This window comes from Synechococcus sp. 65AY6A5, from assembly GCF_002760415.1.
Classification (GTDB): domain Bacteria; phylum Cyanobacteriota; class Cyanobacteriia; order Thermostichales; family Thermostichaceae; genus Thermostichus.
On the sequence record NZ_AXUW01000001.1, the window covers coordinates 2,080,044 to 2,132,708 of the forward strand.

Here is a 52,665-nt window from a genome sequence, read left to right on the forward strand (position 1 = left end):
CAGGTCCCCCCGTATACGGGGGGATATAGGGGGGCGGTGGGACTGCCGCTCTCTGGCTGTGGAGGATCCTGGTTTACCAGTCCGTTGAAGCAGCAACTCCGGGAAGTGATTCTCGGAAGCTCCCGTCTACAGCCCGTCAGGGCTTAGCGGGAGAGGATGTCACGTTTCGGCGTGATTTGGAGTAGCTATATCAAGCTGGGGCTGAAGATGGCGGCGGGATCAAACTGCTGCTTCAGCTTGCGCATTAGGGTCGCCGTCGGGCCGAAATCGTGGGCCAGAGCTGTCTTCAGGGCTGCCGGTGCCTCCAGCAGCAGGAGAAACCCGCCCACCGACTTGAGGTGGCGCTGTAACTGTAGCAGGGATCCCACCTCAGGCTGGGAGATCCAGGCTCGCCCCAATCCACAGCCGCGATGCAGTTGCACCTGAGCGTCGGGAAATAGAGACTGAAACTGCTCTAGAGTAGCCAGGCTCTGGCTAGGCAAGCAGCCGAACTTGGCCAACACCATCCCCGCACGGCGGGAGGGCAGAGGCGGGGCTTCAGGTCTTGCCTCTTGCCAGCTCAATCCTGCAGGAGCTAGCTGTTGCACCTGGGTCATCTGTTGGGCAATTACCCGCTCGGAGCCGTGGAAATGGAGGCAGAGCTGGGGCCCTTCTGCCTTCAGCCAGAGATCCACCCCCACCGGGCTGACCGGCGCCCTCAGCACCTGCCGAGCCAAGGCTTCCAAATCGGGCAGGGATCCTGTAGCCACCAAAGTTGCTTGGGCTGCCGGCAGGGGATAGAGCCGTAGGGTCGCCTGCGTCAGGATCCCCAAACTGCCCAGGGATCCGGCGAACAGTCTCGTCAAGTTATAGCCGGCCACATTCTTAACCACCCGCCCACCCGCTTTGGCCACCTCCCCATCGGCCCGTACCCAGGTGATGCCCAGCAGCAAATCGCCGATCCCACCGTAACGCCAGCGCAGCGAGCCCGTATCGGCCGTGGCGACGATGCCCCCCACTGTGGCCCAGTCAGGGTAAAGGGAATCCACCGGCCACCATTGCCCCCGCTCTGCCAAGATGGCTTGTAGCTCCGCTAGGGTCATACCGGCCTCCACTGTCGCCGTTAGGTCGGCAGCCGCATGGTCGATCAAGCGGCGCAGCCCACGGGTACTGAGGATGAGATCCACAGCCTCCAAGCGAGGAGCCCATCCCCACTTGCTCCCCTGCCCGAGCGGCAGCACCTTCCGCTCGCGGCACTCTTTTAGGAGCTGCGCCAATTCTGGAACCGTCGAGGGAGTTTGGATGGGAATAGGAGCGGCCTGGCCGGAGAGAAAATCTGTCAGCGGCGGAGAAAAAGCCATCGAGAAGAGCTAAGCCCAAAACGCCGGCAACATCTGATCCCCTAGCTATCGGGATCAACTTGCCCAATTTCAGTGTAGGGGGCAAACTCCTCACCTGGGCAGCACAGCCACAGATGGGTACTTGATGAGGCTTAGAATGCAGCCAGCTTCCCAAGTTCCCTCGCCGGGAGCGGAGGGCTGAGAGGGGTCGCGGCAGCACGGGCTGAACTCAAGTAATCTGGCAGCCGCTCAAAATCTGTCAAATCTGTCTCCAATGAAACCAACCCAAGCTCAACTCGATGACGCGAAGATACTTGAAAAAAACAGAGCAACAGGATGGCGATTGCCCCTTTTTAGATGAAGGAAAAACCTCGATAAACCGGAAGAGCCGCAACTTAGATCGACAATTCCTGTTAACAGCGAGCTAAGAGCTTAACTTGCTCCCCAAGTCTCGGCACCAGCAAATTAAACAGCAGATAGATGTAAAGATTTATATCAAAATTCGAAACTTCTTTGCGCGACGTGGTACTCTAACTTGTAAGTAAAGTTAAGCTTGGGTTAAAGCTATCAAATGCCTAAAGCTAAAACTGCCTGCAAGTAAGTCCGTAAGTAAGTATTTTGTCTGGTCTTGGCTAAAGTTTCCCTCTGCCATACTGTTTGCAAATTTTTCTGACTGCAATTTAAGGTTCGGTTATCCCCTGACACCGACATGGTGCAAGACTTGCGCTCTTCATCGGGATCCCTGGAACAGTGCTTTGGCCAGATGCCACTCTTGGTCGGGTTCGACAGCCCTCTTGCCGAGGTTCTCTCCCTGTTGGCGCAAAAGAATGGCTCCCGGCCCTACGCCTTGGTGGTGGATGCAGGCCGAGTGGTGGACATTTTGACGGCTGTGGATTTGACACTCCCACCCAGGGGATTCTTACGCAGCCCAAAATGGACTCGCAAAGGCGCTGTCAAGACGCCCCTAGACAGTCCTTTGAGGCATAACCTCAAAGTTCTGCTTACTTCGGACTTAAGTTCCTCCAGGTTAGTTATTGCCGCGCCGGTTTTGCACCGCAGTAGGTTGTTTTCCTGGAGAAGCTCTGTACTAACTATAACAAAGAAGCAACTAAAGTGGCTCAAGGGCTTTTCCGCCCCGTCCTCAAGTACGGGGCTACCAAGCTATCCTTTTGTGTTGCGGTGGGTGGCCAGCGACCGATCTTGGCAGGGATCCACCCTGGCTGAGGCGATGACCGCCCCTGTTGTAACCTTGGCCGCCGGCGACTACCGGGATCCGCTGGCGTTAAGGATCCCCCTTTTGTCTATTGGCCCCCGGAGGAGATGGAGAAGATCGCCACCGCCTTCGCCCAGGGGCTGGCTCAGGGTCGGCCCCCGCAGGGTTGGGAGCTGACCTTTATGCGTCGCAACGGCGAGCGGTTTCCGGTGCGGATTTTGGATGCCCCCTGGCAGGATGCCCAGGGGAAGGTAATCGGCATTGCCAGCGTACAGGATTTGACCCAGGAAAAAGAGTTGCAGAACCCACAACAAAAACGGCAGCACTCGCTGCACGATCAGCCAGATCTGTTTCAAAACCTCTTTGAGCAAGCCCCGGTGGACATGGCAGTTACGGATGCGGCGGGGCAGATCGTCAAGGTGAACGAGAGCTTTTGCCAGCTCACCGGCTACACCGAGGCCGAGCTCTTGAGCATGAATTACGCCGACCTCACCCACCCTGAGGATCTGCGGCAGGAGGCAATCTATGTCGAAGAAATACGAGCGGGCCGCCGCCGGGGCTACCGCATGGAAAAACGCTACATCCGCAAAAGCGGCGAGATCCTCTGGGTTGACCTCTCGTCTTTTGTGGCGGAGACTCCCGACAAACAAATCTACGGCATTGCCTCCATTGTCGATATTACCGAGCGCAAGCGAGCCCAGGAGCAGGCTCAACTGCAACTCCACCAAGCCCGGCTGCTCAACCGCATCGCCCAAGGGATCCGGCAATCGTTGCAGGTGGAGTCCATCCTGGGTTTTGCCGTAGAAGAAGTCCGCCGTTTGTTGGATGTGGAGCGGGTGGTGATCTACCGCTTTTTCCCCAATTGGGTGGGCGAGATCGCCATGCAATCGGTCAGCCGGCCAGAGTTGAGCCTGCTGGGCCTGGTTATCGAAGATCAATGCTTTGTTAGCCAGTGGCACCAGGCCTATCAGCAGGGCCGCATTTCGGCCATTGAAGATATCGACACCGCCCCCATCCAGCCCTGCCACCGCGAGCTGCTGGCCGGTTTGGGGGTGCGGGCCAACTTGGTGGTGCCCATTTTGCAGGCGGCTGGCCCTGACGGCAAAGACAGCGAGCCGGCCCGCTTCTGGGGGCTGTTGATCGCCCACCAGTGCAGCGCCCCCAAACAATGGGATCCCTGGATGCCGGATTTTTTGCGACAAATTGCCGATCAACTGGGGCTGGCGCTGCAACAGGCGGAGCTGTTTGAGCAACTCCAAGCTGCCAACGCCGAGCTGCGCTACCAGGTGGAGGTGCGCAATGCCGAGCTGGCCCAGCGGGTGAGATACGAGCAACTGCTGCGGCTGATTGGCGACAAGGTGCGCTCCAGCCTGGACGAACAGGAGATCTTGGCCACCGTGGTGCGGGAGCTCACCCAGGCTTTCCAACTGGGCGCCTGCGGTGTGGCCCTCATCCATCCGGAAACCCAGACCTACACGCTGGCCTACGAAGCGGCGGGATCCCTGCCCCCCCTGGGCAAGGTCACTCTGCCCTTGGATCCCGTGCTTTTGCGCCAGCTCCGCCAAGGCCAGACCCTCTACCTCAGCACGGATCACCCGCTGCGGGGGCGCTGTACCCTGCTTGCCTGCCCCCTGGTTGTAGAAGAGCAAGAAGGGCAGCTTGTCTCAGGCACCGGCTCGTTGCTGGGCTTTCTCAAGTTAGTTCGCCTGCCCCAGGAGGGCTTTACCGAGGCCGAGATCCACTTTGCCGAGCAGGTGGCCACCCAGTGCAGCATCGCCATTCGCCAGGCCCGCCTCTACCAGGAAACCCAGGCTCAGCTCCAGCAACTGCAGCAGCTCAACGAGCTCAAAGAAGAGTTTCTCAGCATGGTCTCCCACGAGCTGCGCACGCCTCTGACCAGCATGAAAATGGCCCTGAAAATGCTGGAGGTGCGCGGCCTTTCCGAGGCGCAGATCCCCTATTTCAACATCCTCAAACAGGAGTGGCAAAAAGAGCTGGACTTGGTCAACGACCTGCTGGACTTGCAGCGGCTAGAGGCCGGCAGCCGCAGTCTGGAGATCGCCCGCTTCGAGGTGCGCGAGTGGCTGGAAAAGCTGTTGCCGCCCTTTGCCCTGCGCTTTCAAGAGCGCCAGCTCACCTTTATCTCCTACCCCCCCTCTGAACCCATCTTGTTCAACACCGATGTGGGGCTGCTCACCCGCATCTTGAGCGAGTTGCTGGCCAACGCCGCCAAGTACACCCCTGCCGGCCAGCAGGTTCATCTGGAAGTGGCGGTCGATTCGTCGGGTCTCCATTTGCAGGTCACCAACACCGGTGTCGAGATCCCAGCGGAGCACCTGCCGCGCATCTTCGAGAAGTTCCACCGCATCCCGCACCTGGACTACGCCCACCAGGGGGGCACCGGCTTGGGCCTGCCGCTGGTGAAAAAGGCGGTGGAGCTGTTGCAAGGGATCCTGCAAGTGGAAAGCGGCGAGAACCGCACCCTGTTCGCGGTCAGCCTGCCGGATTTGGGCAGTTCCGCCCTCACCCCCAGCCCCTCTCCCTCAGGGAGAGGGGAGCTAGATGACCCTGGGCAGCGTTGCCGGTCAAACAGCCGCCATGGCTAGCCGTTGGCTAAGGACTCCGTCCCGCCGACGCGAGCGGCAGGAGGGGGTTCTTTTGCCGGCGAAGGGGGAGAGGAGAGCAGTTGCTGCTCCACCAGGCGGGCAAACTCCCGCTCGAAGCTCACCAGGGCGCGGTTGGTTTTGCCTCCCAGGTAGAGCCCTGCTTCCGTCTCCAGGGCCCAAACTTGGCTGTAGCTGAAATAGCTCATCGCCACCCCCAGCATCAGCAGCCCAAAGCCGAGATAGACCAGCGGGATCCCTGGGTCGGATTTAATCTGCAGACCGGTGGCGCCGATAACCTCGTCTAGGTGCAGGGTAAGACGGTTGGGGAAGCGCTGGGGGGCAACTTCGTCCAGGGCCAGGCTCATGCCCTGGCGCAGGGATCCTATCCACTGGCCTTGGGTGTCGTAGAGCAGGGCCGTCCCCTGCAAATCGGGCAACAACAGCGTCAGGCCCTCGCTTAGGTCTGGCCGGGTGGGGACAAAAGCGCCCCAGAGCTTGCTGCCCGCTTGGGTGGGCACCGGCACCACCGGGATTTGAAAGGGAGGGCTGTTGTTGAGGCGGATGCGGATGCTGTCGATGCTCCAATCAGCCTGGTAGAGGGTCACCCCCCGGTAGGAGAGGGGATGGTTGACGGAAATGGTCTGGCGTTTGACCTCCTGGCCCCCATCCAAAATCGAGAGATCTGAGTAAAACTGCTTCACCCGGCCATCAGGAGCATAGTCAATCCAGAAGCGGTTGACCCGAATTTGCCAGGTGGGTAGATGAGCCAGATCCCCTGCCCCGGTTACCTGTTCAATGGCGGCGACGCTGCCGCTGGGGATCAGCGCTTGGGCCTTGAAGCCGGCAAGGCTGCCCCAGATGGCCCCCAGCAGGATCAGCAGCAGGCTGACGTGCACCAGGATAGGCCCAAACCGCCCAATCAGACCCTTGCGGGCGTAAAGTCGGGATCCGTCCTGAAACACCGCATAGCCCCGCTGGCGCAGCCGCTGCGGCAGCCCCTGCAGGGAGCGTTGGGGCAGATAGGTCCAAAAGGGCAGCCGCTGGAAGGAGTGGGGACGGGTGAGGTAGCTCCAGCGACGGGCCACCTTGAGCATCGGCCACTGGCGCGTCAAAGAACAGGCGGCCAGGCTGCTGCCAAAGAGGATCAACAGGGCCAGAAACCAAGAGGTGCGATAGACGTGATCCAGCCCCAGCTTGAGGATCAGCCGCCAGGTGAGAAAGCCAAACAGGGCCGGATGCTCGGGGTAGTGGGCCTGATAGAAGGCCACGGTTTCCTCTTGCTCGATGACCGTGCCAACCGCGCTCAAAAGGGCAATTGCCAAGAAAAGGCCGATGGCCAGACGCAGATCCGCCAGCAGCGGCAGCAGCTCATGGCGAAAGTACCGACGCAAGGGGGAAAGCCACCGCGACAGCGGCAGAGAGGGGATAACCATGGGAAGTTGTCAGCTCAAGATCTGAACTGCCCCCCAACTGGAGGGCAGCCCCATCTTAGCTTGCAGCAGGGATCCCTTAGGCCCAAGCGGAGAGGATCGTCACGGTGCCAAAGCCCACCAACACCACGCCACTGGCATAGGTAAACCAGATCGACCAGCGCCGCAGGGCCAACAGTTGCTTCATCGAGCCGGCGAACACCCCCGCCAACAGCAGCGGCGAGACCAGCCCCAGCGCATAGGCCAGCAGCAGCCCGCCCCCCACCCAGGGCTGCCCTGTGGTGGAGACCCAGCCGAGCAGGGCCACCAAAACCGGCGTGCTGCAGGGAGAAGCTACCAGGCCAAAGGTGGATCCCAGCAACACCGACCGGCCTAGCCCAGGCCACTGGCCAGGGATCTCCAACCGGTTAAACCAATCAGGGAAGCGCAAGGGGACAACTTCCAGCAGGTTCAGGCCCATGAGGATGGCGATCCCTCCCGCCACTAGGGATCCAAAGGCAGCGGTTTGTCCATAAACCCGGCCTAGCAAAGCTGCTCCCAAGCCCAGCCCGCTGAGCGTCAAAGCCACGCCAGCCGCAAAGCCTAGCGATTGCACCCAAACCTGCCAGCGCACTTCTCCGGCAGCGGCGGGGGTAGTGGGAGCGTAGCCGCCGATGTAGCCGATGGTTACCGGCAACAGGGAGAGCATACAGGGAGAAAGGCTGGTGACCAGACCTGCCAGACCCACCAGCAGCAGGCTCAGCGGAGAAAGGTGCTGCAGTTGGCCTTGGACAAGTTGCGTTGCCCATTGTTCCAGGTGGTAAAGCCAAAGCTGAAGGGTATCGGCCATAGCAGAAGCCATCGAGTCCAACCCTAAGCTAGCTCGAGGAATCCAAGCCAGAACAGATTGGCGCCAACTGGGAGCTTCAGTCCAGAAAAGTTGGGGAGCTACTTGGACTGTTGGTAGGTGGCAATGCTGCTGGCGATCACTGCCTCGGTTTCGGCTAGGCCTTTCCAGCCCAAGATCTGGGTTTCTTTCTTCTCCAGGCGCTTGTAGGTGGCGAAAAACTCGGCAATCTCGTCCAGGCGGTGCTGGGCAATATCTTCCAGCCTGGTTACGGAAGCATAGCGAGGGTCCTTAGCGGGCACGCACAACAACTTCTCATCCGGCTCCCCCGCATCGATCATCTGCAGCATGCCCAGCGGGCGCACCGCAATCACACACCCTGGAAAGGTGGGCTGATCCATGATCACCAGGCCATCCAAAGGATCCCCGTCCCCTGCCAGCGTATTGGGCACAAAGCCGTAGTCGTAGGGGTACTGCACCGAAGAGTAGAGCACCCGGTCTAGGGCCATTACGCCCATGTCTTTGTCAAACTCGTACTTGTTCTTGCTCCCGCCCGGAATCTCAATCAGGAGGTTAAGTAGGCCTGGCTTTGGTTGGGCAGGGATCCGCGACAGGTCGATCACAGCAATTACCCTCGGAATAGGTGAAACGGCCAGAGGGCATTATAAATCGAAGCGTTCCTTCAGCAGCGGCATCCCAACCCCAACTAGGGGTGACCAGCAAGTCGGGAGGCACAAGCCCCGGACTTTAGTCCTGGAGATAAGTCTCCCCATCTCGACATCCTGCAGGCTGGAGTCGACTGCCCACGCTTTCGATGTCCCTGCCGTCGCCCACGAGTCGGGGTGATGGCGCCCCCGGCCTCCCTTTCATCCCCCCGTATAGGGTGGGAAAAAGGGGGCGCGGTGGCAGCGACGCCAGCCCGTCCGCGTAGCTTGCGACAAGCGAGAAAGAATCCTCGTCCTCTCGGGCTGAGGAGAACATCAAGCTTGCATCCCCCCGCCCAACTCCTCGGGCAAGATTCGAACTTGCGACCAATCGGTTAACAGCCGACCGCTCTACCGCTGAGCTACCGAGGATCGAAGTATTTTCCATCGTAGGAAAAAAAAGGCCATCAAGCAACTCCCGCGGAGGAAGAAATTCTTGGCTCTGTCCAGGCCATGGTTCAAGCGGCTGTAAAGCTGCTGCCCACCGGCGCGCCAAGGCAAGCTGGGGAATGGCGTCAACCTCAGTTGTGAAAGGGGATGGCCAACAGAGGCAGGAGAGCCAGCCCCAGCCAGGCCCAACCCTGCAGGGAAAGGTGGGAGGCGACCGGGCCTGACTCCTCTTGCTGCAATAGGGCATCGATGCGCTCTTGCAGCCGTCCCCCCGCACCGGATCCCATTTCTAGGGCAAAGCCAACCCAAGCCGCTGCCGGTTGCTGCGCCATGCCATAGCCCACCACCTGCACCAGAGCCTCTCCCAGCACCAAGGGATCCACCCGTTGGGCCGCCCAGCGATCTGCCCGCAGCTCCCGCAGGGTGAGCAATTCCTGCCAGAGGACCTCTGTATTCGGCAGCCAGCTGCTGAGATGGCGCAGCCAGCCCACCGCAAACATCCACAAGGTATCGCCGTAGTGGCGGTGGGCCTCTTCGTGGGCCAGCACCGCCCGCAGGTGTTCTTCATCCAACTGCTCCAGCAGGCCGCGACTGACCACCAATTGCGGCTTCCATACCCCCACTTGGGCAGCAAAAGGGATCTCCAAATTCAAGACATAGGCCGAAGAGCCATACAAATTGACTTGGGCCAGAGCCCGCAGGCGGGCGCGTCGGCAGACGCGCCAGTACTCCCAAGCCCAGCGCAGGGCCACGCCTGCAGCCAGCGCCAGCAACAGCAGCGCACAGCCGTAGCAGAACCAGCCTCCTGCCCCGGCCATTTGTCCCCACGGCCCCATCCAAGCCAAAGCAAGGGCAGTCATTAGCAAAAACAGCGGCGGCAGCAAGAAGTGGATCCAGGCCCACTGCCAGCGCTGGGCCCAGGAACCAGCTCGATCCAGCCGCACCTGGGCCCGCCACAGCCAACTCAGGGCCAAACCCAACAGCAACATGCCCAAGTGGCTCATTGGGGATCCCTCCTGGCCTCGCGGGCCGCCCGCAACCGCTCGGCAATCGCCTGCAACTGGGACACGCTGGCCTGATCCAGGCTATCGGCAAAGGCTGCCACGGTGTCTGGGTCGCCCACCGCCAAAAACTGCTGCAACTGGGCAAAGGCCCTGAGGCTGGCAGCTTCCTGGCGAGAAAGACGGGGCCGCCACAACATCGGCAGACTCCGCCCTTCTGCATCGGTGCGACGTTCACAGCTCACCCAGCCCTTCTGGCTTAGGCGCCGCAAAACGGTAGTTACAGAGGCATAGGCCAACTCTCGGTCGGGATCGGCCAAGATGCGCTCGTGGATTTGGCGGGTGCTGGCACTGCCCAGCTCCCAAAGGATATCGAGGATCTCGGATTCCAGAGGGCCTAGTGAGAGTTGCTTGGGACGATGCTTGGGCAACATAAACCCTGGCAGGGTAGGGATCCCTATCTAGATTGACATACTCTCATACTCTCCACAGCTATGGCTTGCTGGAGCACCGCGGCAGAATGGCTCAGGGAGCAGTCCGGAGAGCGCCGTCTTCCGAGAGGAAGCGGGAGCTGAGGAAAGGACGCAGCGCCTGGGGGATGCGAATCGAGCCGTCCGGCTGCTGGTGATTTTCCAACAGGGCGGCCAGAGCCCGTCCCACCGCTAAGCCGGAGCCGTTCAAGGTGTGGACGAAGTGGGTGCCCTTTTGCCCTGCTTCTTTGTAGCGCAGGTTAGCGCGGCGGGCCTGGAAATCCCAGCAGTTGGAGCAACTGGAGATCTCGCGGTAGCGGTTTTGGGAGGGGAACCACACCTCCAGATCGAAGCAGCGGGCTGCTGAAAAACCTAGATCGCCGGTACACAGCTCCACTACCCGGTAGGGCAGCTCCAGCATCTGCAAAATGGCCTCGGCATCTTGCACCAGCTTTTCGTGTTCTGCCTCCGACTGGGTGGGGTGGGTAACTTTGACCAGTTCCACCTTTTGAAACTGGTGCAGCCGGATCAGGCCCTTGGTGTCCCGGCCATAGCTGCCGGCCTCGCGGCGAAAGCAAGGTGTGTAGGCACAGAAATAGAGCGGCAGGCGCTCGGCTGGGATCACCTCCTCCCGGTACAGGTTGGTGAGGGGCACTTCCGCCGTCGGGATCAGCCAGAGGTCGTCGTCGGCACAGCGGAAGCTCTCAGCGGCAAACTTGGGCAGTTGCCCTGTCCCCTCCAGAGCAGCGCTGTTGACCAAAAAGGGAGGGATCACCTCGGTGTAGCCAGCGGCAATGTGGCGCTCCAGCATCATGGCGATCAAGGCCCGCTCCAGAGCCGCCCCTGCCCCTACCATAGCCACAAAGCGGCTCTGGGCTACCTTGACGGCACGGCCAACCTCCAAGAGGCCCAGCTTCTCGGCAATCTCGTCATGGGGAAGAACGGGGTGGGTGGGTTTTAGCGCATCCCCCCAGCGGCGCACCTCCACGTTTCCCGTCTCATCCTGGCCCACTGGCACGTTGGGTAAGGGCAGATTGGGCAGGGTGAGGAGAAGAGTCTGCATCTCCTCCTCCAGCTCCCGCTCCCGCTGTTCCAGCTGGGCAATCTCAGCCTTGAGATCTACTCCTTGCTGCCGCAGGGCCGTCACTTCCGCTCCCTGGGGATCCGCCCCCTGCCGGATGAGCTCGCCCACTTTCTTGCCCAGGCTGTTGCTTTCGGCCTGCAGAGAGCCGCGTCGGGCCTCCAAGCGGCGGCGCTCCCGATCCAACTGGAGAATGCCGTCCAGGTCGACACTGGCCCCGCGCTTGTCCAGGGCTTGGCGTACCTCTTCTGGGCGATCCCGCAGCAGCTTCAGATCCAGCACGAGACTTGCCTGTGAGACGACCTCTGGCTATTGCTTCAGCCAGCTAAACATGGCCCTTAGCTCTTTGCCCACCTTCTCGATGGGGTGCTCCGCCTCGCGGCGGCGCATTGCCGTAAAGCCGGGCTTGCCGGCCTGGTTTTCCAAGACAAACTCGCGGGCAAACTGGCCGCTTTGGATTTCTGACAGGATCCGCTTCATTTCAGCGCGGGTTTGCTCGGTAATAATGCGGGGGCCACGGGTGTAGTCGCCGTATTCTGCTGTGTTGGAGATGCTGTGGCGCATCTTTTCCAGGCCCCCCTCGACGATGAGATCCACGATTAGCTTAACCTCGTGCAGACACTCGAAGTAGGCCAGCTCCGGCTGGTAGCCTGCTTCCACCAGGGTCTCAAACCCCGCCTTGATCAAAGCCGTGAGGCCGCCGCAGAGCACCACCTGCTCGCCGAAGAGATCTGTTTCAGTTTCCTCGCGGAAACTGGTCTCCAAAATGCCGGCCCGCGTGCCGCCAATCGCCTTGGCATAGGCCATGGCCCGCTCCCGCGCCATCCCGGAGGCATCTTGATGGACGGCAAACAGACACGGCACCCCCTGGCCTTCCTGGTAGGTGCGCCGCACCAGGTGACCGGGGCCCTTGGGAGCGACCATGATGACATCCACGTCTGCGGGCGGCTGGATCTGCCCGAAGTGGATGTTGAAGCCGTGGGCAAATAGGAGCACCTTCCCCGGCTTTAGATGCGGGCGGATCTCGCTCTGGAAGACGGTCTTTTGCACTTCGTCCGGTAGCAGGATCATCACCCAGTCGGCGGCAGCCGCAGCATCTGCTACAGTCTTGACCGTCAACCCGTCCCGCTCCGCTTTGGGCCAAGAGGGGCTGCCGGGGTAGAGGCCGACGAGGACGTTGACACCGCTGTCGCGCAGGTTGAGGGCGTGGGCATGGCCCTGGCTGCCGTAGCCGATGATGGCGACGGTCTTGCCGTCCAGCAGATCCAGGTTGGCGTCAGTGTCGTAGTAGAGGCGGGCCATAGTCGGGCTGGGTAGTTCGGTGAGCTGGCGTTTGATTAGGATAGCAGGATCTGGGGGATCCCCAACAGCAGAACTAGAGGCCATGGTGCACCGTTTTTACCCACCGCAACCGCTTGGGCTGCACACACATACGAGCCGTGGTCACGATCATGACCGGCAGCCAGTGGAGCATGTACACCAAGCCCAGAGCCGTACGCCACCAGAGTTTTCGCCCGCGCAGCCCCTCCACCTGGCGCAGGCCGCGGTAGAAGGCCACCGTCACAGATCCCATGACCAGGGCGTTCAAGGGGAGCAGCACCGAGGAGTGGCCCGTCAACAGCACCCAGAGGGTATCGGGAACTAAGGCCATCGGCAGCAGGTACTGAGAGATGAAAAAGGCCCAGAGATCGACTGTCTTGGCCATGCCCAGGCGGCGGCTGAGGATCCCTGGCCAGTAGTCGAGGTAGCGCTGGTAGCCCCCCTCCGCCCAGCGGCAACGCTGGTGCCAAAGGCTTTTCCAAGAGGTGACTCCCTCTTCGACGATGGCCGGCTCCGTCAAAAAGGCAATATCCACCCCCGCCAGGTGCAACTTAAAAGTAAGATCCAGGTCGTCGGTGAGGCTGTTCTCGTTCCAGCCGCCGCACTTTTCCAGGACATCCCGTCGCACCAGTTGGCCGTTGCCTCGCAGCTCCCCAATCCCGCGGATGGCCACCCGCTGCTGCTGCAAGTAGGCATCGGAGGCCATCTCCGCCACCTGGCCCAGGGTCCAGAAGTTGACGTTGGGGTTGCTCAAGGCTTTGCGCACCTGAACGGCGCCGATTGTCCGTCTGCCGGGGCGGGGGGTCTGGCCGAACAGCGGCAGGGTGCGAGTCAGCAAATCCGGGGGCACAATGGCGTCGGCGTCGCAGACCAAGATAATCTCCCCCCGCGTCAGGGGCAGCACCTCGTTGAGGGCGCCAGACTTGCCGCCTCCTCGCCCTGGTGGCCGTCGGTAAACTCGCAGGTGAGGGATCCGCTTTTGGGCTTCCTGCAAGATGTCGGGGGTAGCATCGCTGCTGGCATCGTCAATGGCCCACAGCTCCAGGTGGCTGCTGGGGTAATCCAACTGGGTGAGGCTGTGCAGCAGCCGCGGCAGCACTGCGCTTTCGTTTTTGGCCGGGATCAACACCGCCACTCGCGGCAGAGGAGAACCCGCCAGCGCTAAGGGCTGAGCCCCGCCCACCTCAGGCAAAGGCAGGGAGGCCGTTTCGGCGGCGGCGGGATCCCAGGCCATTGTTCCAGGAGGGTAAAGCCTCAAGGGGGGCGGCAGAGCCGCCGGTTGCAGCCGGAACAGGCGGTTGATGTGGATGACCATGAAGGTGGCCAGGCCAACGGTAAACCAGCGGGCTACCGCTACCTGGTGCATCAGGCTGACCAGCCCCCACACCGTCGCCAGAACCAGGAAAGCTTTGAGACGGCGGCGCTGAGCCGAGGTGAGCAACCAATCGGGAAGATGTAGGTCCTCGAGGGGGGCAGGCTCTGACCAGACAAACTCAGACATGGCGAGCATCTCGTAGGTAACAACTTTGCCCGTACGCACCAGCCGTCCCAAGCTTGAGCCCAGCGGCTGTTAAGAGGCCGTTAATTATTGTCACCTATTGTGTTGCCACCGACTTGGGTTAAGACCAAAGGTCTTGATCTGCTACCCCACAGCAAGGGATCCCTGTCCTCCCAAAGGATATGAAGAGCTTATGGGTTGCCGCGAATTTCCTTGATCACCCCATCTTCCAGCAGGATCTCCACCTGCATTTTCTGGATCAGGTTGTCTCCCTTTTGCACGCGGAAGAAGCTCTCCACGCTGCCCTGGAGCACCTCTTGGTTCAGCTCCAGGTTGTTCAGTTGGTTGATCTGCTGAAGCAACTGGTTTTTTTGATCCAAGAGCTTGATCTTTTGCTCGTTCACGCGGCTTTTCACCGCTTCCACCTGTTGGAGCACCTGGGGGCTGTTGGGGTTAGGGCTTTGCTTCTCCAGCTCGGCAATGGCCCGCTTGCCCTGAAACTCCAGTTGCTGCATCTGAGCATCGGTGGCTTCGATCTGCCGCTCCAATTGCTCCTGCATTTCTTTCTTCCAAAGGGGGGTGACCACCACCTTGACAGGGATGGTGCGCTTGAGCAGTAACTGAGTGCCGTTGCCGACGTTGTTTTCTTCCATAAGACCTATCCAGGCAGACTACCAAGCAAATCAGGGGGCCCTGTGCTTACAGAGAATTGTCCTCTAGCAACCTTGGAGAAGGAGGCTTGACAGACCACAACTCTCCCCGCCGCGGCGGAGAATCCGTCTACTTATCCTACCGGCTGGGGTCCCCGTAGTAAAGTCTGGATCGGGGGGAAATGGCAGTTTTGGTTAAGGATCTTGAAGGCCGCTGCCGTGCGGCGCCGCAAAGTCAGTTAGCGTGAAAGACGGTGTTCTCGGATTTTGCAGCAGCCATGAGCGAACTGGCCTCAACTCCCTGGCAACCCTCGGCAGGGGCTGCCCAGCCGGTGCGGATCGCCTCCCGCAAAAGTGAGCTGGCCTTGGCCCAGACCCACTGGGTGATGGAGCAGTTGCAGGCCCACCATCCGGGATTGCCGCTAGAGCTGCACACCCTTTCCACCCAGGGAGACATCATCCTGGATGTGGCGCTGGCCAAAATTGGCGATAAGGGCCTGTTTACCAAGGAGCTGGAGGTCAGCCTGCTCAACGGCAGCAGCGATCTAGCGGTGCACAGCCTTAAGGATCTGCCCACCCGTTTGCCGGAAGGCCTGGTCCTGGGGGCGATTACGCAGAGGGAGGATCCTTTGGACGCGCTGGTGCTGCGGGAAGAGCTGCGCGGCTACCAACTGGCCACCCTGCCAGCAGGAACGGTGATCGGCACTTCATCTTTGCGGCGATTGGCCCAACTGCGCCACGCCTTTCCCCACCTGCACTTCAAGGATGTGCGGGGCAACCTCAACACTCGCCTGGCCAAGCTGGATCGGGGGGAGTACGACGGCCTAATTTTGGCGGTGGCGGGGCTGAAGCGCCTGGGCCAAGAACAGCGGATCCACGAGGTGCTGGATCCCAGTGTGTCTCTGTACGCGGTTGGCCAGGGATCCCTGGGGATCGAGTGCCGGCAGGGGGATGAGCGGATCCTGGAGCTCATCCGACCCTTAGCCGATGCGGAGGCCACAGCCCGCTGTTTGGCCGAGCGAGCTTTCCTGCGGGCCTTGGAGGGGGGGTGTCAGGTGCCCATCGGCGTCCACAGCCAAGTCCAGGGGGAAGAGCTGCACCTGACCGGCATGGTGGCCGACCTGGAGGGGCGACAGCTCATCCGCGATACCCAAACAGGCTCCCCTGCCGATCCGGAAGCGGTGGGAACAGCCCTGGCGGAAAAGCTGAAGCAACAGGGGGCTGACGAAATCCTGCAGGCCATTTTTGCCCAGGCTCGCCGCTAAATTCTGTGGGCTAGCTCTGAAAAAAGCCAGCCAAGGGAGAGAAAAACGGCAGGGAGAGTTTCAAATCCTCCCCTCTGCCGTCGCTGCTGCCAAGAACTTACCTTAGATAGGGAACTCACATTCACAGCAGCAGTAGTTGAGCTCTACCTTAGCTTCCAAAACAGCCGTGTCGTCTTGAACCACCAACGTAACTCTGTTGTTGGCAACTTCAGCGGGAGAGAGCGTTAGGGTTTTGGTAAAAGTCTGACCGGCCGAACTCACAGGTGAAGCATATAAGAACCCCGATTGAGTTAGAGTGCCGCCGTTGTACACGTAGTACTTGTCGTTGCCCGCATCCGGAGCACTGCTACTGCTAGCCGGCAGATTGTTGCGGTAGGCAAATGTCAGGGTACCTCCCAGCCGGCAGCCTGTTTTACAAGGAGGATCCCATTGAAAAGTATGGGCAAAGACTTTGTTGGGGCTTGGTTCTGCCCAGTTGGTAGTTCCGTAAGAACCCTGGAGATTGCTCCAAATGGTGGCCGGGATCTCTGACTGCAAAGGAACAGCAGGGCTGGGTGGCGGAGCCTGCAGCCTTACCGATTGCAACTGCATAGGCTGAGAACAGGGGAGTTTGGGCAACGGTCTTGAGGAAGGGAGAATAGGGATCTGGCGGAACAGCTCATCGAGATCCCCAGTTTGGGGAACGGGCGAGGGTGCGGCTCCTGGAGACCTAGGCCTTGCGGGCACAGCCGGCCTTGGAGCTTGCGCTACTGGGAAATGCTCCCAAAACGGATCTCCGCCCGCAGCAATTGAAGAAGAGCTATAACTCCAAAAACTAGAAAAAGAGAGTAGAGCCAGTATCCCTAGACCCAGGCCTGTTTTTTTCATTGACGTTCTCCAGGAAACCTTCTACCAACAAAGACTTTTCAGGGAAGAGTAAGTTCCCGATGTATCCCGATTTCTTGTAAACTTTTATCGACCTAGGCATTACTCTTAAAGATACGTCTCTCAAACTTCAGCCCCATCCAGATCACTCCGATCCCACAGGCCACCAACACTGCCGACTTGGCCAAGAGGCCGGTCTCGTACTCGAAAAAGCGGGTCAGCACCACCAAGGTCAGGCCCAATAGCCCCTGCCAGAAGCGGCTCCGCCGCCCCTGCTGCAGCCCTTCCCAGCAGAGCACCACCGACAATCCCACGAGCAAAAGGGTCACGATCCAGGGAGCAAAGAAGGCCAAGGCTACCTTTGCGGTTAGGTTCAAAGGCAGGGCGCTGCGGATCCCCAGCAAAAGCACCAAGGCAACCAGCGAGAACAGAACGGCAGCATCCTTCAGCCAAGCAGAAACGGGCTGGGAACTCTTTGCCTGCCAGCCCTGCCACCAGCTCCAACCGGCTAGCAATAGCAATCCTGCTGCCGACAGGCCCGCCCAGGGATCCCCAGCTTGGAACAAGGGCAGGGGTTTGGGATCCCAGTCCCAGGCGTCACGAAAGCTCCAAATGTAGAGCAAGAAGCCCAACCCCAGCAAAGCCAGCCCCTCCGCCGTCGGGATCAGATCCAAGCCCTGCTCCTGCTCGCCACCCTGGCCCTCTTCTCCGGTCCAGATCCGGCTTAGCCAGTGCCCATGGCGTTGGTGCCCGACTCCCAGCCCCCAGACGACGGCAAGGCCAAGCAGCAGCCAGAGGGTCCAGCTGTCCCAGCGCTCTGCCAACCTTTGTAGCGCCAGGCCGAAGTTCACCAGCGCCAAAGCCAAGATCCAGCGGGAGCGGCACCCATAGGCAAGAGGCAGCAACAGGCCCAGGGCCAGCCAGGGGTAGAGGGGATCCAGAGCCGAGCCGATCCCTCCTTCCCAGACGGCAGTCATTCCAGCCAGGGCAAACAAAAGACAGGCCAAGACGCCACTGGGGGTGTGGACCAAGCTGTAGGCCACGGCCAAGCTGCCCAGCCCCCAGCCCAAAAACAAGCCCGCCAGGGATCCCCCGATTTGAACCCACTGGGCCATCAGGCCAATGGCAGCCCCCAAAGACAGCTCGCCGGCAATCAACAAGGCGCTGCCCAAGCGCGGGGATCCCTGCTGCCTAAGCCGAAAGCCGGCCCCCTGCAGCCCCAGCGCGAGAGCCAGGGATCCCAAGGCTCGGGCCGAGCGGGGAATGGCGTCCCAGTTGGCGGCCACGAAGGAGATCACCCCCAAGCCCACCAGCACGGCGCCCAACAGCAGCAGCAACAGGGCAAAGCGGCTGCCAGCTGTTCGCGGCAAGCTGTCCAGTTGGTAGTGCTCGCGCAGGCGATCCCGCTGCGCCGGCTGGATGAGCCCCTGCTCCACCCAGGTGTCCAACAGGTCGGCCAGTTGGCGGCGGAAGCGCTCGTCAGGGCCGGGGGGGCGGGGAGAAGTCATGGCACCCTCACCCCCTGCCCCTCTCCCGCGCTGCAGGAGAGGGGAGATTGGGATCAGTAGCCTGGAGCACTCGCTGCAGCACCTCTTGGTAGCCGGCTGCCGGATCGCCGAGATCAAAGCGAAAAAGGTCTTTATCCAGCACCCGCGGCTCGGTCCCTTGGAGATCCCACAGGCGGCAGGTGTCGGGGCTGATCTCGTCCGCCAGCCAAATCTGCCCTTCCTCGTCCAGGCCAAACTCCAGCTTAAAGTCCACCAACTCTAGGCGGCAGCTTCGCCAGAAAGCCTGCAGATGGTTGTTGATGGCCAAAGCCAGGGATCCCAAGCGCTCCACCTGCTCCGGCGTGGCCAACTGCAATAGGCGGATGTGATCTGGGGTCACCAAGGGATCCCCCAAGGCATCGTTTTTGTAATAGAACTCCACGAGCGGCGGCTCGATGGGAAGGCCCTGCTCCAGGCCCAGCCGTCGGCAGAGGCTACCCGCTGTGCGGTTGCGCACCACCACTTCCAAAGGCAGGATGTGCAAGGCTCGCACCTGCATCTCGGTGGGGCCGGTTTGGGCCAAGAAATGGTTGGGGATCCCTTGCTGCGCCAGGTAGGCAAACACATGGCTGGAGACGGTGCAATTCACCTCTCCCTTGCCGGCGATGGATCCCCGCTTTTGGGCGTTGAAGGCGGTGGCGTCGTCCTTGTACTGGCAAAGATAAACTTGGGGATTGGCAGTGCGGTAGATGCGCTTGGCCTTGCCCTCGTAGAGCAGCTCTTGGGGGGAGAATGGCATACGCTAACCCCTAGTATCCGGCCAGCCGTCCGCGGATCCCTTGCCAAAGGGTAATGGCCAGGATGCGCAGATCCAGCCACAGGGACCAGTTTTGCACATAGTAGAGATCATACTGGGTGCGGCGGGCGATGCTGGTGTCTCCCCGCAGGCCGTGGATCTGAGCCCAGCCGGTGAGGCCGCTTTTGACCAAATGCCGATCCAGATACTTGGGGATCTCCTGGCTAAATTGCTCGACAAAGTAGGGCCGCTCCGGGCGGGGGCCCACCAAGCTCATTTCCCCCTTCAAAACGTTCCAAAGCTGGGGCAGCTCATCCAGGTTGGTGCGGCGCAAAAAGGCTCCTATCTTGGTTCGGCGCGGATCCCCGGGGCGCGTCCAGCGCGGCTGGCCGGGTGCTTCAGCATCCACCCGCATGGTGCGGAACTTGGCAATCCAAAAGCGACGCCCATCCAAGCTCACCCGCTCCTGCCAATACAGGATGGGGCCGGGGCTGCTGCAGGCCACCAGCACGGCGATGACCACAAACAGGGGGCTGAGCAACAGTAAGCCCAGGGAAGCTCCCAAGATGTCCATAGCTCGCTTGAGGAAACGGTTGTGGGCGTAGCGCAAAGGGGGGTGGCGCAGCGTCAGCAGCGGGATCCCGTCCAGAGAGTGGAACTGCAGGTTAACCGTTAAGAAGCCAAGAATATCTGGCACCAGGCGCACCTGCACCGACAGAGCCTGCAAAGTAAGAAGCAGGGGCGCGTTGGCCAGCTCCGGCTGCCCAAACCACACCTCTTGGATCTCAGGGTGAGCTTGCACATAGGCCACCAGATGAGCGGGATCCAGGCGCTCCAGCTTTTGCAGAGGCCCCGCTTCTGGCGCCGAGGGATCCCCGGCCACGGCCCAAGCCTTGATCTCAAACCCCAAAGCCGGGCAGCGCTCTAGCCGCTCCAGCACCTCGGCCAACAGCAAGCCGGATCCCACCCAGATCACCCGTCGCCGCCCCTGGCCGCGGGCATACAGCCAGCCCATGCCCAGCCGCAGCGCTAACCGCATCCCCGTCAGGCCGAGCAGGGCCAGCAGGCCGGCATAGCCCACTACCAAGCGCGACAGCGAGACAGAGCGCACGAAGAAGGCCCCTGCCAACACCAGGCCAAAGGTCACCCCCAGCCCCAGCAGCAAACTGGCCCATTCCTCAAAGCGGGATAGGCGCTTCGATTCGCCATATCCGCCCAAACCGGCCTGAACGCCCCAGTAGCTGAGAACGGTCAGCAATCCCAGGCCGGCATAAACATCCCACGGCAAAAGCTGGTGAGGGCGCAAGCTGCGCAGCCAGTAACCTGCCCCAAAGGCCAACCAAATACAAAGGCCATCCCCGAAGCAAGCTAGGGGCACCCACAGACGATGCGGATCCAAGCGAAGGGCGTAGCTGCGCAAAGGTTCCGTCTCCCTGGTGCGAAAGGACTCCGTCCCGCTAGCGCGATCGGCCAAGAGCTATCTCCTCCAAAAACGAAGACTGGGAACAATCTTATGAAAAGATTATCCCCTTGAGGCTGCAAGGACTCCGTCTCGCTAGCGCGATCGGCCAAGTTGACTCAAAAAACTGGTAATAACGGCGAGAAGTTGAGGATTAAGAGGCTCAGTTTCCCAGAGGAGCAATTTTCAAAGGGCTCCGTCCCGCTGCCGCAATAGGGCTGGCTACCGCCAACAACGACAGGCCAAAGGGCAACGAAAACTTGGGGATCAAATAGGCTTCCGCGGCAAAAATCTCTGCTAGAAGTTGATTGAGCCAAAGGGGCAGCATTTTCAAGTCTGGACTTTCCCGCAGGCGAAGTATTTTCTGGGCTAGGCGGATCCCTGCTGCCAGAGGGAAGAGAAAGCTGTTGAAAAAGGTAAAGGTATGAATTTGCAAGCCGGCGCTCTTGAGTAAGGAGAGAAGTTGTGCCGCTGTGTAGCGTCTCTTGTGGTGATTGAGCTCGTCATGGGCGCTCCACAGCCAGGGATAAGCCGGCACCGTGATCACCATGTAGCCAGATGGCTTTAACCTCTGGATGAGGGCTTCCAGAGCTGCTGTGTCTTCGTCTAAATGTTCCAGAACGTCCAGCAGAGCAATTAAATCAAATTGTTGAGAGCCAAAAGGGATCCGATGCGGCAATTCGCCTTCTTCCACAATCGCAATGCCACGAGCCCGGGCCAAAGGCAATGCTATTTCGCTTCTTTCCATGGCCCAGACTTGGCCAAACTGAGACAACATTTCCAGGTTGCCACCGCTGCCACATCCCGCTTCCAAGATACAAGCTGAGGGAGGAAGAGGGATCCCTGCAATAACCCGGCTGAGAATCTGTCGGCGGCCCACAAACCACCAATGTCGATCCTCTAGGCCTGCCATTTGTTCATAAGCTTTGGGATCCATAGTCGTCCCCAATGGTTGGGAACTTGTTAGGGAGAAAGCCTGGCCTTGCCCCAGCGGTTTTGGCGGTACCAGGCGGCCACATGGGGGCACCAAGCCTCGAAGTGGGGCCACATCAACTCGCACAGCTCGCGGATCTCCCGCTGGGCATCCTCCTTAGCCCGCAAATCCAGAAAGTGCATCAAGCTGCGGCAATTAAAAGACACTACAAAATGTTGGCGGATCCCGTAGCCGATGATGTTACGAGCATCCTCATAGGGCACCCCACACTCTTCGACCAGGCGATAATAGGCAATGGCCTGGCTGCGATACTGCTCAAGAATGATGTTTAGGGCCTCGGGAGAGATGGGCTTGAAGCCTTGGCGGGTTTTGGCTTTGCCTTCCTTGACGCTGGCGGGAACGTAAAATAGAGTTTCCAACTCTTGCAAAGCTAACTCTGCCCCGGTTTTGTCGGCAAAAGCAGAAGTTTCGTCCCAGCCCCCCGTATACGGGGGGCTGGGGGGCTGGTTGGGGGGGCCGGGCGGGGGGTTGGGGGGCGTTCTCCGGGGCCCAGACAAGAGTCTTTTGCCCAAATCGGCAATTTGCTGGCCTGTATATCGAAAAGATTGAACGTCGAAAGAAATTCCCACCCGATGAGTACGGGCCTGTTGCATGACAGCATGGGGAAAATAGCCTACCCCAAACGTGATCTGAGGGTGCTCCAGCGGCCCATAGTGGCCACGGTTGCCCTCCAGCAGATGCCGCACCACGGCCTCGCCATATTTTTCCGGGATCCGGCTCTCTGGGGTAACAAAATCAGGGCTGTGATCTTGGTGCATCGCCTGGTAGATCACCCGTTCGGGATCTGGGGTTTGGCTGAGCACCACCACTTGAAATAAGGCATCCACGGGCTGTGTCCCCAAAGCTAGAGACGACTGGCTAGTCTCACAGTATAGAGAGGATCAAGCCGCAAGCAGCCTTGCTATAGGAGCCTACGAGCCCGCGTTTCCTCTGCCAGCACCAAGTTTAGGCCCGGATTGCTGCGCATCAGCCCCGCCACGTAAAGGGTATAGACTTTCCCTGCCTCTAACTGGAGGTCAAACCGTTGCAAGGGAATGCTCCGGCCAGGAGACGACTGCCCACCTGGCGCGGGGGCTGAAGGAGCTATGGCCACCTGAATTTGGGTAAAGCCGGGTCGCATGGCTTGAAAGGTGGAAACTTGCCCGAAGGCCAACTGAGGTATCAGCACCCGCCCTTGCTCCCCCTGCCATTGCAGGGCCGGCGCATCAGGGGCAGCGTGAACAAACCGAACCAGGGCTTGGTCAAACAGCGAGTTGATGTTGTCTTCCAAAACTAAGGCCGTCACGCGATTGGGCTCGTCAGCAGCCACCACCGAGAACACTCCCCCGCCTCTGAGGTTGGCCACAGTTCTGGCCGCAACCGTTCGCGCTAGCGGAACGGAGTCCTTAAAACTCGCGGGCTGGCCAGGGCTGGTCGTCTCAGGGGTTGAAAACAAAACAATGTCGTACTCGCCCGCCGGCATACGCACGTACTCGCTCACCGAGCCATAGGCTACACCTTGAGCAGCCCTTACCCCTCCCACTTCCAAGTCGATCCGAGGGGCATTGGGGGCCACATGCACCAAGCGCACCTGGATCTCAGAAACTCCCGCGGATGCCGAAGGCATCGGGATGGCACAGCCGGACAAAAGCCCCGGCATTAAAGCCCCGCCCACCACGCAGAGGACTGCGCTCACCCACTGTCGCACCATGTTTACACTCACTCCTACTCCTCACACCCAGGGTTCATAAGGGAGATCGAGCGGAAGAGCCCTCTCGCTCCCCAAAAGTTCGGGTTAGCGCAAGGGATCCCATCCCCTGCCGCCAAGGAACCTGCTCTTGTCTTACCCCAGTTTTGCGCCTGATGCCATAGAGCCGGGCAGGATTTGCGGCCCCCCTAAATCAAAGGGATCCCGGCGGCCGGACCCAGAAGAGCTGGGCGAGAAGAGCGGCGGCTGAACAAGCGGAAATAGGTGCTGACGGCCAACTCTTTCAGCGGGAAAAGCAGGTAGGTGAGGGGGTTGATGGTAACGATGATGTTGCGGCAATCGCGCTTGGCCTGGGCCAGGATCTGGGCGGCCACCCAATCGCCTGACATGACTCCAATCGGGTTGAGCTGGCTCTTGAAGGGCCCGAGGATGAGCTTGCGCACCACACAGGGGGCATCGAGACGGCGTAGGGTAACCAGATCGCCCAGGGCCCGTTTGGAGAGCTCGTAGAGAGGGCTAAAAGCAGGGCTGACCTCGGCTTCGGAGGTGTTCACCCAAACCTCTTTGGTGGCCATTTCCCGATTGCCGCGCACCGTTTGGAAAAACAGCTCCATCAGGCGCCAAGCGGAGAAGGTGTTGACAGCATAGGACTGGCGAACCGATTCGGGATCCCGCTCCCCATGCACGTTGAGGCCGTGGTTGATCACCAAGATATCGACTCGTTCCAGGAGCCCGGCCAGGGATCCCTCCTGACCCACCTGCCAGTGGATGGTCTCCACCGGCTGGGGCTGGCCGTCCACTTCGATGGCGACCGAATCCGCATGGGAGCTGAGGGCGATGACTTTGGCCCCATGGCGGGAAAAGTGCTTCAAGAGGGCCCGGCCCAGAGTGCCAGAGGCACCGGTGACGGCCACGCGCTTGCCTTTAAAGGAGAGACTGGTGCCCATGATCCGATCCACTAAGGTCAGGGTGCCGCAAAAGTAGGCGTTGGTATCGTCGAAGTGGTGCCGCCAGTGGTAGGCGCGGTTGACATGCCACTGGGCAGGAGGAGCAGGGAAAGGCCCGGGTTGGTGGGTAATGTCCGTCTGCAGGGCCAGCCCCCAGCCGCGCAACATGCCGGCAACCAGAAAACTGGCCGAGTAGAGTACCCCCACCGCCGCCGCTAGGCCATACAGCCAGGATCCCTGTCCCAACAGCACCACCCAAGGGATCCCGGCCAGGATCATCGTCGCCGCTTCGGGGACATCGTGGTGCCACTGGGATTCTCGGTACAGCTTCGGGTCTACCACGCTGAGATCGGGGCGAAACAGGCGGTGGTGCAGAGTGTGCTTGGGCATCAGCCAGGGCCACTGGTGGGCCAGCCAATGGCGCTCATCCCGCACAACCTCGGCCCAAAGGACGGAAGCCAGGGCAACGACCCCAACCCCCAGCCACTGAGTTACGCTGCTAACATCCATAGGGCTTTGCCGGCAGTAGCCAAACCATCCTGGGCTCGCGGTCGCCTCTTGGCATCAATCTCAAAGCAGTTGGCGACCCTCAAAAATCATCGCAAAGATCCCTGAAAAGATCATCCCAGGCCGCAAGCAAGACGGCCAACGGCAGCTTTTGGGATCCCAGGAGCATGGTCTCAACCTCTTCTGCAAGCTTGTCTTCCCTCACCCCCAGCCCCTTTCCCAGCCCTCACCCCCAGCCCCTCTCCCAAAGGGAGAGGGGAGATAGAGATCAAGGGGCGGAGCTGGGAAGCTCGCGGATCTCAACCGTATCTCCCACTTGCAAACCTAAGGCCGCCGCCGTCCCGCCGCGGAATTCCAGCACGCCATCTACCAACTGGTCAGAGGGTGGCCCATAGACGGGGCAGGGTTGGGCGGGGCAACCGGGCACATCGGCAGCGATGTACACCACCTGGCCTTGGCGGAGAAAGATAATGTCCAGGTTGAGCAGGGTGTTAAACATCCAGAAGGCAGCCGGCTGGGGCGGGTCGAAGGGAAACCACATGCCGCGATCAGGCGGCAAATCGGTGCGAAACATCAGGCCCAGCCGCTGTTGCTCAGGGGTGCGGGCCACTTCCAGCTCAAAGCGCCGGCCAGCGATGGTGACTTCTGCTGCCACCGGCAGGTGCTGGGGCTCTCCTTTGGCCGAGGTCGCGTTGGCAACGGCTGCCGTCTCCTGGGCTTCTAAAGATGAGGATCCCCCAGCAGTACATCCCAGCAGCAGAGCCAGGCCTAAGGCAATCCCGCCCGCTGTGGCAACCCGGCGAGAGCGCCGCCCCTCCCTTGCCCGCAAACTCATCCCTTGTCTCCTGCCGAGCTAGCTGTGCAGGCTTGATCCTACCCTGCTCTTTAGGTTGAAGAGGGAGGGGATCCGTAGCCAGTTTGGCCGGGATCTCCTGCGGGCTTTGGCCTGTCGATCTCTCCTCAAGCGCAAAGAGCCATCCACCCCCAACCCGATACCATAGCCATAGAGTCTATCTATCGTTCCCCACCCGGCCAGGAGAGACCCCATGAAAGACCTTTTGAGCAGATCCTCGCTGAGCCGGAGCTCGCTTCTGGCTCTGTTTGGCCTATTGCTTTTGGGTCTCTGGCCCGCACAGGGGATGGGATCCCAGGAGGCCCCGGTGCGGATCCCGTTTGAGCCGACCGTGACCTATGGGGAAGGCTATGGAGAAGAGGCTGTGGCCCAACAAGCCCAAAGTCGCTTTGCGCTAAAGCTGTTTGATCGCCTGCTCCAGCAGCAGCCGCAAGAGAACCTCTTTTTCTCTCCTTTGAGCATTCACTTGGCTCTGAGCATGCTGTACAATGGCGCCGCTGGGGAAACGCAGGCGGCCATGGCCGAGGTGCTGGAGGCCCAAGACCTCTCCCTCCATGAGTTGAACTGGACCAATGCCCAGATGGCGCGCTGGCTGGTGGAGCGATCCCAAGCAGAAGGGCCGATCCAGGTGCAAATTGCCAACGGCCTTTGGGTCGATCAAACCCTCACCCTGCGGCCTCCCTTTTTGCAGGCGCTGGCCACCTATTACCAAGCAGTGGCCAATCGGGTGGAGCTGGGATCCCGCCAGACGGTGCAGGCGATTAACCGTTGGGTAGCCGAGCGCACCCAGGGCCAGATCGACCGCATCGTGGATCGCCTCAGCCGGGAAGACAGGCTGGTTTTGCTCAACGCCATTTACTTCAAGGGAGAGTGGACCCAACCCTTCGATCCGGCCCTGACAGAGCCCCAGCCCTTTACCCGCCCAGATGGCCGCCGTGTCCAAGTGCCGCTGATGGCCCAATCCGGTCGCTACGGCTACCGGGAGACCGAGCAGCTCCAGGTGGTGCGCCTGCCCTATGGGGAAGGGGAACTGGCTATGGTGATCCTGCTGCCCAAGCCAGGGGTGAGCCTGGAAGCCCTGCGACAGGAGCTCAGCCCAGAAACTTGGCAAGAATGGACGGGATCCCTGCCCACCCGCCCCGGCTCGCTGCGGCTCCCCAAGTTTAAGCTGGCCTACGAAACCGATCTGGTGCCGGCTTTGCAACAGTTGGGCCTGGGGATCGCCTTTTCCCCTCAGGCCGATTTCAGCCAGATGACCCCAGAGCCGACGCAGGTCAGTAGAGTCTTGCACAAGGCGGCCATCGAAGTAGATGAAAAGGGATCCGGGGCGGCAGCCGCCACCGGGGTCATCGTCTCCCGCACCGCCAGCGACCGGCAAGAGCCCTTCCAGTTCGTAGCAGATCGCCCCTTCTGGTTTGCCATTGTGGCCTCCGGAGCCAACCGGGAGGCGCAAACTGTGCTGTTTATGGGATCCGTAGTCAACCCCAAGTAGAGGGCTGTAGCTCTGCTGGAACCTCCGGCTTGGGCGCCCCCTCCTTTTCCACAAGCAACTGGGCACGGCTGGGACGGCCCCACAGCACCTGCTCCTGCTGGTAAACCACCATGCCGGGTGGGGATCCCTTGGGTTTGAAGACGCACTTAGGGCGGGTATACACCACCGGTACCTGGTCGCTGAAGCGACCGCGGCTAAAATACGCCGCCAGATCGGCAGCCGCCTGCAGATCTTCACTTTCGGCCACCGCGCCCGGAGGCAGGCGCAACAGCACGTGGCTACCGGGGATCTCTTGGGCGTGAAACCACCAATCTTGGTCTTGGGCCACGCGGAAGGTCAGCCGATCATTTTGCCAGTTGTTGCGCCCCACCCAGATGGAGAAGCCGCTGGGGCTAGTGAAGCGATAGGGGTTGAAGCTGGCTGAAGAGGCCCGTCTGGATCCCTCTGCCCGGCTGGGGCTCTCTAGGTAGCCTTGTTGAATCAGCTCGGTCTCAACTTCTCGAAGGGCGGCCAAGTCCTGGGGATCCCGATAGGTTCCCAGATGCTGCAGGGTCGCTTCCACCTGCTCCAGGTAGCGGATCTCTTGCGCTACAGCTTCTAGCAAGGGCTGGACGGCCTCCTGGGCTCGTTTTTGTTTGCGGTGCTTGCGGTAGTAGGCCTGGGCGTTGAGAACAGCGTTTTTCTCCGGATCCAGCGGGATCTTGACCATCTGGCCGCTAAAAAAGTCTGGCAGCTCCATCAAGCTCAGCCCTGGCCGCCAGAGGTGGAGATGGGCCATGAGCAGATCGGCAGCCTGCTTGGAGGCTTCCGCTTGGGCCGAGTCGGCCAGCATCCTCTCGAAGTGCTCTTGCCGCTGGCGGAGTTTTTTCAGCAGGGCAGCCAGCTTTTGCCCCAGGCGCTGCCGCTCTCGCTCAAAGCGTTCGCGGTTGAGCTGGGCTTGGTAGTAGGCTTCCAGGAGCTGATGCAAGTTGGGTGTAGAGGGATCCCCGCCAGAGCCCCTCCAGCCGAGAACAGTGTACCCCTGGGGGGTAAGGGCCGGCTTAAACTGAGCCGTTTCCAGGCGGGCCAGCCAGTCCTGCCACCAAAAAAACAGGGCCTGCCACTCCTGGGGCGAGAGTTGGTTGGTGGGGGTTTGGGGTGGGATCCCGGCCTGCAGGCACATGGCCTCTGCCAAATGCCGGCTCAGGCCGCGGTAGCAGCGCAGCAGCCGCTGAGCAATGGGGCCAGGGATTAGGGCAAGACGCTCTTGCCACTGGGAGAAGGGCTCGGCTCGCTGGGGGATGGGATCGCTGAGGGCAGGGGGAGCTTCGTAAAGTAGACCCGGCTGCACCGGCCGTACCCGCGACTGTCGCTCGCTTACCCCGTGGCCGCAGGCCAAGATCATGCCCCCCTCGTCCACCAAGATGGCGTTGCTGTACTTGCCCATCACTTCCAGATAAAGGTGGCGTTGAGGGGGATCCGCGGGGCGAGGGGCAAAGCGAAAGTCAATCACCCGCTCCCACTCGTCCAGCAGCGCCAGCTCCGTCAGCGCCAAACCCCGCAGGTGCCGTTGCAGGTGTTGGCTAAAGGGCAAGTCCTCTGCTTCCTTGGGGGGAGCCTGACAGAGGTGAACTCGGGCCGCCTGAGGATGCCAAGACAGTAGCAAGCAAGGACGCGCCTTGAGGGTGCGCAGGCCAATCACCACCGTCCACAGATCCGTCTGCTGGATCCACTCCACGCGGGCAGGCAGCAAGGGATCCCCCCCGGCCTCAGCCCCTTTTAGATCTGCCAGCACAGCACGGAGGGTGGTCAGGTCAACCGGTTGCATCCCTGCTGCTCCTTGGGATCGGGCAACGCCTGGGGAACTGAACGAGGGCCTCCTTCCATTATCTGCCGCTCCCCTAGCTGGCGCTGGCAACAAAAAGACTCCGCCCAATCGACTTGAGCGGCAACCAAGGGGCTGCATTGGGGCAAGAGGCTTGGTACTTCCACCTTTGGGCTTTTTGGCCCAGGTGCCTTCAATTCTCAGGCAGAAACCCCGAGCTGCCTAGTCCTCGTCTTCATCGTCATATTCTTCATCATCGTACTCCTCCTCTTCCACTACCTCGTCCAGATCGAGCAGCACAGCATTGAGTTGGTCGAACAGGGCTGGCGAGTCCTCTGGGTTCAGTAGGTAGGGATCCCCCTCGTCAGGCAGGGCCACGTAGACCAGAACTGGGTCGAGGGGCGTAAAGATGCCGTATTTCTTGTCTTTGTAGAAGAAGGTAGCCAGCAGTTGGAATTCCTGGGCATCTTCCTCGCTTTCGCCCAGCTCGAACACATCTTCCTCTTCAACAGGGGGCAACTCTCCCTGCACCGTCAGGATGTCGAAGCCGTTTTGCTGCAGAGTCAAGTTCAACTCCTCCAAGACGGCCTGGATGGTGGGGATAGCAGCCTGGAGCTCCTCTGGATCCGGCTCATCCAGGATCCCTTCCATGTCCGCATCTCCGTTCACCGCTTGGCCGGGCTCTTCTTCCCCCTCCCAAACCAGAACTTTGATCACGGCGTCCACGGGCGTGGCCAGTGCATAGGCTTGTTCCTCAATGACCACCTGCCTCAGGATCTCGCATTTCAGAGGCTGGTTCTGCTCGTCGCGGAGCACTAAGGTTTCGCGGGATTCGGCCATGGAAAGCAACCCAGGGTAGGAAAATGAGGTCAACCAAAGCTTATTCTCCCATGTTCTGATCCCCCGCAGAACTCAGGGATCCTCGTCGGCACTGCCGGCTTCGGCCTGGGCCAGGGCTTCCAGAGCCAGCAGGATCTCCTCTTCTCGCTGGCTATAGGTCTCTTCATCGATCTCCCCCAGATCGAGCTGAATCTGGAGAGCGGTGAGTTCTTTCTGGAGGTTTTCTTTGCTGTCGAGTTGTGCCTCGGCCCGCTCGCGAATCTGCTCCGCCAACCACAGCAAGCTCTGGGCCGGCCACGTCAGCAATTGCCAAACCATCCCCGCGCCTCTCCCGTGATTTAGGTCAATCCTAACAAGCGGATCCCACCTCCGCCTAAAGCCCGATAACCGATGCTCAGACCCTCCCAAAGGTGGCGCCATAGACCCGAAACAGAGGGATCCCTGCCGCTGGACTCTGCTGCTGGTTGCCGTTGCTCCTGTTCCAGCAACTCCAGCAGGTGGGTGTTGTTGGCTGCCCTGGCTGCTTCTAGACGATGGGCCAGAGAGACAGCGATGTTCCGCCGATGGCGGGCCAGAAAGCTAGCTCCACTCGCTTCAGCAGTTGCGCTCATAGAAATAGAAAAAGGCCGAGGCAGTTGAACGGGCTATGGAGGTGTTGAGACGAGTGGGGATCGCCGAGCAAGCCGAGAAGTATCCTGGTCAACTTTCGGGGAGGCAGCAGCAGCGGGTGGCGATTGCCCGCGCTTTGGCCATAAATCCGGCGGTGATGCTCTTCGATGAGCCCACCTCGGCCTTGGATCCGGAGATGGTCAAAGAGGTGCTGGACGTGATGCGGGAGCTGGCCCGCTCGGGCATGACCATGGTGTGTGTAACCCACGAGATGGGCTTTGCCCGCGAGGTGGCGGATCGGATTGTCTTCTTCGACCGCGGCAAGATCGTGGAAGAAAACACCCCCCAAGAGTTTTTCAGCAACCCCAAGGAAGAGCGTTCTCGCCTTTTCTTGTCGCAGATCCTTTCCCACTAAGGGGCTGCGCTTAGAGAGGCGCAAGCCGTGCCAGAAAGGCCCCCTCCGGCTCTTGGTAGAGAATTTGTCCCTGCCAGCCGTTGGCGTGGGCACAGCGCAGCAGGGTTTCCGGATCCACAAACAGCCAGGGAAAGGGATCCCCGCGCTGCCCGCCGTACTCGGCCACAAAGTTCACCACCCTGGCTTTTGCCTCGCCCGCTGTTCTGCAGTCTCTCCCCTTCTCCCGATCCTCGGCTTCAGAATTAGCTGAACTTTCTACCTGCGGCAGATCCGCCGCGTCGCCCTCTTCACTGAGATCGGCTAGATCGGTGGAATCCACAAGCAACTGGCCGGTGGGCTGAACCCAGTGGCGGGCCAAGCTTAAAAAGCGCTCCAACCCCGCCAGGGATCCCACCAGGCCGGCGCCGTTCATCAGCAGCAGCAGCGTATCGAAGGGCTCTTCCGGCCCCTCCCAGTGGAACAGGTCGGCGGCGATGCGGCAATGCACCCCCCGTTCGGCCATGATCTGCAACGCCACCGGCGAGCGATCCAGGGCGGCTACGGCAAACCCCTCCTCCTGCAACAGCAGGCTGTGGCGGCCCGTGCCGGCGCCAATGTCCAGCACCCGACCGCGGCAGAGCTCTAAGGCCAGGGCCTCCACCTCCGGCAGCTCTTGGGTGAAGAACACCTCCGGCGAGACCACCTGGGGCTCCTCTGCCAGCGGGATCCCCTCGGCGCTGTAGGCGTGCAAGAGCAGGGATCCCCTCGCCTGGCCCCGGTGCCAGTCCCACAGGGCTTGCTCGAGCGGATCCTGAGGCAAAGGGTTTTCGACAACCTCTATCATGGGACTCTATCATGGGAAGGGAAAGCTAGAGTCTTGCCCCAATGGCCATTGCCGCATTTCTTTACGCTGCCGCTTTGGTTCTTTTGCTGATCGCAGGAGTCGTTTGGGCCACCTCTCAGCCGGCTAACTTGGAGACCGAGCCACAGGCCGGCGCACCTCCAGAAGAGCCCCCGGCAACCCCATCTGTTCCTGTTTCCATTGTGGAGCAACTGGAGCGCCAATACCGCAACAGCCCTTCCTACCGTCCCGATCCTTAGCGTATGCTTCAAGAAAGTTCTTGAAGATCCTTGAAGAGGGGGGGTCCAAGAGCTTCCTGAAGGCGTGAGCGGTACCCCTGCTGTCCGGATTCTGCTGTTCTCTTCCTTGGGGCCCATGGCTGCGAAGTCTCCACCCCCTATCGTCTACATTGCCCTAGGGCTATTGCTCCTCTGGGGTGGTCATCGCGCCTGGCAGGCGGGCTACATCCGCTGGCCAGAAGGGATCCCTCTGCCAGGGTTGGGCGGTAGGGCCCAAGATCTGCTCTTAACCAGCGGCGAGCGCACCCTGTTTGCCGATAGCAGTCCCGCCGCCGTGGCTGCAGCAGAGCTGTTGCGCCAGGGCAATTTCGGCGCGGCGATCCCGCTCCTAGAGATGGGGCTACAGAACAACCGCAACGACCCGGAAGCTCGCATTTTCCTCAACAACGCCCGCGCCCAGCAGCAGGGCAACCCCTTGAGCATAGCCGTGGTGGTGCCCATCTCCAGCAACCCCAACCGCGCCAAGGAGACCCTGCGCGGCGTGGCCCAGGCCCAAGAGGAGCTATTTCAGCAAGGGGGTATTGCAGGGCGGCTGCTGCGGGTGGTGATTGCCGACGACGGGGATAACCCAGAGCGAGCGGCGGCAGTGGCCAAAGCCCTGGTGGGCCAGCCCGAGATCCTGGGGGTGATCGGCCACAACGCCAGCGATGCCACCCTGGCGGCGGCTGAGATCTATCAGTCTGCCGGCCTGGCCATGATCTCCTCCACCTCCACCAGCACCCGCATCAGCCTGCTGGGGAACGCCATCTTTCGCACCGTCCCCTCCGACCAGATTGCTGGCACGCAACTGGCCCGCTATGTCCTTAACAAACTGCGCCTGCAGAGGGTGGCCATCTTCTACAACCCCAACAGCGCCTACAGCACCAGCCTGCGCGACGCCTTTGCCGCTACCCTGACCAGCGAAGGGGGCGTTGTGCTGGCGACCTTCGACCTGTCGGCAGCCGATTTCAACCCCCAGGCCAGCCTGCAGACAGCTCTGGGGCAGGGATCTCAGGCGGCTTTCTTGGCGCCCACGGCTTCCGTGGCCGAAAAAGCGCTGGCCGTTGCCCGCGAGAACGCTGCCCTTGGCCAGCCCCTCGCCCTGGTGGGGGGGGATGTGCTGTTTAGTCTCACCACCCTCAAGGAAGGGGGGGCAGCAGTAGAGGGGCTGGTGGTGGCGGTGCCCTGGCATCCCGACGTGCCCCGCAACCGCGGCTTTGCCCAGAAGGCAGCCCAGATGTGGGGAGGGCAGGTGAGTTGGCGCACGGCACTGGCCTACGACGCCACCCGTGTTTTTCTCCAGGCTATTCGGCAGGGATCCCCCAGCCGCAGCGGCATTCTCACTGCCCTGGGCGACCCCAACTTCCGCTTGCCAGACGGCGCTTCCGGGGAGGTGCGCTTTTTGCCCTCCGGCGACCGCGATGCTCCCCATGTGCTGGTGCGCATTGAACGGGGCAACCGCTCCGGCACCGGCTACGATTTTGTGCCCCTCCCCTAGGGCAGGCGCTACAGTAGGGGGTGCTCTCCATCTCCTCAGCTTGGACAGATCCCATGCCCAGCCGGATCACCGCGTGTTTTCAGGCGCTGCGCAGCCGCGGCGAAGCCGCCCTCATCCCCTACCTCACCGCCGGGGATCCCAACTTGGAAACCACCTTTGCGGCCCTGCAAGTTTTGGAGGAGAACGGCGCCGACCTCATCGAGTTGGGGGTGCCCTATTCGGATCCCCTGGCCGATGGGCCGGTGATCCAGGCAGCAGCCACCCGCGCCCTCAGCCGGGGCGTCACCTTGGGCGACATCTTGCAGGGCTTGCGGGGCCTCTCGCTGCGGGCTCCCCTCGTCCTGTTCACCTACTACAACCCCATCCACCAGCTCGGCATCCCCACCTTTGTGCGGCAACTGCGCCAGGCCGGCTGTGCCGGCTTGGTCGTCCCCGACCTGCCCCTGGAAGAGGCCGGATCCCTGCGGGAAGCAACGCAGGCGGAGGGGATCGACCTCATCCTGCTGGTGGCCCCCACCAGCCCCGCCGAGCGAATGCGCCGTATTGCCCAACAGTCCAGCGGCTTTATCTACCTGGTCAGCACCACCGGCGTCACCGGCGAACGGGCCACCCTGGAGCAGCGGATCCCGGCCTTGCTGCAGCAACTGCGCCAATACACCTCCCTGCCGATTGGGGTAGGCTTCGGCATCTCCACCCCCGACCAGGCCCGCCAGATTGCTCTCTGGGGAGCGGATGCGGCGATCGTGGGCAGTGCCTTTGTGCAACGGCTGGCCAAGGCCCCCACCCCCGCCCAAGGGCTGCAACAAATTGCCCACTTCTGCCGGGATCTCAAAGCTGCCCTGCAAGGCATAGGTACCCCGCAACATTGACTGCTGCAGTGTGTGGGCAAGAGGCTTGCCTTTATCTCAAAACAAGTGAAACGAATGTTTACATTTTTTTACTGCCCTCGCCGACCAGTTTCTGGCCTGCTGACCCAACAGAGCCAGAGGATTGGCGGCCAAGCAGACACTCTGGTGCCTGTTTATTTGTAAATCTTCACAAAACACTCATCCCTCCCACGCTATAAAATTGACCTGGATGCTCGGCTGTCTGAAAGTCGCAGAGGTTCTTGACCTGTCTCAAAATCTGGGGCTTCGGTGGGGGTAGTTTTGAGCAACCCGCTCCACAGGATCCCCGGTTTTTGGGCAAGGAGGATCCCGCAAACAACAGAGTTTGGGATCCCACTTTTGAGAGGTTCAGCCAGTCGCCCATCGCTTTTTGGAAAGACCAGAAGGAGATCCATCATGCAAGACGCCTTTACCCGGGTGATCGCTCAGGCAGATGCACGCGGTGCCTTTTTAAGTGATCAAGACTTCGACCGTCTGGCGGCTTTGGTGGCAGAAGGCAACAAACGCCTGGATGCTGTCAACCGCATGACCAGCAACGCCGCCCAAATCGTAACCAACGCGGCTCGTTCCCTGTTTGCCCAGGAGCCGGATCTGATCGCCCCTGGCGGTAATGCCTACACCAACCGTCGCATGGCCGCCTGCCTGCGGGACATGGAGATCATCTTGCGCTACATCACCTACGCCACCTTGGCGGGGGATAGCTCGGTGCTGGAAGATCGCTGCCTCAACGGCCTGCGGGAGACCTACATTGCGCTGGGGGTGCCCACCAGCTCCATGGCCAACGCCATTGCGGCCATGAAGAAGGAAGCCCTGGCCAAGATCATGGATCCGAACGGCATCACCCCTGGCGACTGCTCGGCGCTGCAAAGCGAGGTGGCCAGCTACTTCGACAAGGCGGCTGCCGCCATTGTTTAAGTTAAAAGCGGTCGTCCCTCTTTAAAGCTCCGTGAGATCGCCTAGATCCCTTTTTTCCGACAGGCAGACAGGCATTCCCAACTTGGAGGAGTGCCGGCTGCTCAACTAAGACTTTTGCTAACAGTCAACGCATTTAGGAGTTGCAAGGTGAAAACTGTCATTACCGAAGCGATTGCCGCTGCTGACAATCAAGGGCGTTTTCTCAATGCCAGCGAGCTGCAGGCCGTTAATGGTCGTTACCAGCGCGCTGCTGCCTCTCTGGAAGCGGCCCGTGTCTTGACCCAAAACCAACAAACGCTGGTGCGCGAAGCGGTGCAGGAAGTGTTCAAGCGCTTCCCCTACCTGACCCAGCCGGGCGAAATGGGTCACGGCGATGTGTTTCAGGCCAAGTGTGCCCGCGACATTGGCTACTACCTGCGCTTTATCACCTACTCGCTGGTTGCAGGCGGCACGGGCCCCCTCGATGAATACCTGGTGGCGGGCCTGCGGGAGGTGAACCGCTCCTTTAACCTCTCCCCGAGCTGGTACATTGTAGCTCTGCAGCACATGAAGAGCCGTGCTCTGGGCATGCTGAAGGGCCAAGCGGCGAACGAAGCAGCCATTTACTTCGACTACGCCATCAACGCCCTTAGCTAAGGGATGCCAGAGTAGAGATCCCGTTTTTGGGGGAGCGATCTCTTTCTTCGTCTTCCAATTGAGTGCCCCTACAGAGCAGGCAGCAGCCCAAGTGGAGCTGAGCTGGTCGTTTCCAGGTTTTCGGCGCCGCGGCTCTCTTCGAGCCAGCTAGGTTGTCTGCCTGCTTCCCAAGCTTTTGTGCCTGGGTACAGTTCTGCCTCTAGAGGTGGCTTTTGCGGCCTCTCTGGCGGTCAGGAGGTCTTCGTGCCCAGGTGCCGCACAAAGTTGAACTCGACTCGGGGGAAAACGATGTTTGGTCAAAGCACCAGCGGCCCTGAAACTTTGACGGAAGCCGGCAGCCGGGTTTACAAGGTTGAGTACACTGGCCTGCTCAACCCACCCGATGCTCTGGCCACCTCGGCTAAGGTGCGTCGCAGTACCATGAGCATCACAGTTCCTTACAGCCGGCTGTCCACGGAGATGCAGCGCATTCTGCGGATGGGCGGCAAAATCGTGCAGGTCACTGCTCTATCGGCGGCCCCTGCCCAGAGCAACGGCGCTGCTGAGTAAGGGATCCCTCTGCTCAACGGCAGTCATCGGCAAGGTGGCCTCGATTCCATGGACGGCTCTGCAAGGGTTCCCATGACATCCAACACAGCGGTGCTGCCCCAGCCGCTCACCTGGGAGCAGGCGATAGCGCGGCTGCAGGGGGATGACCCGCAAGATCGGTACTATGCCGCTTGGTACTTGGGCACGGTTCGGGATCCGCGGGGGGTAGAGCCACTGCTGTTGGCGTTGCGAGATGAGCGGGATCGCACCGCCTTGGGGGGCTACCCGCTACGGCGCAATGCGGCCAAAGCCCTTGGGCAAATTGGCGACGTGCGGGCCGTGCCCGGCCTGATCGAGGCCCTTGGCTGTAGCGATCTGCATGTGCGGGAAGAGGCTGCCTATGCCCTGGCCCAGTTGGGAGACCGGCGGGCGGTGGCTCCCTTGCTGGCCTTGCTGCAGTCGCGGGAGCAGGAGCAGCCCTGGGAAGCCTTCATCGAGGCGCTGGGCCAGCTCAACGCCACCGAGGCCGAGGCGGCGATTCGGCCTTTCTTAAGCCACCCCTCGGAGCGGGTGCGTTCGGCAGCCGCTTGGGTGCTCTATCGCTTTACACAAGCCGAGGAGCTGACCCAAGTTCTGGTGGCGCTGCTGGCCCACCCCAATTTCAGCCTGCGCCAGGCGGCCCTTTTCGATCTGGCAGAATCCGGCTGGGTGGCAGGGGCGCCGCTGTTGGCGACAGCCGATGTGGCGCTTAACCTGCGCATCAATGCTCTGAAGCGACTGTTCGACGTGGCGCTGCAGTTAGGGCGAGTGCCGCCGGATCGGGTGGCAGCAGCGATCATCCCGCAACTGGACAGGCTGTTCTAGACGTGAAAGGGCTTGGGGCTCTCCCCCCCTATTGGCTCGCTTGGATGTTTCGTTAGTTTTTTACTTACCTTGGCCTCTGGGTTGTCTATGTCCTCTTCCTCGGCTGCGCAAGTGCTTCCCGCTGCTGTGGCTCAACTGGCCGCTGAACTGGAACAGGCCACCTCAGCGGAAGAACTGTTGCGGGTGGTGAGAGCGCTGGGATCCTTGGGCCACGTGGAAGGGATCCCCCTGCTCATTCGCGCCTTTGGCTTCAACCGCCCTGCCGTGGGGGAGGCCGCGCTGGAAGAGGTGTTGCGCTTTGGGGAGGCGGCGGTAGGGCCTTTGCTGGCCAACATCGATGGCTTCGACTATGGGGCGCGCGCCTATTCGGTGCGGGCGTTGGCCCGTATCGGCCACGGCGATGCCTACCCCTTTTTGGCGGAAGCCATTGTGGCGGACTTCGCCCCTAGCGTGCGGCGAGCGGCGGCCCGTGGGCTGGGACAGGTAGCGGCACGGCGGCCCCTCTCCGATCAAGAGCGAGCCTTGCACCTGTTGCGGCAATGCCTGGGCGACGCCGACTGGGGAGTTCGCTATGCCGCCGTCGGATCCCTGACGGATTTGGCTCGGCTGGGAGAGGCGTCCCTGCGATCTGCCGTCGAGGCAGCCCTGCAAATGGCCTTGCAGGATGCGGATCCCTTGATTCCCCTACGCGCCCGCCTAAGCCAGCAGGAGCTGGCTGCTGATCCATAACCCCTGCCATTTTGTTGTTTCGTTTCCTCAGGAGCATAACCTATGACTCTTCCGCTGCTTGCCGATCGCCCCACCACGCAAAGCGTGCGGGTGGAGCGCTACTTTGTACCCAGCGACGAAACCCCGCCCGCCTATCGCCCCGACGACCCGACGGGCATCGAAAATGTCATCCGCGCCGCCTACCGGCAGATCTTCAGCGAACACCTGATGCTGGAGAGCTACCGGCAAAAAGCGCTGGAGTCCCAGCTGCGCAACGGGGCGATCTCGGTGAAGGAGTTTATCCGTGGCCTGGGCAAGTCGGAGGTGTACCGGGATCTGGTCATGGTTCCTAACGACAACTACCGCTTCGTCGAGATCACCTTCCAGCGCTTCCTGGGCCGGCCCACCTACAGCCAGCAGGAGCGCATCAAGTACTCCATCATCCTGGCCACCCGCGGTCTGAACGGCTTTATCGACGCCGTTGTCGACAGTGAGGAGTACAACGCCGCCTTCGGGGACGATGTGGTGCCTTACCAGCGCCGCCGCCTTTCCGAGAAGCCGACCAACTTGCTCAACCCCCGCTACGGGGCGCGGTGGCGGGATGTTTCCGGCGTGAAGCGCTCGACGCGGGAAGTGGTGCGCACCTACCGGATTACTCGGCCTCCCAAGCCCGGGGATCCGGAAAACTTCCTCAACATGGCCCGCATGCTCAATCCCAAGCCGGCAGCGCGGCAAAACATCAGCGTCTTCGATCTGAAGATCCCCGACATGACCACCAACCGCCGCTGAGGGTTGGGCCTCCTACCCACTGCGCCCTTGCCAAGCTCTCAAGCCGATCATCCGACGCCGTTCGGGTGGATCGGCTCTTCGGCTTGGTTGGGGCAAGATTCGTTATAATCTGGGTGATGCTTCTTAACACTTGGGTTACATGAACAATCCAGTTGTGCGGGCTTTTTTTGTCGGCAAGGCGGTGGCCGACGTGCTGCGAGAGCGCCTGGAGAGCACCCTTGCCGACCTTGCCGGGGAAGTGGGCAAGGTGTGGGCGGAGCTCCAAGAGGGCTGGCAGACCTTTGCCCAGGATGTCATGGCCCGGGCTGAGGCGGAAGCATCGCTAGCTGCCCAGGAAATGGCGGCACCCCCCTTCAAGGCAGAAGACCTGCAGGCAACCCTAGACGACCTGCGGGCAGAGGTGGCGCAGTTGCGCTCCGAATTGCAGAAGTATCGGAGTCGAAACGCTTGAACGCCAGCACACTCCCATCCCGAGCCGTTTTGGGATCCGAACCCGCCAAGCCCTATACCGCCTACCGTTGGGCCCGAGAAAACTACACCCGCTGGGGCCGCCTCATTGATATTTGGCGATTTGTGCTCACCTGGCTGTTTTACCTCTGGCTGGATCAGCAGGCGTGGAGCTACGGGGGGCAGCCCACAGCGGAGCGCAAAGCCAAACGCCGCCGCGCCAGGGCCATCTGGATCCGCGAGACGCTGCTCCACCTCGGTCCTACTTTTATCAAGGTGGGGCAGTTTTTCTCCACCCGGGCCGATCTCTTCCCCTCCGAGTACGTCGAGGAGCTGTCCAAGCTGCAGGATCGGGTGCCTGCTTTTGGCTACGAACAGGTGGCAGCCATCGTGCAGCAAGAGTTGGGCAAGCCCATTGAGCAGATCTACAGCTATTTCGATCCCACCCCCTTGGCGGCGGCCAGCTTGGGGCAGGTGCATCGGGCCAAGCTCAAGACCGGCGAAGAAGTGGTGGTCAAGGTGCAGCGTCCGGGCCTGACCCGCCTGTTCACGATCGATCTGGAGATCTGCCGCGGTATTGCCGAGTTCTTTCAGTACCACACCCGTTGGGGCGGGCCGGGCCGCGACTGGATCGGCATCTACGGAGAGTGTCGGCGCACCCTCTGGGAGGAAGTGGACTACCTCAACGAGGGCCGCAACGCCGACACCTTTCGCCGCAACTTTCGGGACATGCCACAAATTGCCGTCCCCAAAGTGTACTGGCGCTACACTTCCCCCCGCCTGCTGACGCTGGAATACCTGCCAGGGATCAAGATCAGCGACTACGAAGCCCTGAGCGCGGCGGGGCTGGATCGCAAGCTCTTGGCCCGCTTGGGGGCAGAGGCCTATTTGCGGCAACTGCTCAAAGACGGCTTTTTTCACGCCGATCCCCACCCTGGCAACATTGCCGTCAAGCCGGATGGCACGCTGATCTTCTACGACTTCGGCATGATGGGGCGCATTCGCCCTGGCATCAAGGAAAAGTTGGTGGCCATGCTGGCGGCTGTGGTGGCCAAAAATGCCGACCTGGTGGTGGCCTCGCTGGTGGAGCTGGGCGTGTTGGTGCCCACTGCCGATCTGGCGCCAGTACGCCGCTCGGTGCAGTACATGTTGGATCACTTCATGGACAAGCCCTTTTCCAACAGCTCCGACGAGATCTCGGTGATGGCCATCAGCGAAGACCTCTACGAGCTGGCCTACGATCAGCCGTTTCGCTTTCCCGCCACCTTTACCTTTGTGATGCGGGCCCTGACCACGTTGGAGGGGCTGGGGAAAAGCTTGGATCCGGAGTTCAATTTCCTGGAAGTGGCCAAGCCTTTCGCGGAGGAGCTGATGAACGGCAGCAAACCGGAGACGGAGACTCTGCTAGCCCAGGTCAGCCGCCAGGCGGCAGAGTTCACCAGCAGCAGCCTCAGCTTGCCCCGCCGTCTTGAAGCGACCTTGAGCAAGCTGGAACAGGGGGAGCTACGCCTGCGGGTGCGATCCAGCGAGGCAGAGCGTTTGCTGCGCAAGCTGAACAGCACCGGACGGGGAGTTATCTACGCGGTGTTGTTTGCAACTTTTTTTCTCAGCGCAACCCAGCTATTTTCGGCTGGGCATGCTACTTTAGCGATCGTCACCCTGGCTTTGGCCGTTCTCGCCGCTTTGGCGCTGGTCAGGGTACTCTTAAAGGCAAATGGATCAGAGCCACTGATGTGATGCGACGATATGCCTGCGCTACGGATCCAGGCAAGGTCCGCAGCAGCAATCAGGATGCCTACTACTGTGATCCAGAAGGACGTTACTTCATCGTTGCCGATGGCATGGGAGGGCACGCTGCCGGAGCAACAGCCAGCCTGTTGGCGGTCGAGGTCATTCGCGAGTGCCTTGAGCGGGGTTGGCAGACCGTGCCAGCGCCCAAGCTGCTCAGCGAGGCGATAGAAGCGGCCAACGAGGCCATTCTTAAAGACCAGCGAGAAAACCCGGAGCGGGCCGACATGGGCACCACCGTGGTGGTGGCTCTGGTGGATCCCAACAACAATTGCTGGAGCGCTCACATCGGCGACTCTCGCCTTTACCGCCTCCGCGGATCTGAGATGCAGCAGATGACGGAGGATCACACCTTGGTAGCTCGCTCGGTTCGCCAAGGGGAGTTGACCCAGGCGCAAGCCCGCATGCACCCCTGGCGCCACATTCTCGAGCGCTGCCTGGGCCGCCCCGATGCAGGGCCGCCTGCTGTTCAGCCGATTACAATGCGCCCTGGGGATCGCCTGCTGTTGTGTAGTGACGGGCTCACCGAAGAGCTAGATGACGAGGTCATCGCCGAGTACTGCCTGAAGGTGGAGGATTTGGATCAACTGGCCTGCCAGTTGGTCGAGGCGGCCAAAGAGCGGGGCGGTCGGGACAACATCACGGTGGTGATCGCCGAATACGCCTAGTTCGCGGCCAGCTAGAGACGGTATTGCCGGTACACTTCGCCGGCAGCCCGGTGCAGGAGCGAGTGGCGGTAGACAAGCTGAGCGAGGTCGTTGCCGTAGCCGCCGCCGATAACGCAGGCAACGGGGTAGCCTCGCTTTAAGCAGGTGTCCAGCACCTGCATATCGCGGCGGAAGAGCCCCTCGTCGCTGAGGGCCAGCTTGCCCAAGAGATCTTCGCGGTGGGGATCCACCCCCGCATCATAGAGCACCAGATCCGGGCGCACCTGAGCCAACAGATCGGGCAGGTAGTCGGCCAGGGTTTGCAGATAAGCTTCGTCTTCCAGGCCCACCGGCAGGGGCACGTCCAGGTCGCTGGCCTGCTTGGTGGCGGGGAAGTTGGCGGCGCAGTGCATGGAAAAGGTAAACACCCGCGGCTCGGAGCGGAAGATCCAGGCGGTGCCGTCGCCCTGGTGCACATCCAGGTCTACAATCAGAACCTTTTGCACCAGCCCCTGCTGCAGCAGGACTTGGGCGGCGATGGCCAGGTCGTTGAAAATACAGAAGCCGGAGCCGTAGGCGGGAAAGGCGTGGTGGGTGCCGCCGGCGGTGTTGCAGGCCAAGCCATGGCGCAGGGCCAATTGGGCGGTCAGGACGGTGCCGCCCACCGCGCGACAGGTGCGCTGCACCAGCTCGGGACTCCAGGGCAGGCCGATGCGCCGCTGCAGTTTGGCCTCCAGGGATCCCTCGCAGTAGGCCCGCACGTATTCTGGCGTGTGCACCGATTCGATCCAAGCCAGGGGGGGGAGTTCCGGCTGATGCACTTGCTGAGGGCGGATCACCCCTTCCCGCAGCAGCAGCTCGTGCAGGAGGCGGAATTTGGGCATGGGAAAGCGATGGCCCGGCGGCAGGGGGGCGCTGTAGTCGGGGTGGTAAACGACGGGCAAAGACATTCCAAGCAACCGGATCGACGGGGGTGAGCATAGCCTATTGGGGCCCCAGTGCTTATGGTAGAGGTAGCCCACTCTGGCCGGATCCCTGCGGGGGCTCTGCGCTGTTCTCTCTACCGCCGCGATTCCCTATGTTTACTGCGTCGGATCCCTTTTTGGGTCGCCTCTTGGCCCAGCGCTATCGCCTGACCCATCTGCTGGGGCAAGGAGGCATGGGGCGGGTCTACTTGGCCCAGGATCTGCTTTTTGGCGGGGTGGAAGTGGCCGTTAAGCTGCTCTCCCAGCCGGCGATGGACGAGCAGGCCCGCCTGCGCTTTGAGCGGGAAGCCAAAGCCTGCGCCGCTTTGGGCCAGAAAAGCCTGCACATTGTCAAGGTAAGCGACTACGGCATCACTGCCGATGGGGTGCCTTTCTATGTGATGGAATACCTCAACGGCCAAACCCTCAAGGACATTCTGGCGACGGGATCTCTGCCGCTGGAGCGCTTTTTTCGGCTGGCCCGCCAAATTGGCCTGGGGCTCAAAGCAGCCCACGAAGGGATCCTCCTGGAAGGACAGCGGATCCAGGTGATCCACCGCGACCTCAAGCCGGCCAACGTGATCGTGCTGGCCGACGAAAGCTTGGGGGAGCTGGCGAAGCTGGTGGACTTTGGCATTGCCAAGCTGCTCAACACCCGCGAGTCGCTCAGCCTTACCCACGCCTACCTGGGGACGCTGGCCTACTCCTCCCCGGAGCAACTGGAAGGGTTGCCGCTGGATGCCCGCTCCGACATCTACAGCTTCGGGATCATGCTCTACCAGATGGTGTCCGGCCAGATGCCCCTCCAGCCTACCACCGAATCTTTCCCGGGCTGGTACCAGGCCCACCACAAGCAGCGTCCCCTGCCTTTGGAAGAGCTGGGACTGCCGTTGGCGCTGCCCGCCGGTTTGTCGGATCTGATCCTCAGTTGTTTGGCCAAAGATCCGGCCGCCCGTCCGCCCACGGTGGCCAATGTGTTGGCGGAGCTGGAGCGCATCCAAGCCAGAGCGCAGGGATCCCCCAGAGGAGCTTCCCAGGCTGTTGCCCTTCAATTTCCAGCGATCCCCTCTGGCCCGCTTTTTCCCTCGGCGCCCCCCCTGGCCACGGCCGGCACGCTGCGGCTTGCGCCCCCGACAATGGCCAGCGAGAACAGGGGATCCCTGCTCTGGGCCCGCCTGATCCCCTTCTTGGGGGGCAGTTTGCTGGGCTTGGCCTTGGTGAGTTGGGGGTTGGGACGGTTGCTGCAGCGCCCTGCGGCTCCGGTGCTCTCCGGCTCTCGCCCCTCGCCAGCTGCCACGGAGTTAGAGGATGAGCGCCCAGGAGCGGAGGCGCAGCCCGATACGGCCCCTGAAGTTCTCGTTCCGGATATCCTTGGCAGCAGTGCTGGGCAGGACGAGGGCGCAACCCGTCGGGATCCGGCACCGGAGCTAGAACCCTACAGCGGGCCGGTGTTGCGCGCCTTCCCTCTCCAGACTTCCCGTGAGGTGGTGCGGGCCGCCCTGGGATCCCCCAGCCAGCAGGGGCGAGGCGCTCGGCCCAACACCGTCTACGACCTGTACCGCTTGGGCAGCATGAACTTGAGCCTCACCTACGACGAATCCAGCCTGGCGCTGCAACAAATCGAGGCCACCGTCGCCGACGACGTGCCCGCCCCGCAGGCGGAAGGGCTGCTGGAAGACATGCTGCAGGCCCCCTTGCCCCCCCAGTTGCAGCGAGAACTGCAGGCGGTGCGGGAAAACCGTTCTGAGCGCGTCCAGTTCCGCGTCGGCCCCTGGTCTGGCGTGGTCGAGCGCACCCCCCAGGGCCACCTCTACATGGCCGTTTGGGATCCCCCGCCCACCGTCCCCGTTGCCCAGCCCCGCCCAGCCCCCAGAGCCACTCCAGCCGCCGCCGGCCCTCGTCCCGGCCAGACCCTGCAGGAGCTGCTGCGCCGCGCGCGCGAATTGCGGGGAGATTGAGCCATGTCTGCTTCTGAAGACAAGAATTCCCTACGGGGCACCGTCGCTCGCTTCTTCAAGACCCTGGCGAGGCCCTTTCCGGTCGGGCCTACGGCCCTCCTCAAGCCTGCCGAGCCCCCTCCCCCCAAACGCCCGGTGCGCCTGCAGATCACCTGCCCAGGAGAGCCTCCCCAGGTGTTTGTCCTGCAGGGATCCGACATTCTTGGTCGCAGCCAGACGGTGGCCACCATCCGCATCCCCGCCCCTGCGGTGAGCCATCTGCACGCCCGCATTCGCCCGCGTCCGGGCTGGCGTCTGCCTGGCTTGGGGTGGCGGATCCCTCTGCATCCCCTCCTCTACTGGCTGGGGTGGAACGCTGGTCGCTACCAACTGGAAGATCAAGACTCCACCAACGGCGTCTTTCGCCTCAAGCCCTTTGGCGGCGCCGAGCGGGTGCGGCGGGTGATCCTGCGCCACGGCCAGCGACTCAGCCTTGGCCCGCCCCGGGATCCGGAGAGCGTGGTTATTCAGGTGTTGGATCCACCGCCGCCGCAGGTGTACGGGGTGCGCGGCTGCCTGATCCTGATGGCGCTCTTGGGGCTGGGGGCGAGGCTTTGGATCGGCCATGAGTGGAGCAAGTTCTCAGTAGAACCGCCGCTGGCCGCCGATCGCAACCCCCTGATCGTCCTGGCCGGGGATCGGCAAACCGAGCTGCGCCGCCACCAGGGGGATCTCTACCGGGAGCTGCCCAACCTGGAAGCCTTTGGCCCGATTCTGCCCAAAGTGGTGGTGGCCGCCGAAGATCACCGCTTCTACTCCCACTTCGGGGTCGATCTGCTGGGCATTGCCCGCGCCTTTTGGGTCAACCTGCGCTCCGGGGAGGTGCAGCAGGGGGGCAGCTCCATCAGCCAACAACTGGCTCGCACCGTCTTGCGCGACTACACCGGCTCAGGCAACACCTTTGGCCGCAAGCTGCGGGAGGCCGTCGCCGCCCTCAAGCTGGAACGGCGCTACAGCAAAGACGAAATCCTCACCCTCTACCTCAACAACGTCTACCTGGGCAACGGCCTCTACGGCTTTGAGACCGCCGCCCAGTTCTACTTCGGGATCCCCAGCCGCCAGCTCAGCCTTTCCGAAGCCGCCACCCTGGCCGCCATTCTGCCCGCCCCCAACGCCTTCAACCCCGTCGCCAACTACGAGGCCGCCGTGCGGGGCCGGGATCGGGTGTTGGATCGCCTCAGCGAGCTCAAAGTTTTCCCGGAAGAGGAGATTCGGCGGGCCCGGCGCAGCCGCCTCACCCTCAACCCCAACCTGCGCTCCCAGACCTCGACAGTTGCCCCCTACTTCTACAGCACCGTCTTCCAGGAGCTGCGGCAGCTTTTGGGGCAAGATCTCTCGGCAGAGGGCAACTTCGTCATCGAGACGACGCTGCATTTGCCCTACCAGCGGCTGGCGGAGCAGGCCCTGGCCCAAACGGTGCGCGAGGTGGGATCCCGCCTGGGCTTCAACCAAGGCGCCTTGGTCAGCCTCGACAGCCGCAACGGCGAGATCCTAGCTCTCGTGGGCGGGATCGACTACACCGCCAGCCCCTTTAACCGTGCCACCCAAGCCCAACGGCAGCCCGGATCCACCTTCAAAGTCTTCGCCTATGCCGCTGCCCTCAGCCAGGGGATCCCGCTGTCGCAGGTGCTCTCCTGTGAGCCGCTTACTTGGGGCAACCTCACCTTTCAGGGCTGCCGCTCGGGAAGTGCCCCCATGGACTTGGCCCGCGGCCTGATCCTCTCCGAAAACGTGATCGCCCTGCGGCTGGCCCAACAGGTAGGGCTGGAGCGGGTGGTGGCCATGGCGCGGCAAATGGGCATCCAATCCCCCTTACAGCCCTATCCTTCCCTGGTTCTCGGCACGATGGAGGTGAACCTGCTGGAGCTGACCGCGGCCTTTGCCCCTTTGGCCAATCGCGGCCTTTGGTCTAGGCCCCACACCATCCGCCGCATCCTGGATAGCAGCGATTGCGCCAACCCCGACGACTTTCGCACCTGCCGCGAGATCTACCCCGGTCGCGAGGATCCCCGCTCGCAGCGGCTGGTTTTGTCGGAGAGCGTCGCCCAGCAGATGACCGCCGTATTGCAAGGGGTGATCCGCTCCGGCACCGGCACCGCCGCCCGCCTTGGGATCGGGGAGGCGGGCAAAACGGGCACCACCACCGCCAACAGGGATCTGCTCTTTGTCGGCTACACGCCCAATCCGCCTCTGGTAACCGGCATTTGGCTGGGCAACGACGACGCCAGCCCCACCCGCGGCAGCAGCAGCATCGCCGCCCAAACTTGGAGAAACTACATGAGCCAAGTCATTCAATAGGCGACCTTGGCAAACAAGTTCTAACAACTTGACAGAAAACCTCTCCCCCTTCTCCAGGGGGAAGTGCCCGGTGGGAGCGTTGCAAGCTGTCGCGAAACCGTCTGTCACATCTCCTCCCCCGAAGGAAACGGGCTTAGGGGCGGCAGGGCTGCGGCCCGGCAGCGTTGCGAAACGCTTGGGAGGTTTTTCAGTCGAGTGATAGCTACACTTAGCCGGCCAGAAAATGAACTGCAGCCAACTGGGCGATGGGATGATTTTAAGATGGGAGTGACTTGGTCATCACTGAATGAAAGCCTTGGGATCCCTGGCTTTGCCTGTTGGAGCGAAGCTGTATGACTGTCCCTCTGATTCAAAACCCTGAGGTTCTAGAAAGCCGCCTTAAGGAGATTCCTGCCGAACCTGGTGTCTATTTGATGCGGGATGCCACCGACCAGATTCTCTATGTGGGCAAATCCAAAAAGTTGCGATCTCGCGTGCGATCCTATTTTCGCTTTACCGGCGACCTGTCTCCTCGTATTCAGCGCATGGTAGTTCAGGTTTGCGAGATCGAGTTTATCGTCACTGATAACGAAAGCGAAGCTCTAGCCCTGGAAGACAATCTCATTAAAACCTATCAGCCGCCCTACAATGTTCTCCTCAAAGAGGATAAAAAATACCCCTATTTGTGCATTACGTGGTCAGAGCCTTACCCGCAGATTTACATTACCCGCCACCGCCGTCTCAACCAAAATCAAGATAAGTACTACGGGCCCTATACCGATGTGGGCCTGCTGCGTTACACCCTCGGTCTGGTAAAGCGCATTTTTCCCTTGCGCCAGCGCCCCAAGCCGCTTTACAAGGACCGCCCCTGTTTGAACTATGACATCGGGCGTTGCCCTGGTGTCTGTCAGGGCTTGATTAGCCCGGAAGCGTATCGCAAGACCGTTGCTCAAGTGGCGATGATCTTCCAAGGCCAGACGGACGAGCTTATCCGTGAGTTGAAGGAGAAAATGGCCCAGGCAGCGCAGCAAGAAAACTATGAGGCGGCGGCGCGCTATCGGGATCAAATCCGCGGCCTAGAGCAACTGGGCCAATCCCAGAAGGTCTCTTTGCCCAACTCTACCGCCAGCCGCGATGCCATAGCTTTGGCCATGAACGACTCGCGGGCTTGCATCCAGTTGTTTCAGGTGCGGGCGGGCAAGTTGGTGGGACGGCTAGGGTTTGTGGCCGAAAACCGCGGCGACGACCCGGCTCTTATTTTGCAGCGGGTTTTGCAGGAACATTACCAATATTGCGACCCGGTGGAAATTCCCTCCGAGATTTTGACCCAGTATGAGTTGCCGGATCGCGATTTTTTGGAATCTTGGCTGAGCCAGAAAAAGGGGCGCAAGGTCAGCCTCCTTGCCCCGCAGCGGCAGAGCAAAGCCGAGCTAATTGAACTGGTGGAGCGGAACGCCCAGCTAGAGCTAGCCCGCAGCCAGCGCCTGGCGGAGCGGGAGGCAGCAGCGCTGGAGCGCTTGGCGGAAGTTTTGGATCTGCCAGAGCCGCCCCGTCGCCTAGAAGCCTACGACATCTCCCACATCCAGGGATCCGACGCTGTGGGCAGCCAGGTGGTGTTTATCGATGGCCTGCCGGCCAAGCAACACTACCGCCGCTACAAGATTCGCAACCCCCAGGTGCGGCCTGGCCACTCCGACGACTTTGCCAGCCATGCCGAGGTGGCGCGGCGTCGCTTCAGCAAGATGACTTCCGAGGATCAGCCGGACTTGGTGCTCATCGACGGGGGCAAGGGGCAACTGGCAGCAGTGATGGCCGTCTTGGCAGAGCTGGGGCTGGATCACCTGCCGGTCTTTGCCCTGGCCAAGCGGGAAGAGGAGATCTTTCGGCCTGGGGATCCTGAGCCGCTGCGGCTGCCGCCCCAGGATCCGGCCCGCCTGCTGTTGCAGCGTCTGCGGGATGAGGCCCACCGCTTTGCCCTTGCCTACCATCGCCAGCAGCGGAAACTACGCCAACAGGCTTCGGTTCTGGAGGAGATCCCTGGTCTAGGCAAGCAGCGGCAAAAGCTGCTCATGGAGGCGTTTCGCTCCCTTGCCCGCATCCAGATGGCTACTGAGGAGCAGTTGGCCCAAGTACCTGGCATTGGCCCCAAGCTGGCCCGCCAGATCTACCGCTACTTCCATCCAGAAGCCGAAACAGAGTTGCCAGCAACAGCGGAGTAGCCGACCCGCCTGTGGGCAAGCCGAACGACCTGAGCTGGCCTATCATCGTGGAGTCCGCCATTCTCGGCCAAGGGGGCCAAGTGAAGGTAGCGCTGTTGCAACTCAACTATACCGTTGGCGATCTCAGCGGCAATGCCGAGCGCATCCGTGCGGCGGTCGAGGCGGTGGCAGCGGCAGGAGCGGAGCTGGCCATTACTTCTGAGCTGGCCCTGTTGGGGTACCCGCCCCGGGATCTGTTGCTCTACCCTGCTCTAGTCGAGAGGGCAGGCCAGGTTTTGCAGCAGTTGGCGGCCCGGCTGCGGGAGAGCATTCCGGTGGTGGTGGGATCCGTGCAGCCCAACCCCCTGCCGGAGGGGCGGCCTCTCTACAACGCCGCGGCCTGGCTGGAAGGGGGGCAGATCCGCCACTGGTTCCAGAAGTCGCTCCTGCCCACCTACGATGTCTTCGACGAAGACCGCTACTTTGAGCCGGGATCCCCGCCCCAGCCCATTGAGTACCGTAGCCGCCGAGTGGGCTTCACCATCTGTGAAGACATCTGGAACGACCGCGACTTTTGGCAACACCGCCGCTACCACCGGGATCCGGTGGAAGAGATGGCCCGCTGCGGCGCCGATGTGCTGATCAACCTGTCGGCCTCTCCCTTTAGCCTGGGCAAGCAAAAATTGCGGGTGCAGATGCTGGGATCCCTGGCCCGCAAGCACGCCCTGCCCATCCTCTATGTCAACCAGGTGGGGGGCAACGACGACTTGATCTTCGACGGGGCCAGTTGCGCCCTAGACTGCCGGGGCCGGGTGGTGGCCCAAGCCGCTGCCTTTGCGCCGGATCGGCTGATTGTGGATGTGGAGACGCTGATCCATCCCTTGGACGAGAGCCTGGAAGTCCAGGGATCCCGCTGGCCAACGGAGCCGGAAGCAGAGCTCTACGAGGCGCTGGTTTTGGGCACCCGCGACTACGTCAGCAAATGCGGCTTTCGCGAGGTGTTGCTGGGCCTGTCGGGAGGGATTGACTCGGCTGTTACTGCCGTCATTGCCGCCGACGCCCTAGGGCCGGGGCGGGTGCTGGGGGTACTCATGCCCTCTCCCTATTCCAGCCCGGGCAGCCTGACGGACGCCTACCAACTGGCGCAAAACCTGGGGATCCCTACCCTGAAGCTGCCCATCCAGTCGATTATGGAGAGCTACCAGCACCTGCTGGATGAGCCCTTTGCCGGCCTGCCCCCCGACATCGCGGAGGAGAACCTGCAGTCGCGCATCCGCGGCACCCTGCTCATGGCCCTCTCCAACAAGTTTGGCCGGCTGCTCTTGACCACGGGCAACAAGTCGGAGCTGGCGGTGGGCTACTGCACCATCTACGGGGATATGTCCGGCGGCTTGGCGGTGATCTCCGATGTGCCCAAAACCTGGGTCTACCGCCTGGCCCGCTGGATCAACCGCCACCAGGAACGGATTCCCCTCCCCATCCTCACCAAGCCCCCCTCAGCAGAGCTGCGACCTGGCCAGAAAGATAGCGATAGCCTGCCTCCCTACGACTTGCTGGACGCTATCCTCCAGCGGCACATCGAACAGCACCAGTCGGCCGGTGAGCTGGTGGCCCAGGGGTTTGAACCTGACACGGTGCAGCAGGTGCTGCACCTGGTGCAGAGTGCCGAGTTCAAGCGCCACCAGGCTCCCCCTGGCCTGCGCGTGACCGATCGCGCCTTTGGCACTGGCTGGCGCATGCCCATTGCCAAACGCCAGGAAGGGATCAGTTGACCTTCACCCCCGGCCCCTCTCCCAGAGGGAGAGGAGGGTTGGGAGAGCGCAACCGGTTTCGCTTTTCCTGCAAGGATTGGGGTAGGGGTGCGGGTATGTTTTCTGTGAATGAGGGCCTGCCGGCCGGCAGACCCCAGAACAAAGCTTTTCCTCAACTCAACAAAAAACAGAGAGAGCAGGGCTTTCAAGCTTGCCTCTCTGCTCACAGGGATCCCAGAATCTCGCGTTTACCGCTTCGGGAGCGACTCCATAGCGCGGCAAGCTGAGTTTTCTAGATCAGGCCCAGCCAGGAGGCGACGCCTTGGCCCGTCACCGCTTCGATGACAATGGCCAACACAAAGCCGATCATGGCCGCGCGGCCGTTGAGACGCTCGGCATATTCGTTAAAGCCAAACTTGGGCTCAGACAAGTTGGGGTTGGACATGGAAACCTCCAGTTAGGGCTTGGGAAGGGCTACAAGAGGAGCACCTGCCCTTCAGTATAGTTTGCATTTCTTCACATCGCAACACCAGCCGCTTCCGACGGCAGCAGGGGAGTGGCAGCCTTGGGGGCTGGGCTTTGCCCTAACGCAGGGGCGGCACCAGCGTCCAGAAGATTCCCACCTGCAGGGAAGCCACAGGGATCCCCGTTACAAAAATTCGGAAATCGCAGCCTTCTCACGGACTAGGGTAATCTGAAGGGCAGGTCAATGGAGAGAACCTCTATGGCGATTCAGCGTGGTGCCAAAGTCCGGGTGTTGCGGAAAGAATCCTACTGGTATCGGGATGTGGGAACGGTTGCGGCGGTGGATACCAGCGGCATTCTCTACCCGGTGATCGTCCGCTTCGACAAGATCAACTACTACAACATCAACACCAACAACTTCCGCGAAGATGAGCTGGAAGTGGTGGAGGAGCCCAAGCCCAAAGCCAAAGCTTCCAGCTAAGGCTGCCCCTGCCAACTCAACCAAGCTCTTTGGCTTCCTCTTCCTGTGCCCGAGCTGCCGGAAGTTGAAACCGTCAGGCGGGATCTGCAGCGCCTCACCCTGGGTCTGTGCATCCTGGCGGTGGAGGTGCTTCTCCCTCGCACCGTGGCCTACCCCGGCAAAGACGAGTTTGCGCAGGGGCTGGCAGGCAGCTGTTTGACCCAGTGGCAGCGGCGAGGCAAATATCTTCTGGGATCCCTGGACTCTGGAGCGGTTCTGGGCGTGCATCTGCGCATGACCGGGCAACTGCTCTGGGTTCAGGGATCCGCGCCTTTGCCGATCCACACTCGCGTCCGGCTGCATTTGGAGCAGGGGTGGGAGCTGCGCTTTGTTGATCTGCGCACCTTTGGCCAGATGTGGCTGGTGCCTGCCGGGGTGGAGCCGGAGGCGGTGATCACGGCTTTGCAGAGGCTGGGGCCGGAGCCGTTTTCGCCCACCTTTTCAGAAACCTATTTCCAAGCTGCCTTGCAGAAGAGCCGCCGCCCCATCAAAGCCGCCTTGCTGGATCAGTCGCTGGTGGCGGGGGTGGGCAACATCTACGCCGACGAGGCCCTGTTTCTGAGCGGCATCCACCCCTCAACACCCGCCGCGCAGCTTTCCGACGCTGCCAAGAGCCGCCTGCGAGAAAGCCTGATCCAGGTGTTACGGGCCGGGCTGGAGCAGCGGGGCACCACCCTGCGGGATTACCGGGATCTGCGTGGGCTCAACGGCAACTACCAGGGGCAGGCGTGGGTGTACGGTCGAGAAGGGGATCCCTGTCGCCTCTGTGGCACCCCCATTCAGCGGAGTAAGCTCTCGGGCCGCTCGGCCCACTTTTGCCCCCGCTGCCAGCCGCCTCCAGGCTGGGTTGAGACTTGATGGCGTATCTGATACATTTACGCTGAACACTGCTGAGCATTACTGCTCAGCGGTGAAGCGATAGCATTCTGTCCGTTTCCGTTGTCACTACGCGACGCTGACGCGACCGCGCTACTCGGACGGAGTCCAAACAGAAAGGCGGTATCCCGCAAAGCCCTGAGCATAACGCCCAGAGCGCCTTGCCAATCTCGTGGTAGCCTATGGTTGCACTTTGGGCATCTAAACACCTTTGCGCCACCCAACTTAGTGTGGATGTGCCCGCACTTGGTACAGGTTTTGCTGGTGTACGCTTCCGATACTTC

At 61.4% G+C, this 52,665-nt stretch carries 47 protein-coding genes, 1 tRNA gene and 2 pseudogenes; 23 read left to right on the forward strand and 27 right to left on the reverse strand.

Annotation, left to right across the window (positions count from 1 at the left end; genetic code table 11):
* Positions 1-185: 185 nt before the first annotated feature.
* The gene (locus tag SYN65AY6A5_RS09905) at positions 186-1,340 is read right to left on the reverse strand and encodes an FAD-binding oxidoreductase (protein ID WP_099884325.1); all 1,155 of its coding nucleotides are present in this window, start codon (positions 1,338-1,340) and stop codon (positions 186-188) included.
* 1,290 nt (positions 1,341-2,630) lie between these two features.
* Between SYN65AY6A5_RS09905 and SYN65AY6A5_RS14805 the strand changes: the two are divergent.
* Positions 2,631-2,825, forward strand: a pseudogene (locus SYN65AY6A5_RS14805) (PAS domain-containing protein); the annotation flags it as partial.
* A 3-nt stretch (positions 2,826-2,828) separates the two neighbouring features.
* Positions 2,829-5,138 (forward strand): GAF domain-containing protein, encoded by a 2,310-nt coding sequence (locus SYN65AY6A5_RS09915; RefSeq protein WP_346426190.1) that lies wholly within the window; start codon positions 2,829-2,831, stop codon positions 5,136-5,138.
* Here SYN65AY6A5_RS09915 and SYN65AY6A5_RS09920 read toward each other — a convergent pair.
* From SYN65AY6A5_RS09920 to SYN65AY6A5_RS09965, 10 genes are all read right to left on the reverse strand, one after another.
* A complete protein-coding gene (locus SYN65AY6A5_RS09920; RefSeq protein ID WP_011429167.1) occupies positions 5,135-6,571 on the reverse strand; it encodes a cytochrome c biogenesis protein in 1,437 nt (478 codons plus the stop codon). The two genes, SYN65AY6A5_RS09915 and SYN65AY6A5_RS09920, sit on opposite strands and share 4 nt — an antisense overlap.
* Before the next feature lie 76 nt (positions 6,572-6,647).
* Entirely contained in the window at positions 6,648-7,397 is a 750-nt protein-coding gene (locus SYN65AY6A5_RS09925) for a cytochrome c biogenesis protein CcdA (protein WP_011429166.1), read from the reverse strand.
* A 98-nt stretch (positions 7,398-7,495) separates the two neighbouring features.
* Entirely contained in the window at positions 7,496-8,014 is a 519-nt protein-coding gene (locus SYN65AY6A5_RS09930; RefSeq protein ID WP_041438773.1) for an inorganic diphosphatase, read from the reverse strand.
* Between the two features lie 384 nt (positions 8,015-8,398).
* Positions 8,399-8,470, reverse strand: a tRNA-Asn gene (locus tag SYN65AY6A5_RS09935).
* Positions 8,471-8,619: 149 nt separating this feature from the next.
* Positions 8,620-9,492: a M56 family metallopeptidase gene (locus SYN65AY6A5_RS09940; RefSeq protein WP_011429164.1), complete on the reverse strand. Its 873-nt coding sequence runs from the start codon at positions 9,490-9,492 to the stop codon at positions 8,620-8,622.
* Positions 9,489-9,923, reverse strand: coding sequence for a BlaI/MecI/CopY family transcriptional regulator (locus SYN65AY6A5_RS09945; protein WP_011429163.1), 435 nt, complete (start codon positions 9,921-9,923; stop codon positions 9,489-9,491). Before SYN65AY6A5_RS09945 ends, SYN65AY6A5_RS09940 begins: the two co-directional genes overlap by 4 nt.
* A 91-nt stretch (positions 9,924-10,014) precedes the next feature.
* The gene (serS, locus tag SYN65AY6A5_RS09950; RefSeq protein WP_099884331.1) at positions 10,015-11,322 is read right to left on the reverse strand and encodes a serine--tRNA ligase; all 1,308 of its coding nucleotides are present in this window, start codon (positions 11,320-11,322) and stop codon (positions 10,015-10,017) included.
* Between the two features lie 27 nt (positions 11,323-11,349).
* Complete coding sequence (gene ilvC / locus SYN65AY6A5_RS09955; RefSeq protein ID WP_099813279.1) at positions 11,350-12,342, reverse strand: ketol-acid reductoisomerase; 993 nt, start codon at positions 12,340-12,342, stop codon at positions 11,350-11,352.
* A gap of 73 nt (positions 12,343-12,415) precedes the next feature.
* Complete coding sequence (locus SYN65AY6A5_RS09960) at positions 12,416-13,861, reverse strand: glycosyltransferase family 2 protein (protein WP_011429160.1); 1,446 nt, start codon at positions 13,859-13,861, stop codon at positions 12,416-12,418.
* Between the two features lie 188 nt (positions 13,862-14,049).
* On the reverse strand, positions 14,050-14,511 hold the full coding sequence (locus tag SYN65AY6A5_RS09965) for a YlqD family protein (protein ID WP_011429159.1): 462 nt from the start codon (positions 14,509-14,511) through the stop codon (positions 14,050-14,052).
* A 275-nt stretch (positions 14,512-14,786) separates the two neighbouring features.
* Here SYN65AY6A5_RS09965 and hemC point away from each other — a divergent pair, with 275 nt between their 5' ends.
* Positions 14,787-15,773 carry a hydroxymethylbilane synthase gene (gene hemC, locus SYN65AY6A5_RS09970; RefSeq protein WP_206336817.1) on the forward strand — a complete coding sequence of 329 codons (987 nt, stop codon included), beginning with the start codon at positions 14,787-14,789 and terminating at the stop codon, positions 15,771-15,773.
* Between the two features lie 959 nt (positions 15,774-16,732).
* Here the strand turns inward: hemC and SYN65AY6A5_RS09975 are convergent.
* The 8 genes from SYN65AY6A5_RS09975 to SYN65AY6A5_RS10010 form a co-directional block, all read right to left on the reverse strand.
* Entirely contained in the window at positions 16,733-18,145 is a 1,413-nt protein-coding gene (locus tag SYN65AY6A5_RS09975) for a DUF2157 domain-containing protein (protein WP_099884333.1), read from the reverse strand.
* 7 nt (positions 18,146-18,152) lie between these two features.
* Positions 18,153-18,923 carry a phosphoribosylaminoimidazolesuccinocarboxamide synthase gene (gene purC, locus SYN65AY6A5_RS09980; RefSeq protein ID WP_099884335.1) on the reverse strand — a complete coding sequence of 257 codons (771 nt, stop codon included), beginning with the start codon at positions 18,921-18,923 and terminating at the stop codon, positions 18,153-18,155.
* Between the two features lie 10 nt (positions 18,924-18,933).
* Entirely contained in the window at positions 18,934-20,394 is a 1,461-nt protein-coding gene (locus SYN65AY6A5_RS09985; protein ID WP_099884337.1) for a sugar transferase, read from the reverse strand.
* A 148-nt stretch (positions 20,395-20,542) separates the two neighbouring features.
* Positions 20,543-21,316, reverse strand: a complete 774-nt coding sequence (locus SYN65AY6A5_RS09990) for a class I SAM-dependent methyltransferase (RefSeq protein ID WP_240530504.1) — start codon at positions 21,314-21,316, stop codon at positions 20,543-20,545.
* Positions 21,317-21,342: 26 nt separating this feature from the next.
* Positions 21,343-22,200, reverse strand: coding sequence for an FAD-dependent thymidylate synthase (locus tag SYN65AY6A5_RS09995; RefSeq protein ID WP_011429152.1), 858 nt, complete (start codon positions 22,198-22,200; stop codon positions 21,343-21,345).
* Between the two features lie 74 nt (positions 22,201-22,274).
* On the reverse strand, positions 22,275-23,063 hold the full coding sequence (locus SYN65AY6A5_RS10000; RefSeq protein WP_011429151.1) for a DUF4397 domain-containing protein: 789 nt from the start codon (positions 23,061-23,063) through the stop codon (positions 22,275-22,277).
* 185 nt (positions 23,064-23,248) lie between these two features.
* On the reverse strand, positions 23,249-24,517 hold the full coding sequence (locus tag SYN65AY6A5_RS10005; RefSeq protein WP_099884342.1) for a bifunctional sterol desaturase/short chain dehydrogenase: 1,269 nt from the start codon (positions 24,515-24,517) through the stop codon (positions 23,249-23,251).
* Between the two features lie 265 nt (positions 24,518-24,782).
* Positions 24,783-25,349, reverse strand: coding sequence for a DUF192 domain-containing protein (locus SYN65AY6A5_RS10010; RefSeq protein WP_099812568.1), 567 nt, complete (start codon positions 25,347-25,349; stop codon positions 24,783-24,785).
* 211 nt (positions 25,350-25,560) lie between these two features.
* Here SYN65AY6A5_RS10010 and SYN65AY6A5_RS10015 point away from each other — a divergent pair, with 211 nt between their 5' ends.
* Positions 25,561-26,859, forward strand: a complete 1,299-nt coding sequence (locus tag SYN65AY6A5_RS10015) for a serpin family protein (protein ID WP_099835676.1) — start codon at positions 25,561-25,563, stop codon at positions 26,857-26,859.
* Here the strand turns inward: SYN65AY6A5_RS10015 and SYN65AY6A5_RS10020 are convergent.
* The 4 genes from SYN65AY6A5_RS10020 to SYN65AY6A5_RS10035 all read right to left on the reverse strand — a co-directional run bounded on the left by SYN65AY6A5_RS10020 (position 26,846) and on the right by SYN65AY6A5_RS10035 (position 30,114).
* Positions 26,846-28,666 (reverse strand): NFACT RNA binding domain-containing protein, encoded by a 1,821-nt coding sequence (locus tag SYN65AY6A5_RS10020; RefSeq protein WP_099812570.1) that lies wholly within the window; start codon positions 28,664-28,666, stop codon positions 26,846-26,848. The two genes, SYN65AY6A5_RS10015 and SYN65AY6A5_RS10020, sit on opposite strands and share 14 nt — an antisense overlap.
* 219 nt (positions 28,667-28,885) lie before the next feature.
* The gene (locus SYN65AY6A5_RS10025) at positions 28,886-29,503 is read right to left on the reverse strand and encodes a DUF3727 domain-containing protein (RefSeq protein ID WP_011429146.1); all 618 of its coding nucleotides are present in this window, start codon (positions 29,501-29,503) and stop codon (positions 28,886-28,888) included.
* Between the two features lie 72 nt (positions 29,504-29,575).
* Complete coding sequence (locus SYN65AY6A5_RS10030; protein WP_011429145.1) at positions 29,576-29,821, reverse strand: gas vesicle protein GvpG; 246 nt, start codon at positions 29,819-29,821, stop codon at positions 29,576-29,578.
* A 20-nt stretch (positions 29,822-29,841) separates the two neighbouring features.
* Positions 29,842-30,114: a hypothetical protein gene (locus SYN65AY6A5_RS10035; RefSeq protein ID WP_099834698.1), complete on the reverse strand. Its 273-nt coding sequence runs from the start codon at positions 30,112-30,114 to the stop codon at positions 29,842-29,844.
* 11 nt (positions 30,115-30,125) lie between these two features.
* Here SYN65AY6A5_RS10035 and SYN65AY6A5_RS10040 point away from each other — a divergent pair.
* A pseudogene (locus SYN65AY6A5_RS10040) lies at positions 30,126-30,527 on the forward strand (ATP-binding cassette domain-containing protein); the annotation flags it as partial.
* A gap of 10 nt (positions 30,528-30,537) precedes the next feature.
* Here SYN65AY6A5_RS10040 and SYN65AY6A5_RS10045 read toward each other — a convergent pair.
* Entirely contained in the window at positions 30,538-31,350 is an 813-nt protein-coding gene (locus SYN65AY6A5_RS10045) for a class I SAM-dependent methyltransferase (RefSeq protein WP_011429142.1), read from the reverse strand.
* 41 nt (positions 31,351-31,391) lie between these two features.
* On the opposite strand from SYN65AY6A5_RS10045, the gene SYN65AY6A5_RS10050 reads away from it, so the two are divergent.
* From SYN65AY6A5_RS10050 to SYN65AY6A5_RS10105, 12 genes are all read left to right on the forward strand, one after another.
* Positions 31,392-31,607, forward strand: a complete 216-nt coding sequence (locus SYN65AY6A5_RS10050) for a hypothetical protein (RefSeq protein WP_011429140.1) — start codon at positions 31,392-31,394, stop codon at positions 31,605-31,607.
* A 115-nt stretch (positions 31,608-31,722) separates the two neighbouring features.
* On the forward strand, positions 31,723-33,123 hold the full coding sequence (locus tag SYN65AY6A5_RS10055; RefSeq protein WP_011429139.1) for an ABC transporter substrate-binding protein: 1,401 nt from the start codon (positions 31,723-31,725) through the stop codon (positions 33,121-33,123).
* 53 nt (positions 33,124-33,176) lie between these two features.
* Positions 33,177-33,992, forward strand: coding sequence for a tryptophan synthase subunit alpha (gene trpA, locus SYN65AY6A5_RS10060; RefSeq protein ID WP_011429138.1), 816 nt, complete (start codon positions 33,177-33,179; stop codon positions 33,990-33,992).
* Between the two features lie 411 nt (positions 33,993-34,403).
* Positions 34,404-34,925, forward strand: coding sequence for a phycocyanin subunit beta (locus SYN65AY6A5_RS10065; protein WP_276307372.1), 522 nt, complete (start codon positions 34,404-34,406; stop codon positions 34,923-34,925).
* A gap of 147 nt (positions 34,926-35,072) precedes the next feature.
* Complete coding sequence (locus SYN65AY6A5_RS10070) at positions 35,073-35,561, forward strand: phycocyanin subunit alpha (protein ID WP_011429135.1); 489 nt, start codon at positions 35,073-35,075, stop codon at positions 35,559-35,561.
* A 288-nt stretch (positions 35,562-35,849) separates the two neighbouring features.
* Positions 35,850-36,110, forward strand: a complete 261-nt coding sequence (locus SYN65AY6A5_RS10075; protein ID WP_011429133.1) for a phycobilisome linker polypeptide — start codon at positions 35,850-35,852, stop codon at positions 36,108-36,110.
* Positions 36,111-36,182: 72 nt separating this feature from the next.
* A complete protein-coding gene (locus SYN65AY6A5_RS10080; protein ID WP_228375394.1) occupies positions 36,183-36,953 on the forward strand; it encodes a HEAT repeat domain-containing protein in 771 nt (256 codons plus the stop codon).
* An 87-nt stretch (positions 36,954-37,040) separates the two neighbouring features.
* Positions 37,041-37,682: a HEAT repeat domain-containing protein gene (locus SYN65AY6A5_RS10085; protein ID WP_099812571.1), complete on the forward strand. Its 642-nt coding sequence runs from the start codon at positions 37,041-37,043 to the stop codon at positions 37,680-37,682.
* A 42-nt stretch (positions 37,683-37,724) separates the two neighbouring features.
* Positions 37,725-38,450, forward strand: coding sequence for a phycobilisome rod-core linker polypeptide (locus tag SYN65AY6A5_RS10090; protein WP_011429130.1), 726 nt, complete (start codon positions 37,725-37,727; stop codon positions 38,448-38,450).
* A 139-nt stretch (positions 38,451-38,589) separates the two neighbouring features.
* Positions 38,590-38,901, forward strand: coding sequence for a DUF6825 family protein (locus SYN65AY6A5_RS10095; RefSeq protein ID WP_011429129.1), 312 nt, complete (start codon positions 38,590-38,592; stop codon positions 38,899-38,901).
* Between the two features lie 29 nt (positions 38,902-38,930).
* Positions 38,931-40,634, forward strand: a complete 1,704-nt coding sequence (locus SYN65AY6A5_RS10100) for an AarF/ABC1/UbiB kinase family protein (RefSeq protein ID WP_240527759.1) — start codon at positions 38,931-38,933, stop codon at positions 40,632-40,634.
* On the forward strand, positions 40,634-41,353 hold the full coding sequence (locus tag SYN65AY6A5_RS10105) for a Stp1/IreP family PP2C-type Ser/Thr phosphatase (RefSeq protein ID WP_011429127.1): 720 nt from the start codon (positions 40,634-40,636) through the stop codon (positions 41,351-41,353). The genes SYN65AY6A5_RS10100 and SYN65AY6A5_RS10105 overlap by 1 nt, the downstream gene beginning before the upstream one ends.
* Positions 41,354-41,364: 11 nt before the next feature.
* On the opposite strand, the gene SYN65AY6A5_RS10110 is transcribed toward SYN65AY6A5_RS10105, so the two are convergent.
* Positions 41,365-42,282 (reverse strand): histone deacetylase, encoded by a 918-nt coding sequence (locus SYN65AY6A5_RS10110; protein WP_011429126.1) that lies wholly within the window; start codon positions 42,280-42,282, stop codon positions 41,365-41,367.
* 128 nt (positions 42,283-42,410) lie between these two features.
* Between SYN65AY6A5_RS10110 and SYN65AY6A5_RS10115 the strand changes: the two genes are divergently transcribed.
* The 4 genes from SYN65AY6A5_RS10115 to SYN65AY6A5_RS10130 all read left to right on the forward strand — a co-directional run bounded on the left by SYN65AY6A5_RS10115 (position 42,411) and on the right by SYN65AY6A5_RS10130 (position 50,541).
* A complete protein-coding gene (locus tag SYN65AY6A5_RS10115) occupies positions 42,411-44,255 on the forward strand; it encodes a serine/threonine-protein kinase (RefSeq protein ID WP_011429124.1) in 1,845 nt (614 codons plus the stop codon).
* Between the two features lie 3 nt (positions 44,256-44,258).
* Complete coding sequence (locus SYN65AY6A5_RS10120; RefSeq protein ID WP_011429123.1) at positions 44,259-46,592, forward strand: transglycosylase domain-containing protein; 2,334 nt, start codon at positions 44,259-44,261, stop codon at positions 46,590-46,592.
* A 332-nt stretch (positions 46,593-46,924) separates the two neighbouring features.
* The gene (gene uvrC, locus SYN65AY6A5_RS10125) at positions 46,925-48,790 is read left to right on the forward strand and encodes an excinuclease ABC subunit UvrC (RefSeq protein ID WP_099884344.1); all 1,866 of its coding nucleotides are present in this window, start codon (positions 46,925-46,927) and stop codon (positions 48,788-48,790) included.
* An 80-nt stretch (positions 48,791-48,870) separates the two neighbouring features.
* On the forward strand, positions 48,871-50,541 hold the full coding sequence (locus SYN65AY6A5_RS10130) for an NAD+ synthase (protein WP_099884616.1): 1,671 nt from the start codon (positions 48,871-48,873) through the stop codon (positions 50,539-50,541).
* Positions 50,542-50,812: 271 nt separating this feature from the next.
* Here the strand turns inward: SYN65AY6A5_RS10130 and SYN65AY6A5_RS10135 are convergent, their stop codons facing one another.
* Positions 50,813-50,965 carry a chlorophyll a/b-binding protein gene (locus SYN65AY6A5_RS10135; RefSeq protein WP_011429120.1) on the reverse strand — a complete coding sequence of 51 codons (153 nt, stop codon included), beginning with the start codon at positions 50,963-50,965 and terminating at the stop codon, positions 50,813-50,815.
* A gap of 279 nt (positions 50,966-51,244) precedes the next feature.
* On the opposite strand from SYN65AY6A5_RS10135, the gene SYN65AY6A5_RS10140 reads away from it, so the two are divergent.
* Positions 51,245-51,466, forward strand: coding sequence for a photosystem I reaction center subunit IV (locus SYN65AY6A5_RS10140; RefSeq protein ID WP_011429119.1), 222 nt, complete (start codon positions 51,245-51,247; stop codon positions 51,464-51,466).
* Between the two features lie 45 nt (positions 51,467-51,511).
* Positions 51,512-52,363, forward strand: a complete 852-nt coding sequence (locus SYN65AY6A5_RS10145) for a DNA-formamidopyrimidine glycosylase (RefSeq protein WP_099884346.1) — start codon at positions 51,512-51,514, stop codon at positions 52,361-52,363.
* Between the two features lie 17 nt (positions 52,364-52,380).
* Here SYN65AY6A5_RS10145 and SYN65AY6A5_RS10150 read toward each other — a convergent pair.
* Positions 52,381-52,665, reverse strand: a 285-nt coding sequence (locus SYN65AY6A5_RS10150; protein ID WP_143597162.1) for a zinc ribbon domain-containing protein, incomplete at its 5' end; no start/stop codon positions are given.

Bases quoted from the DNA above. Each gene is read 5' to 3' on its own strand.
- SYN65AY6A5_RS09905 (WP_099884325.1), bottom strand. From the start codon at position 1,340: ATGGCTTTTTCTCCGCCGCTGACAGATTTTCTCTCCGGCCAGGCCGCT.
- SYN65AY6A5_RS09920 (WP_011429167.1), bottom strand. From the start codon at position 6,571: ATGGTTATCCCCTCTCTGCCGCTGTCGCGGTGGCTTTCCCCCTTGCGT.
- SYN65AY6A5_RS09925 (WP_011429166.1), bottom strand. From the start codon at position 7,397: ATGGCCGATACCCTTCAGCTTTGGCTTTACCACCTGGAACAATGGGCA.
- SYN65AY6A5_RS09940 (WP_011429164.1), bottom strand. From the start codon at position 9,492: ATGAGCCACTTGGGCATGTTGCTGTTGGGTTTGGCCCTGAGTTGGCTG.
- SYN65AY6A5_RS09945 (WP_011429163.1), bottom strand. From the start codon at position 9,923: ATGTTGCCCAAGCATCGTCCCAAGCAACTCTCACTAGGCCCTCTGGAA.
- ilvC (WP_099813279.1), bottom strand. From the start codon at position 12,342: ATGGCCCGCCTCTACTACGACACTGACGCCAACCTGGATCTGCTGGAC.
- SYN65AY6A5_RS09960 (WP_011429160.1), bottom strand. From the start codon at position 13,861: ATGTCTGAGTTTGTCTGGTCAGAGCCTGCCCCCCTCGAGGACCTACAT.
- SYN65AY6A5_RS09965 (WP_011429159.1), bottom strand. From the start codon at position 14,511: ATGGAAGAAAACAACGTCGGCAACGGCACTCAGTTACTGCTCAAGCGC.
- hemC (WP_206336817.1), top strand. From the start codon at position 14,787: ATGAGCGAACTGGCCTCAACTCCCTGGCAACCCTCGGCAGGGGCTGCC.
- SYN65AY6A5_RS09975 (WP_099884333.1), bottom strand. From the start codon at position 18,145: ATGACTTCTCCCCGCCCCCCCGGCCCTGACGAGCGCTTCCGCCGCCAA.
- purC (WP_099884335.1), bottom strand. From the start codon at position 18,923: ATGCCATTCTCCCCCCAAGAGCTGCTCTACGAGGGCAAGGCCAAGCGC.
- SYN65AY6A5_RS09990 (WP_240530504.1), bottom strand. From the start codon at position 21,316: ATGGATCCCAAAGCTTATGAACAAATGGCAGGCCTAGAGGATCGACAT.
- SYN65AY6A5_RS10000 (WP_011429151.1), bottom strand. From the start codon at position 23,063: ATGGTGCGACAGTGGGTGAGCGCAGTCCTCTGCGTGGTGGGCGGGGCT.
- SYN65AY6A5_RS10005 (WP_099884342.1), bottom strand. From the start codon at position 24,517: ATGGATGTTAGCAGCGTAACTCAGTGGCTGGGGGTTGGGGTCGTTGCC.
- SYN65AY6A5_RS10010 (WP_099812568.1), bottom strand. From the start codon at position 25,349: ATGAGTTTGCGGGCAAGGGAGGGGCGGCGCTCTCGCCGGGTTGCCACA.
- SYN65AY6A5_RS10015 (WP_099835676.1), top strand. From the start codon at position 25,561: ATGAAAGACCTTTTGAGCAGATCCTCGCTGAGCCGGAGCTCGCTTCTG.
- SYN65AY6A5_RS10020 (WP_099812570.1), bottom strand. From the start codon at position 28,666: ATGCAACCGGTTGACCTGACCACCCTCCGTGCTGTGCTGGCAGATCTA.
- SYN65AY6A5_RS10025 (WP_011429146.1), bottom strand. From the start codon at position 29,503: ATGGCCGAATCCCGCGAAACCTTAGTGCTCCGCGACGAGCAGAACCAG.
- SYN65AY6A5_RS10030 (WP_011429145.1), bottom strand. From the start codon at position 29,821: ATGGTTTGGCAATTGCTGACGTGGCCGGCCCAGAGCTTGCTGTGGTTG.
- SYN65AY6A5_RS10035 (WP_099834698.1), bottom strand. From the start codon at position 30,114: ATGAGCGCAACTGCTGAAGCGAGTGGAGCTAGCTTTCTGGCCCGCCAT.
- SYN65AY6A5_RS10045 (WP_011429142.1), bottom strand. From the start codon at position 31,350: ATGATAGAGGTTGTCGAAAACCCTTTGCCTCAGGATCCGCTCGAGCAA.
- SYN65AY6A5_RS10050 (WP_011429140.1), top strand. From the start codon at position 31,392: ATGGCCATTGCCGCATTTCTTTACGCTGCCGCTTTGGTTCTTTTGCTG.
- SYN65AY6A5_RS10055 (WP_011429139.1), top strand. From the start codon at position 31,723: ATGGCTGCGAAGTCTCCACCCCCTATCGTCTACATTGCCCTAGGGCTA.
- trpA (WP_011429138.1), top strand. From the start codon at position 33,177: ATGCCCAGCCGGATCACCGCGTGTTTTCAGGCGCTGCGCAGCCGCGGC.
- SYN65AY6A5_RS10075 (WP_011429133.1), top strand. From the start codon at position 35,850: ATGTTTGGTCAAAGCACCAGCGGCCCTGAAACTTTGACGGAAGCCGGC.
- SYN65AY6A5_RS10080 (WP_228375394.1), top strand. From the start codon at position 36,183: ATGACATCCAACACAGCGGTGCTGCCCCAGCCGCTCACCTGGGAGCAG.
- SYN65AY6A5_RS10085 (WP_099812571.1), top strand. From the start codon at position 37,041: ATGTCCTCTTCCTCGGCTGCGCAAGTGCTTCCCGCTGCTGTGGCTCAA.
- SYN65AY6A5_RS10090 (WP_011429130.1), top strand. From the start codon at position 37,725: ATGACTCTTCCGCTGCTTGCCGATCGCCCCACCACGCAAAGCGTGCGG.
- SYN65AY6A5_RS10095 (WP_011429129.1), top strand. From the start codon at position 38,590: ATGAACAATCCAGTTGTGCGGGCTTTTTTTGTCGGCAAGGCGGTGGCC.
- SYN65AY6A5_RS10105 (WP_011429127.1), top strand. From the start codon at position 40,634: ATGCGACGATATGCCTGCGCTACGGATCCAGGCAAGGTCCGCAGCAGC.
- SYN65AY6A5_RS10110 (WP_011429126.1), bottom strand. From the start codon at position 42,282: ATGTCTTTGCCCGTCGTTTACCACCCCGACTACAGCGCCCCCCTGCCG.
- SYN65AY6A5_RS10115 (WP_011429124.1), top strand. From the start codon at position 42,411: ATGTTTACTGCGTCGGATCCCTTTTTGGGTCGCCTCTTGGCCCAGCGC.
- SYN65AY6A5_RS10120 (WP_011429123.1), top strand. From the start codon at position 44,259: ATGTCTGCTTCTGAAGACAAGAATTCCCTACGGGGCACCGTCGCTCGC.
- uvrC (WP_099884344.1), top strand. From the start codon at position 46,925: ATGACTGTCCCTCTGATTCAAAACCCTGAGGTTCTAGAAAGCCGCCTT.
- SYN65AY6A5_RS10135 (WP_011429120.1), bottom strand. From the start codon at position 50,965: ATGTCCAACCCCAACTTGTCTGAGCCCAAGTTTGGCTTTAACGAATAT.
- SYN65AY6A5_RS10140 (WP_011429119.1), top strand. From the start codon at position 51,245: ATGGCGATTCAGCGTGGTGCCAAAGTCCGGGTGTTGCGGAAAGAATCC.